Genomic DNA, 57,671 nt, shown 5'->3' with positions numbered 1-57,671 from the left:
TAAAACCTTATCTAATAATGCTGGATTTGCTTTTCCCGCTCTAATAGTATTTAATTCTTCTTTCAAAATAGATAAACTCTTTTTCATTTTTTCATCAAGAACTTGTTGTACATCAATACTCATAATAACTCCTCCGCAACTACTTAATAATTGTTCCTATTTTTTCGCCGTAAATGGCTTTAATAACATTCCCAGGTTCTGCAATTCCAAATACATGAATTGGAATATTATTATCCATGCATAATGATGCAGCAGTAGAATCCATAACTCCTAGCCCTTTTTCCAAAACTTCCTTATGCGTTAATTCATCATATTTGAATGCATCTTTATTTTTTTCCGGATCATCAGAATATACTGCATCAACTTTTTTAGCAAGTAAAATAATATCTGCCTCTATTTCCGCGGCTCTGAGAGCCGCTGTAGTATCTGTGGAAAAAAACGGATTACCCGTTCCTGCTGCAAATATAACAACTTCATTCCTTGAAAGATGGCCCATAGCACGTCTTCTTATATAAGGTTCCGCAACTTCTTTCATTTCTATAGCTGTTTGTACCCTTGTAGGAATACCTATTGCTTCAAATGCATCCTGAAGGGCAAGAGAATTAATAACAGTAGCAAGCATTCCCATGTAATCTGCCGTAGCTCTATCCATACTTTTACTAGTTCTGCCTCGCCAAAAGTTTCCGCCTCCAACTACTACAGCTACTTGAACATTCAAGTTTATTATATCTTTTATTTGTTTTGCCACTTGGCTAAGCATTTCCTCATTTAATCCAAATTTATTTTCACCAGCTAATGCTTCTCCGCTAATTTTTAAAATAACTCTCTTATATTTAGGCTCCATCCTATTCCTCCTTTTATTAACTATTATATAATTAAATCTACTATGCTTAAAATCTTTTAAAACATAATTAAAAGTTAAACACTCAATAAAAGGACACTATAATTATAGTGTCCTTTTATTATATCATATTTCTATTAGTTATTCATCTGTTTTGCAACTTCTTCAGCAAAATTTTCTTCTTCCTTTTCAATTCCTTCGCCTACTTCATATCTAACCATAGAAACAATTTTAATAGGTTTTCCTATTTCCTTAGCTATATTATTAACATACTGCTCAACTGATAAATCATTATCTTTTACAAATTTTTGTTCAACTAAACAAGTCTCTTTTAATTCTTTTTTAAGTCTTCCAACAACCATTTTCTCAACAATATTTGCCGGTTTACCCTCGTTCAAAGCCTGTTGAACTAAAATCTTCTTTTCATTTTCTAAATATTCAGGGTCAATTTCTGATTCATTAATAAATTTAGGATTCATAGAAGCAACTTGCATTGCCACATCCTTTCCCACATTATTTACTTCTTTTGCATCAGCAGTTGTTTCAAGACCGATGATAACTCCTATTTTCCCGTTACCATGAGTATATCCAACGTAAACAACTCCAGGCTCCTGGCATTTAGCAAATCTTCTTACGTTAAGATTTTCACCAATTTTAGCTATTTTATTATTTAATACTTCTGTTACTGTACCTTCGCCTTTGAAATCTATGTTCATAAATTTCTCTATTTCTGATTCATTGGTATCTAAAGCCAATTCAGATAATGTAGTAACAAAATCTACAAATTCTTCATTTTTCGCAACAAAATCTGTTTCTGAATTAACTTCAATTGCTGCAGCATTTTTTCCATCTTCTGAAAATGCAAGTTTAACAAGACCTTGAGAAGCAACTCTTCCTGCTTTTTTTGCAGCTTTAGCAAGTCCCTTTTCTCTTAAAAGTTCTATTGCCTTGTCCATATCTCCGCTTGTTTCAACAAGGACTTTTTTACAATCCATCATTCCTGCGCCGGTTCTTTCACGCAGTTCTTTTACCATTGATGCGGTTACATCCATCTTTTTTTCTCCTTTCTACTATGCTTCAGCAGCTTCTTCCTCTGTTTCTTCTGCAGCCGCTGTCTCTGTTCCTTCATCAAAGCTTTCACCTTGATTTGCTTCAATAATTGCATCTGCCATTTTTGAAGCAATTAATTTTACAGCTCTAATTGCATCATCATTAGCCGGAATTATATAGTCGACATCGTCCGGATCACAATTTGTATCTACAATTCCAATAATTGGAATTCCTAATATTCTAGCTTCTTTAATCGCAATTTTTTCTTTCTTAGGATCAACTACGAATAATGCCGCAGGCATTCCCTTCATATCTTTTATACCACCCAAGAATTTTTCTAATTTTTCTAATTCAAGTCTTAACTTAATTACTTCTTTCTTTGTAAGTGCATCAAATGTACCATCTGTCTCCATAGCCTTAATTTCATTAAGTCTTTTAATTCTTCCTGAAATTGTCTTGTAATTTGTAAGCATTCCGCCAAGCCATCTTTCATTTACAAAATACATTCCGCATCTACGTGCTTCATCAGCAATAGCAGCTTGAGCTTGTTTTTTTGTTCCTACAAAAAGAATAGGCTTACCTGTACTTCCTACTTCTTTCATAAAAGTGTAAGCATCATCAATTTTCTTTACAGTTTTTTGTAAGTCTATAATATAAATACCATTTCTTTCTGTAAAGATATATGGAGCCATCTTAGGATTCCATCTTCTTGTTTGATGTCCAAAATGTACACCTGCTTCAAGTAACTGTTTCATTGAAATAACTGCCATAAATTTTTCCCTCCTGGTTTTCTTCCTCCATCATAGCTTATCCCTAGAACCCAACCTTCTCAGGCACCAACTTCTAAGTAACTAGATGTGTAGATTTTAATATAAATTTAAGTTTATTGCCATTTTGACATAAACACTCAAATATTATACAATATTAACCATCAAATAGCAAGTTTTTTATAATCTGCTTTTTAAAAATTTTTCATATATTTTCTTTGTATATTGATAATAATTTTGTCCAATTCTAAGGGTTTTACCCCCATCTAAATAAAAAATTCCATCCTCCATACTAGTTACTCTATTCAAATTTAAGATACACCTGCTATGGCATTTATAAAATTCATTTCCTAAACCTTTATATATATCCTCCATTCTACCATAAAAAGAATACACTTTATCTGTAGTATGAATAACTGTTAGTCTTAGATCTTTTTCAATATAAAGAATATCTTTAATTAATACTTTTGATATTTGTTTCTTTGTTTTTACTATAATATAGACTTCATTAAAATTCATGCTTTATTCCTCCTTAGATACAATCGAACAAAAACATTCATTTTTAGATATCTAAAAACTTTACTTTTTTACTTTAAATTTATAATTATAGAATATACCCTACTTATTATAAGAAACATAAAATCAGTAAATAGTTTCAAAAAAACAAAAAAAACATAAAAAAAACTTTTTATGCTTTTAATTTATATTTAAATTTTATTTATTTTTTAACAGTAAGTCTAGAAAAACTTCGGAAGCAATTAACAGTCCTGCCGACGCAGGAACAAAAGATATACTTGAAGGTACTTTATTATATGTGTCAAAAGATTCTACTTTATACGGTTGCTCTGAAGAAAACAATACTTTTAATTTTTTTATATTATTTTTTGCTAATTCCCTTCGGATCACTCTGGCTAAAGGACAAGTATGAGTTTTACTGATATCTGCAATTTTAAATTTCGAAGGATCTAATTTATTACCGGTCCCCATAGACGAAATAATAGGAACATTTAATTCTTTAGCTCTTTTTATTAATAAAAGTTTAGCTTTCACATCATCAATTGCATCTACTATATAATCATACTTTTCAAGATTAAATAAATCAATATTCTCTTCACCAAGCTTATAATCAAAAATTTTAATTTCAGCATCTGGATTAATGTCCTTTATTCTGTCTGCCATAACCTCTGTTTTTAATCTGTTTACCGTACTATGTAGGGCAATTATTTGACGGTTAATATTTGTTATATCTACAACGTCATAATCAACAATGGCAATTTTTTCTATTCCTGCACGAACTAAAGATTCAACAACATATCCTCCAACCCCTCCAATGCCAAAAATAATAATCTTTTGATTATTGATTTCTTTCATTTTTTCAGTTCCAATAAGCATACATGTTCTGTTAAAAATAGTTTGCATTTTTTCTCCTATAATACTTTGTTTAAAAATGTCTGTATTCTCGGATGTTTAGGATTTATAAAAATATCTTCCGGTGTACCATCAACAATAATTTGTCCATCATCCATAAAAATCACTCTATCTGAGATTTCTTTAGCGAAGTTCATTTCATGTGTTACAATAACCATAGTCATTTTCTCTTGCGCTAACTTCTTAATTACTTGTAAAACTTCACCTATCAATTCTGGATCTAATGCTGACGTTGGTTCATCAAATAGCATTACTTCAGGCTCCATTGCAAGAGCTCTTGCAATAGCTACCCTTTGTTTCTGGCCTCCTGAAAGTTGATTAGGATAAGCATCTTTTTTATCGGAAAGCCCAACTTTTTTTAAAAGTTCTTCAGCAATTTTTACAGATTCTCTCTTGGATTTTTTATTTACAATCATAGGAGCTTCTATTAAATTTTCAATAACTGATTTATGTGGGAAAAGATTAAAATTTTGAAATACCATTCCTAAATTTCTGCATATTTTCAATACTTCATTACTATTTTTATATTTAGTTTTTCCGTTTTCATCTGCTTTAGCAATATATTTACCTTCAATTTCTATGCTACCATTATTAGCTTCTTCTAAATGGTTTAAACATCTAAGAAGCGTACTTTTCCCGGATCCTGAAGGACCGATTATACTGACAATTTCACCTTTATTTATAGTAAGATTGATTCCTTTTAAAACATGTAGATTTTTAAAATTTTTATGTAAATTTTCTACTCTTATTATTTGGCTCATACCTTACCTCCTAACTATAATAACGGAAACGTTTTTCAATTAATTTAAATATTTGAATAATAACAAATGTTAATATTAAGTATATAATAGCAGCTATTACAAATCCATCAATTGAGGCAAATTTAGAAACCATATCCTTAGAATTTTTCAATAATTCACTTAATGCAATAGCAGAACAAAGTGCTGTATCCTTTATTAAAGTAACTGCTTCATTGCCGGTTGGAGGAATAACTACCTTCAATGCCTGCGGAATAATAATACGTCTCATAGTTTGTCCATAACTCATACCTAAAACTTTAGCTGCTTCATACTGTCCTTTATCAATAGACTCAATTCCGGCACGGAAAATCTCTGTAAAGTAAGCACCATAATTTAAGATAAAAGTTATATAAGCTGCATTTTCCTGGGAAAATTCAATACCTAAAAGAGGAAGCCCAAAATAAGCAAATATCAATTGAAGTAACAAAGGTGTACCTCTGAAAACCCAAGTATAAATATCTAATAACCATACCAAAGGCTTAAATTTTGAAACTTTACCTATAGCACAAATTATACCTAATGGAATAGAGAAGATAATAGTTACTGCATATACCTTAAGTGTTAATCCCAGACCTTGTAAAATAAATGCTACCATAAATGAAAACTGTTCGTTCAAAATAATCTATCCTTTCCACTCTCCTTATAAACAGAACAAAACCTCTGCATAGCAGAAGCCTTGTCCTTTTATTTTATTAAAGAGTACGCTAATTAAAATTATTCAAAATCAGCATCTGTAAGTTTTTCTACATCTCTAACTACAAGATTCTCACCAAACCATTTTTTTGATAGTTTGTCAATGCTTCCATCTTCTTGTAATTCATCTAATGCTTTATCAATTGCTTCCCTTAATGCAACTGCACCTTTAGCACATCCTATACCATAATATTCATTACAAAGGCCTTCGTCAAGTACTTTATATTTACCAGGATTTTGCTGCATTGCATATCGAATTAAAATTTTATCAACAGCAAGAGCATCTAATCTGCTTGTTTCAAGATCCATCAAAGCATACGTATAAGCTTCATATTCAGGAATAGCTTTTAAAGTAGAAGCTAAGTCATCAGCCTTAAGTGCATCAAGACCTGCACTTTTTACTTGCGCCCCTACGGTTTTTCCTTCTAAATCAGACTTCTTTTCATATGGAGAATCTGCTGCTACGACTAATACTTGCTGATTATTTAAGTATGGCTTTGTATATTCAACTTTTTCATTTCTGTCTTTTTTAATAGTATATCCATTCCAAATAACATCAATATTTCCATTGTTTAATTCTATCTCTTTAGTATCCCAGTTAATTGCTTTTGGTTCTGATTTAACTCCTAATTTTTCTGCAACTAATGCTGCAAGCTCAAGATCGAATCCAGTAAGCTCACCGTCATCACCAATAAAGCCCATTGGAGGGAATTCCGTATCACAGCCAACAACTAAAGTACCTTTATCCTGAATATCTGTAAGTGATGTATCTTTTGCTGCATCATTGTTATCTTCAGACTTTACGTCATTATCGTTTCCGCATCCAGCTGCAAAGATACTTAAAATAAGTACTAATACTAACAATAAACTAATTTTTTTAAACATTTTTATGTTTCCTCCTTTTATTACTACAATTACTAAATCATTATACTTTAATGTATTAAAATTGTAAATTAATAAAATAAAATTATTTTATTTAATAGCATCAAAAAAACAAAATAAAGATTTCTATTAATCAAGCTGCGTATTTTGGCAGTTTAAGAATTCTGATAATTATTAATGTATTTTCTTTAATTCTATTTTAAAATAAATATTCCCTTGTAAATAAAAAAGCCCGTTTAACGGACTTTTTTATTTACAATTAATCTTGTCTTCTATAAGTAATTAAATCTTCTGCTATCTCATTGGCCGCAATTGATACAGGCTTTTCAATATCCACTTCTGTCAACTTAGGCTTTCCCTCAATAAGATCTCTTGCCCTTTTAGCAGCTAATACAACCAAGGTATATCTACTGTCAGCTTTTTCTTTAATTAAATTAATTGATGGATATAACATTTATATCTCCTCCTTATACTTTTCGATTAATTCATATATATCCTCTGAAACTCTCGAGTGTTCTGCCACAATTATAGCATGTACACGATTTACCGCTTCTTCAAGTTCTCCATTAATTACACAATAATTGTATTTATCTATATAAGATATCTCTTTTAAAGTTTCGCCAAGTCTCATATTAATTACATCTTCCGATTCAGAACCTCTTCCGGTAATTCTCTTTCGCAATTCTGCCATAGAAGGAGGTAAAATAAAAATAAAAATTCCTTTTGGATAGGATTTCCTAATTTTTAAAGCTCCTTGAATATCAATTTCTAATATTATATCTTTACCTTCATTTAAACTTTTTAAAACAAGCTCCTTAGGAGTTCCATAATAATTCCCATAAACTTCGGCACACTCTAAAAATCCATCATCTTCTTTTACCTTTAGAAATTCTTCCTCTGTAACAAAGTAATATGTTTTTCCGTGTTCATCACCAGGTCTCGGATTCCTAGTCGTCATTGATATGGATAGGTCTATATTAATCTTCTCAACTAATCTTTTGCAAATAGAACCTTTTCCTGCTCCTGATGGTCCTGAAACAACAAATAATTGGCCTTTTCTCATGGTACTTCCTTTCATTTACACAATTTCTTCTTGTAAATATATAGGATACAATAAATTATACATAATTACAACAAATTTTATTCTATATTTTGTACTTGTTCTCTGATTTTTTCTATTTCACTTTTAATATCTAAAACCTTATTTGTAATTTCAATATCATTGGCTTTAGACCCTATCGTGTTTGCTTCCCGATTCATTTCCTGTACTAAAAAGTCTAACTTTTTACCATCCGGCTGATTACTGTTTTTAATAATATTGTTTAATTGAATAATATGACTGTCTAATCTTACCAACTCTTCTGTTATACTGCACTTATCAGCAAAAATAGCTGCTTCAACTAAGATACGATCTTCAGGTATAATAACATTATTTCCTATAAGTTCTTTTATCCTTTCTCGAAGCTTTTCTGTATACGCTATTGTAACAACAGGAGATCTCTCTTCAATATTTTTAACTAAATTTCTTATCAATTCTCCTCTTTTTATTATATCTTCTGATAATTTATTACCTTCAACTACTCTCATTTCATTTAATTTTCTTACAGCAGCCTCCACCGGAACCGATAGGCTTTTATAAATAGCCTCTTCATCTTCCACATCAGGAATTGACTTCATAACATCAGGAAGAGATGCTAGAAATGATAAAGAAATATCACCGCTTACGTCAAAACTACTTTTCAGTTCTTTTAAGTTATCATAATATTGTCTTGCAATCATCGTATTTAATTTAATATTTGTATCATCTTCTGTTATATTCTCTACTATAATTGAAACATCAATTTTACCTCTTCTTGCTACATTTTTGACTATATTTTTTAATCTATCTTCAGCAAAAGAATATCTTCTTGGCATTTTTATATTTATATCGCTATATCTATGGTTTACCGATTTAATCTCTACAATTATGTTCCTTTTTTCATCATTATATTCGCTTCTTCCAAAACCTGTCATACTTTTTATCATATAAAGTTCTCCTTACTATTATCTGTATTTTATGATAATATGGTTATTATACTACAAATAAAACACTTGCGTAAGAAAATTTAATATAAATAAATACAAAGGAGAGCAAAAATGAGTTTTGACGGTATGGTTACTGGAGCTGTTGCTCGGCAATTAAATACTAAGCTTAAAGGTGGGAAAATAGAAAAAATATATCAGCCTGAAGCTGATGAAATTATAATATATATTCATTCTGGCAAAGAAAATTATAAACTTTACATGTCTGCAAACAGTAGTCATGCAAGGATACATCTTATTACAGAAAAAGATTCTAACCCTCAAAACCCAATGGGTTTTTGTATGCTTTTAAGAAAACATTTACAAGGTGGACATATAAATGAAATAATTCAAAAAGACTCCGAAAGAATTATTGAAATATCAATAGATACAATAAATGAACTTGGATTTTCTGTAAATAAAAAATTGATAATGGAGATCATGGGTAAACACAGCAATATTGTCGTTATTGACGCTGCATCAAATAAAATAATTGATAGCATTAAGCGTATTTCAATTGATGTAAATCGTTACAGGCAATTACTTCCCGGTCAGCAATATCTTTATCCTCCAAGCCAAAATAAAATATCTTACTATAAATTAACCGAAAACCAACTTAATAATCTGATAAGCAAAACATCTTACGATCTCTCAAGATGTCTATTAAATAGTATACAGGGAATAAGTCCTATAATAGCCGAAGAAATTGTAAATCAGGCAAAATTAAATTCATCCCAACTTGATAAAGATCCACCTCTATCAGAAGTCTATAATACTATTTACAACATGGTTCAAAAAATAAGATCGGGAAATTTGAATCCTAAAGTATATATAGATGAAAATAATATACCTAAAGATTTTCATATTTTTAATTTAAGCTCGATGGCAGAACTTTATAAAGAATTAACATTTACGGATATTAGTGAAGCAATTTCTTATTACTATTTAAATAAAAATTCTTCTAATCGGATAAAACAAAAATCTTCAGATTTACATCGTACAGTTACCGCTAGTTTAAATAAACTTTATTTAAAAAAGCAAAGGCTTTCTGAAGATTTACTTAAAGCAGAAGAATCTCAGATATATAAACTTTACGGAGAATTACTTACTGCAAATCTCCATTTAATAAAAGACAGCATTGACAGCATTACTGTTTTTAATTACTATGACAATACTAATGTAAAAATTAATTTGAATACTCGCTTATCTCCTTCTCAAAATGCACAAAACTATTATAAAAAATATAACAAAGCTAAAACAGCAATTACCGAAAAGAATATACAATTAAATGAAACAAATAAAGATATCTCTTATTTAGATTCAATTGTTTGTTTTTTAGAAAATGCAAATACCATAGAAGAAATTGAAGAAGTAAGGCAAGAGCTGATTGAAGGTGGTTACTTACGTAAGAGAAAAAATAATTATAAACCGGCTAAATCAAAATCTTTACCCTATTCATATATGACAAAAGACGGATTTAAAATTTTAGTAGGCAGAAATAATAAAGAAAATGATATACTTACTTTTAAAACTGCAGATCGTAAGGATATTTGGTTCCATACAAAAGATATTCCGGGATCTCATGTCATTTTATTTACAGAAGGAAAAAGTATTTCGGATAATTCAATTTTAGAAGCTGCATCTTTAGCTGCTTATCACAGCAAAGGACGAAATTCTGAAAACGTACCTGTAGATTATACAAAAGTAAAATATGTAAAAAAACCTTCTGGAGCAAAACCAGGTATGGTAATTTTCACTAACAATAAGACGATTTATGTAAACCCAAAAGATGCTAAGTAAAGCTATATTAATATAGCTTTACTTAGCTGAAAATTATTTTATAAAGCACTTAAATGTTCTTTATCCATTCTATCATTGTATAAATTACACCTTCTCCGTCATCACTCTCATTGCCATTATGAAGTTCATGAAAAAAGTTTTCCCATTCCTTGTAAACACATAAATCTGACTCCAAATTTGTAATTTCCCTACTTCCTTCTATTTTGCAAATCATATCATCTGTTCCATGCATTAATAAAAGAGGCTTATTTCTTATTCCAAATTTATTTGAGCTTTCATTAATCAAAGACTTGCCGATTTCATAACCATCTAATGCAGTAGCCGCCGTAATTTTTCCATGTCCTAATCTGCTGTATTTATGTTTTGAAATAATTTCTGAATTTCCTAATATCTCCGATTTAATATTAGAATCTAATTGAAAATCCGGTTTTATTTTTGCTAATACTTTTACAATTAAATATAGATATTTAGGTATATTTCTCTCTAAAATAATCCATGGTGATGTAACTATATATCCTGACACTTTATAATCTAAATCCCCTCTTTTTTTATAATCCAATACGATATTCCCCCCCATACTATGCCCATATAGAATTATAGGACGATTAGGATATATTTTTTCTGCATGTTTAATTAACATATCAATGTCTTCTAGAACCGCTTTCCTTGGTGCAGTATGGCCTCTTTTTCCTAATGAACAGCCATGTCCTCTCAGATCTATAGCCACCATAGAGATATTTTCTTTATTAAAATATCCCGCTACCCTTTCATATCTTTTTGCATATTCACCTATACCATGAACTAACACAACAACATATTGAGTTTTAACAGCTTGCCAATTATATCCAAAGAGTGTAATATTTTTACCTTTTAAAGTAAATTCTTCATACATTTTTAGATCTCCCTTATAATATATAAATATTTGTAAATTATATATAATATTACATTTTATACACTTTTTCTTACATTTGTTAAATTTTATGTTGAAAAATGTAAATCTAATGTTTACAATAGGCTTAACTTAATGCAGCTGTCCAAATTATATTTTATAGCAATCTAAAATTAATTAGTTCTTTCTTTAAAAAGAAGAAAGTAGGTAAAAAATGTTAAACACTAAAGAAAATGAAAATAATAATAATGAATTTCGTAAAACAATAGGATTATCTTGTGCAATATGTGGATCATTAGATGCGAACATTCCATTTAAAGATCATTTCATATGTAAAGATTGCTTATACTATATTAAAACATTAATTAATCGTTAATTCTAAAGAAAATCCCCTTTTTCTCCGATCAACAAGAATACGATAAAGTTTTAGCTGTATTAAGTGAAAACCCGTTATGCTTCGCATTTACGGGTTTTTATAAAATAATTTTATTTTTTTCTTTCCAAACGTTTTTCTTTAGCTATACGTTTTTTAGTTTTAGGCTTCATTACTGAGTAGCCAAATTTACCTATAGGATTATTTTTTAATTCAAAATATTCTCCATGACTATAAGCAATAAGGTTTGCTTTTTCCAACTGTAATTTTCCGTTTTCATCAATCAAGCTTTCATCAGCATGAACTGCTGTAATCTCGGCTACAAACATATCATGTGAGGGATATTCAATAATATCTTTTACTTTACATTCAATATTTACAGGTGATTCTTTTATCATAGGACACTTAACATTATTTCCCATTATAGGTGTGAGCTTTTGTTCTTTAAATTTATCTATATCCTTACCTGATTTTACACCGCAGTAATCTGTTTGAAAAGCTAAGTTTTTAGATACTAAGTTAATTACAAATTCTTTACTTTCAGAAATTATTTCATGAGAATATCTTGATTTTCTTATTGATACATAAGTCATAGGCGGATCTGAATTGATGATTCCTGTCCATGCAATAGTTATAATATTTTGTTTTTCGCTGTTTCCACAGGAAACCATTACTACAGGTACCGGATTCAACATAGTCCCTGGCTTAAATGTAACTTTACTCATAATCTTAAACTCTCCCTATTTTCTTAATATGTTCAGTATTCTTTTAAAATCATCTGGTAAATCACTGCTCCATTCCATATATTCACCAGTTCTCGGATGTTTAAACCCAAGTAATTTTGCATGAAGCATTTGACTTTCCGCTCCAAATACAGTTTTTTTTGGACCATAAACTTTATCTCCTAATAATGGATGATTAATATATGCCATGTGTACTCTTATTTGATGAGTTCTGCCTGTTTCAAGTCTTGCTTCAATATAAGTAAAATTTCCGAATCTTTCCAAAACTTTATAGTGTGTTATAGCTTCTTTTGAATTAAAACTGGTAACAGCCTGCTTTAATCTATTTTTAGGATCTCTTCCTATTGGTTCATTAATAGTACCCTCATCATTGTTAAAGTTGTTATATACGATAGCATGATAAGCTCTTGTAATTGAATGTTGGGCAAGCTGCTCTGCAAGGGATTTATGTGCCATATCATTTTTAGCAACCATCAAAAGCCCACTTGTATCTTTATCTATTCTATGTACAATCCCAGGTCTAATAGTACCATTGATGGAAGAAAGGTTCTTACAATGAAACATAATAGCATTTACTAGAGTTCCTGTATAATTTCCAACTGCCGGATGAACAACCATACCCTTTTCTTTATTTACAACTAAAATATCTTCATCCTCATATACTATATTAATAGGTATATCTTCAGCTATTATATTTAATTCTTCTGGTTCAGGTATTACAACAGTAATTTCATCATCACTTTTTACCTTATATTTTTTTGTTTTGCATATTAGATTATTAATAGATACATTACCATTTTCAATTAGTTTTTGAAGACTGTTTCTTGAAAAATTTTCAAATGTTAAAGAAAGGACCATATCTAATCTGGTCCCTTTCATTTCTTCTCCTATTTTAAATGTACTAATATTATTTTCAATCACCATGGTTACATTCCTTATTCAGTAATTTTATTTTAGCTAATTTAGGCTCTATTATTAACATATATATGACTAATAGAATACAGCCAAAACAAACTGATATATCTGCAATATTAAATATAGGCCATATTCTGAAATCAAAAAAATCTACTACAAATCCATAGGCAATTCGATCAATTAAATTACCTATCCCTCCTCCTGCAATTAATGCCATACTAAGTAGTAAAGTCCAATGAGAAGTTTTTCTGATTTTAATCATGGCAATTAAAACTATAATTGTTACTATCAAAGGGAAACCTATTAAAAATTCCGTTTGATTCTGAAACATGCTGAAAGCTGCTCCATGATTATGGATATATGTTATGTGAAATAAATCTCCTAATACAGGTATAGATTCTTTAATTTCCATATTAACTTGAATCAAATATTTTGATAACTGATCAAGTATTACTATAAATGCAATAATTATAAAATACATAGATAATATAGGAACATTAAGCTCCATCTCCCATTCTAAGATTAGTTATAGTTTTTTTACTACTCTCCACATTTAATTCAGAGGGTATTCTTATTTCATCAGCATTAGGTTTAACCTCTGTAAATCCCTTCAAATCTTCAAAATCATTTTCTACAAAAATTTCTTCACTTAGTATATCAAACTTTTCAAGTTCTGTTTCTAATAAACTTTTATATCTTGTTTTAAATACACTAAGCCTGTTTTTCATAGCAATTGCTTCTTCATTTAACCTTTCTACTGATTCTTTAGCTTCTCTTTGAATCAACTCAGCATCTAGTTCCGCATTTTTCAAAAGAATTTGAGCTCTTTTTTCTGCACTTGCTGAAATATCACCCATTAAAGACTTTGCAGCCTCTAAAGTTTCTAAAACAGCACCTTCTGAACCTTTATACTTCTCAACTTCTTTTTTTAAAACGTTTATTGCTTCTTTGTGCTTACTATTTTCTTCTATAATTCTTTCCAGGTCAGTTGTTATAAGATCAAGAAAAGCATCTACTTCTTCTTCTTTATAGCCTCTTATGTTCTTTGAAAATTTTTTATTTTGTATATCTAAAGGAGTAATCATAATCTATTACCTTCCTAACTTATATGGCAAATATTAATAACTTTACAATAAGCTTAGCTATAATATTAATTGCAAAAAAAGCAAAGATAATAGAAAAATCAAACATACCTGTATTATATCTGCTAAGAATTCTTCTAAATGGCGCAACAATAGGCTCAGTTATTTGTATAATAACCATATTAAACTTGTATAGAGAACTATTTACATTAGTTTGATATGGATTTACAAACCAGCTCAAAATTGCTCTTATTATTAGTAAAGTAGTCAATACTCCAGCAAATTTGTTTATAGCATAAATTAATATTTGCACAAATCTTTCCTCCAAACTTATCTCCACGGATTCTTTGATTCCGCTTTAAAATCAATACTTTTGTGGTCTACACTAGCAGCAACATCAACATTTTCAGGAGCAAATACAAAAATATTGTTAGCAACCTTTTGTACATTCCCGTTTAATGCATATGTAGCACCGCTTAAAAAATCAAAGATCTTTCTAGCAAGATCAGATTCTACTTTTTCCAAGTTAATAATAACTGGTTTTTTACTTTTTAAATTGTCTACTAATTTAGGACATTCATCAAAGGTCTTTGGTTCTATAACAACCATCTTAAACTGACTTGTAATTCTATTTTGCATTGCAATTACCCTGTTATCCTTTTCATTAATATCTTTTAATTCGGCTCTTGAGTGTGCGTAAGAATTTCTTGTTTCTACAGCTTTCCGCTCAATTGACGGTGTTGTTCTAGCTGGCTCCTCTACCTCATCATCATCTTCTTCTATCTCTTCAATGCCAATTAAAACTTTTAATTTAGAAAATAAACCGTCTCCCATTTCTAACCTCCGTAGTTAATATTTGTTATTATTTTATATAATTTCTTTGCCCGAAAATAGCTGTTCCTACTCTTATTAAATTAGAGCCTTCCATAATAGCTACTTCAAAATCATGTGACATTCCCATAGATAAGTATTTAAAATCACATCTTTCATGATTCAATTTACTATACTTATCAAAAAGTTGTTTTACTTGATTAAAATATACTCTAACATCTTCTGGATTTTCCTCAAAAGGAGCAATACTCATTAAGCCCCTAACTCTTATATTTTCACAAGTATCCAATATATTATTGATAAGCTCACCTGTTTCTTCTGTTGTAATCCCAAATTTACTTTCTTCTTGAGCAGAATTAACCTGAACAAGAATATCAATTGTTAGATTTTTTTGTTTTGCTCTGTGATCAATTTCCTGTGCTAATTTCAAAGAATCTACTGAATGAATTAAGCTGACTTTATCGATAATATATTTTACCTTATTTGTTTGTAAATGTCCAATCATATGCCATTTTACAGGTTTTACAAAATCATATTTATCCATTATTTCCTGTACTTTATTTTCACCTATATCTGTAACTCCTGCATCTATAGCTTCATTTATTTCTTCTGCAGTTCTCGTTTTAGTTACAGCAACAAGTAATACATCATCTTTTCCTCTTCCTGATTTTTGGGTAATTTCTTCTTTAATGTTATTAATTTTATTAAGATTTTCTTTTATTTTTCCCATTTCTATAACCTTCCCTCTATTTTAATTTGGTTTTTTTAAAATCTCGTCATAAACATTTACTGTCTCTACACGTTTTGAACCATTATCCGTATAAAAACAAGAAACTTCCACAAGGGAATATTCACCATCACTTGTAATAATTTTTACAGGTTTAAATACATATTCATCATTAACATCTTTTACATATACTCCAGTTTGATTATTTTCTGTGGTAATACTTTCATTTGGTATTGTAAGACCTTTATAATCTGCAGTAACTACTTGAGCTTCCGCTTTTCTAGCCTGTGCTAATTCTTTATAATACCTATTAAATTTCATAATAACCATCCACTCGCCTTGAGCATCCACTATATCGTATATTGTTCCTTTAACTTGTCCATATGTAAGATTCAAATATGCTTCTTTCCCTTTTTCATATTTAACGATATCTTGAGGCTTTACCCAAAATACAACATACCACTGCTTATTATTTACAATTTTATATAAAGGTTCCCCTGCAGCAGTAGCTTTTCTGTTCACACTTTGATAATCATATTTTAAATTCTCGACTTTGCTTTTACTTAAAAGTGTCATATTTTCCGGTGTAAATTCTGACTCATAACCATCAATGTAGAAACTTACCATTCCATTTGTTTGACTAACATACTTGCTTGGAGTTATGCCATATCCACCTAAAGGAATTTCTTCATTTGAGGCTTCCTCTTTGGCAGCATCATCGGCTGATGAAATATATGATTTCTTCATTTCTAATTTTTTAATAGTTAATTGATATTTTTCTATATCTTCCGTATTTTTTGAATCCTTTGCTTGTGTTAATTTTTCATTCATCTTTTTTATTTCAGTATCTATTTTTTTAATATCATCACTAAAAAGACTTTCCCCACCGTTATACTTATCAATTCTGTCCATTATTGTAGGCAGACTGCTTTTTTCTATATTCCCTGAGCCTTGTATTATATCTAATATTTTTACACCCTTTCGAATTTGTTCTCCTTCTTCAACATAATAATTAATATTACCTGATTTATTTGCTAAATAAACACTTTCATCACGTATAAAATAACAGGTAACATCATCTGTAACCTGTATACCTCCATATTCAAGAATAACAGTTTTCTTTAAAGCCCCTGTCAAATTCGGAAAAGCATAAATAATTAAAAACAATAATATTAATGCAACAAAAAACACATAAAACCCAATTTTCTTTTTATTTGACATCGTATTTCCTCATCTGTATTTTAATGTTTTAATTATATATGATATAACAACTTATTTCAATACTTAGAGGTGTAAAGGTTTTGTGATTTTATTACCTAAAATACCATAAATTTCTCCAATATTTTCCTTTCATCTTTCGTTAATTTATTTGACGATTCTATAAACTTTTTAAATAGATCTGGACGCCTCTCCTTTGTAATTTCTAATGATTTTTCAAATTTCCATAAATGTATTAATTTATGATTTCCGGATATTAAAACATCAGGGACTTCAAGATCTTCATATTTTCTCGGTTTAGTATATTGTGGATATTCAAGCAATCCAGAATATATAGATTCTTCATCATGAGACGCACTGCTTCCCAAAACTTCAGGAACTAATCTTGCTACAGCATCAATTAAAATCATTGCCGGCAGTTCTCCTCCTGTAAGTATATAATCTCCTACTGAAATTTCTTCCATATTCCAATAATCAATAATTCTCTGATCAATGCCTTCATAATGGCCACATAGTATTACAAGCTCTTCTTTTGAAGAAAATTCAGTAATTAATTTCTGATCTAAAATCTTACCTCTAGGTGACATATAAATAATTTTTTTCCTTTTTGCATGAATACTATTTAATGCATTAAATATAGGATCTGAGGTCATAACCATTCCTGCACCGCCTCCAAAAGGATAATCATCAACCCTCTTGTGTTTATCCAAACTATAGTCCCTAATATTTATTAAATTTATATCTAATATTCCCTTTTCTTTTGCTCTTCCTAAAATGCTTTCATCAGTAACAGGTATAAACATATTTGGAAAAAGAGTTAATACATTAATTTTCATGTTAATTCCTCATCTTCTCAAAACTTATTATAGTTCCATAAGACCTTTTATTAACCGAACTATCATAGTTCGGTTTGTCATATCTATTTTTAAAATGAAATTGTCAACTGCTGGAATTAAAAACTTATTTTTATTTTCCATTTCAATTTCATACAAATCCTGTGCTCTATTTTGTATCACATCACAAAGCACACCTATATAATTATTATCTTCATCATATACTAAAAGACCTTTTAAATCTTTTATATAATACGTATCTTTAGGAAGAATCCTTAATTCTTTTTCAGGAATATATAAATTCTTTCCCTTATATTTTTCTGCTTCTGTACGGTCATCAATTCCTTTTAGTTTAAGAATTACCATTTCTTTTATATATCTGACTTTAGAAATATTATAAGAGATATCTTCAATATAAAGTTCTTCTATTTCTTCAAATCTTTCCTTGTAATCAGAATAGTGATAAACCTTTAACTCACCTTTTAACCCAACTACATTTACAATTTGTCCAATTTTTATTTTCTCCATAATCCCCTCATATTAACAGTAAGGCACATATACCAAAATATATGTGCCACTAATGCAGTATTGCAGAATTCTGGCTATTGCACGATTTCTACTACCACTTTCTTATTTGCTTTTGTTGCCGCAGCTTTAACTACACAGCGTAGAGCTTTCGCAATTCTACCTTGTTTGCCAATTACTTTCCCCATATCATCGGGAGCAACTCGCAGCTCAATAACGATAGCCTGCCTTCCTAGAGTTTCTTTAACTTCTACAGCATCAGGATTATCTACAAGTGATTTCGCAATAGCTTCAACTAGATTAACCATTAGTATTCACCGCTTTCCTTATTCAATGATTCCTGATTTTTTGAATAAACTTTTTACAGTTTCAGTAGGCTGTGCACCATTAGAAATCCATTTCTTTGCTGCTTCACCGTTAATCTTAATTTCTACAGGTTCTACTAAAGGATTATAATATCCAATTTCCTCAATGAATTTTCCATCTCTCGGAGAACGAGCATCTGCTACTACAACTCTATAAAAAGGTTTTTTATGTGCACCCATTCTCTTTAATCTTATTTTTACTGCCATTATCTACACCTCCTTTTTGCTTGTTTTCTATGATATATGTTAAACTCAGTAGTTTCTGAATTTAAAATCCTTTAAAGAATTTATTCTTTTTAAATTTCGGAGCATTCGTAAATTGCTTCATCATTTTTCTTGCATCTTCATATCTTTTAATTAAGTTATTTATTTTACTTACAGGCTGTCCGCATCCTGCCGAAATTCTCTTTCTCCTGCTTGCATTTAAAATTTCTGGCTTTCTGCGTTCTTCCTTAGTCATAGATTGAATAATAGCTTCCATCTGCATAAATTCTTTTTCACTATTATCCAAATTAACATCTTTCATAGCCTTATTATTCATTCCGGGCATCATATCCATTATTTTAGCAAGACCACCCATCTTTTTTATCTGTCCAATTTGGTCAAGAAAATCTTCAAGAGTAAACTCATTTTTTTTGATTTTCTTTTCTAACTCGGCAGCTTTTGCATCATCAAAATTTTCTTGAGCCTTTTCAATAAGACTCATCATATCTCCCATTCCTAAAATTCTGGAAGCCATTCTTTCAGGATGAAATGGTTCTAATGCATCAAATTTTTCACCCATACCAATAAATTTAATTGGTTTCCCGGTAACCGTTTTAGCTGATAATGCAGCACCGCCTCTAGTATCACCATCCATCTTTGTCATGATTATACCATCAACACCAAGTTTTTCATTAAAGCCCTCTGCCGCATTAACCGCATCTTGCCCTGTCATTGCATCTACTACTAGAAGAATTTCGTGTGGTTTTATAGCTTTTTTTATACGAACTAACTCGTCCATTAAATCATCATCAATGTGAAGACGACCTGATGTATCTACAATCAATACATCATATCCTTTATATTCAGCTTCCTTCATCGCTTTTTCAGCAATAACTTCAGGTTTATTACAGTCACGCATTGTAAAAACAGGTATATCAACAGCTTTTCCTACAATTTCAAGCTGATCTATAGCGGCAGGTCTATATACATCACATGCTGCCATCATGGGTTTTTTACCATTCTTTTTCAAGTAATTAGCTAATTTACCGCAAGTAGTTGTTTTACCAGTACCTTGAAGACCGGCCATTAAAAGAACAGTAAAACCTCTGGGAGAATATGTTAACTTGCTGTTTGTTCCTCCCATTAATTCCACTAATTCATCTTTTACAATTTTAATAACTTGTTGACCCGGAGTTAAACTTGCTAAAATGTCCTGTCCCATAGATTTTTCTTTAACACTATTAACAAATTGTTTTACAACTTTAAAGTTTACATCTGCCTCTAATAAAGCCAGTTTAACTTCCCGCATAGCGTTATCAATATCTGACTCTGTAAGGACACCCTTACCCTTTAGTTTACCAAAAACTCCTTGTAATTTTTCCGAAAGACCCTCAAATGCCATAATGTCTCCTTAAATTTGAATATTAATTAAATTTACTTTATTTATCTTTATTTACTTACTATATTTATAATATAAATTATTTTAATTAATTTCAATCATTTAAATTATCTATTATATTTTTAATCTTTTTTAGTCTCTTTGTCAATTTATCATTTTGCATATTTTCACTAATAATTTCATTAATAGAATTATCAATATCTAAAACTGCTTTTTGTGTCTGTGAAAATTTTTTAATTAATTTAAGTTTATTTTCATACTTGTATAATGCTTTTTCTGATTTTTTTAAAGCATCATGTACACCTTGTCTGCTAATTTTAACTTCCTCAGCAATTTCCGCTAAAGACAAATTATCTTCATGATATAAAGTAAATATTTTTCTTTGCTTTTCTGTCAATAACTGTCCATAAAAATCATACAACATGTTAAGTTCTATCATTTTTTCAAATTGTACCATTTCAAAACCCTTTCAATATGACAAACATTTTACTTGACATCTTATATAAGATATCATAAAAAAAAACTGCTGTCAAGGTAAAAACTTGTCAGCAGTCAAATTATTTTCTATATCTTCATAAAGCATTAAATATCACTTTTTTATGATGTTTATTTTTTTAAAGCTTCACACATATAGCTAACTGGGAATTCATTTTCATTATTAACAATATTCATAATAGCAGAAACATCTCCACCACCTATATTACCTAGACTAATCAATCCATCAAAAGCTTTACTATTTAATAACATTCCTAAAAATGAAGTATCTTCATATAGTAAATCAACAACTTGGCAATTATCTAGTTTATAATCTTTTTTCATACTTTTAACAGCATCATCCATAGTGCCAATTTCATCAATAAGATTTAATTCAAGAGCCTGCCTTGCGGTATAAATTCTTCCATCTGCAAGCTTTTTAGTTTTTTCTATATCAATACCTCTTTCTTCTGACACAATTCCAACAAATTGTTCATATGACTCATCAACTAAAGATTGGAAAATACTTTCCTGTTCGGCGGTCATAGGCGTAACCGAGCTTCCCATAGCTTTATTTGCACCCGAGGTTATTGTTTTTGTTTTTACACCATACCTTTCAAGCAGCTGGGAAAAATCAAACAAAGTTCCTATAGTAACACCTATGGACCCTGTCCATGTATTTCTGTTAGCAATAATTTTATCTGCCGGTGCAGAAATGTAATATCCTCCAGAGGCAGCCATAGAACCCATTACAGAATAAACAGGTCTTTTTGTTTTTTCTTGATATTCTTTAATTTTAAAATAAAGCTCATCACTCTCGTAAACTCCTCCACCAGGAGAATTTACAAATATAATCAAACCTTTATTGTTACTGTCATGAATTAAATTATCTATTTTATCCAATGTCCATCTGTGTTGATAACTTAGTATTTGTCCGAAAGTATCTGTTTCTGCTGACGAGATAGTTCCCTCTACATATATAGTTCCTATATATGGTCCCGCAGGGGTTACATCTTTATCTGCTTTAAATAAAGTTTTTAATCCTACTCCTAAAATTATTAAAGCTATAATAATTATAGCAAATATAATCATTCCTTTTTTATGACCTTTTTTCCCTTTTACTTCTACTTCTCTTGTTTCAAATTGTGTATCGTTGTCCAAATTCATTAAAATTCCCCTTTCATTTCTTAATGTTTATATTTTCTACTTTTTTTATAAAAATGTCTAGTACTTTTTTTTAAAGATATAATTTTATGTTGACACCGTATTATCACATATAGTACACTAAGTACAGATACTTAAGTTCTAACCTGTATAAATAAATAAGCTAATAAAGGATTATAGGTTACCTTTATCAACCTAAATATAAATAAGGAGTGGTCTTTTATGTTTCAATTGGATTTAAAATCAAGAAAAACAATTTATGAACAAATAGTTGATAATATAAAAGAACTTATCATAACTGGTATATTAAAATCAGAAGATAAGCTTCCATCTGTGCGTGAACTTTCAAAAACGCTTACAGTGAATCCAAATACTATACAAAAATCCTACAAAGAATTAGAACATCAAGGATATATCTATACGGTATCAGGGCTTGGAACCTTTGTTTCTCCTCCAAGGGAAATTATTTATGATAAAAAAAATATAAATGAAATAAAAAGCCGTATTAGAAATGATATTAAAGAATTACTTTATTTAGGACTTTCACTGGATATTATCAAAGATATAGTAAACGAATTATTTGAAGAAAGGAGTGATTGGAAATGATTAAAATACAAAATCTAAATAAATTTTTTGATGATTTTAAAGTCCTTTCTGATCTTAATTTAAATGTAAAGAAAGGCTCTATTTATGGACTTATCGGAACTAATGGTGCTGGTAAAACTACTGTCATTAAACATCTGACAGGCGTTTTAAAGCCCGACTCAGGTAACGTTTTAATAGAAGATAAAAAAGTTTATGAAAATAAGGAAATAAAAGAAAGATTAGGATTTATTCCTGACGATTTATATTTCTTTTCATCTTATAATATAAAAGAATCTGCAAAATTTTATAAATCAATATATCCAAACTGGAATCAAGAGCGTTATGAACATATGATAAAACAATTTAATCTTAATGAAAAACGTAAACTCTCTAAATTTTCAAAGGGAATGCAAAAACAAGCCGCATTTATTTTAACTATGTCAGCTATGCCCGACTATTTAATACTGGATGAACCTATAGACGGTCTAGATCCCATTATCAGAAAATTAGTTTGGAGATATATAGTAGAAGATGTAGCTGAAAGAGAAATGACCGTTCTCGTTTCCTCTCACAATCTACGTGAATTAGAAGGTATTTGTGATTGTATCGGGATCCTTTCAAAAGGGGAAATGATTATCGAACGTGATCTTGATGAATTAAAATCTGACATTCATAAAATTCAAGTTGCTTTTAAAAATACTATGGAAAAGCCTTATTCCGGATTAAACATTTTGCATAAAGAATCAAGAGGAACTGTTGATTTACTCATTGTAAGAAACAAGAAAGCTACAGTAGAAGAAATTATTAATGAAAAAAATCCTGTTGTTTTTGATTTACTCCCGTTATCACTTGAAGAAGTCTTTATTTATGAATTAGGAGGTGGAGACAGTGAAATTGAAAGCATCATATTTTAGTATATCAATCCCTTTAATAAAGGAGAATTTAAGACGTTTTTGGTCAATTCCTGTTTTATCATTCTTAGTATACTTTTTTTCTGGAATTTTCCCAATAATGATGTCTTATAAAAAGCTTAATTCTTTAGCTAATTACATAGATATATCTTTATCCAATCAACAGCCGTTTTATATGTTTGCACATCTTTTATTTCCAATTATAACTTCAGTATTAGTATTCAAGTATTTGCAAGGAATCAGCTCTGTATCTATGATGCATGCTATGCCCTTTACAAGAATGAAACTTTATAACAGCAATTTTATTTCAGGATTAATTTTAGTTACTATACCAATGCTGCTTAACGGATTAATTTTAATCATAATAAGTAAGCCTGTTTACAATCAATATAGTAATAACTATGGTTTAATAACAGATACTTCTGTAAATATATTTTCTAGAGCTGCAATTTGCAGCTGGATATGGGAATCATTTTTAATTATTCTAGTAATTTATGCAATTTCGGTCTTTGCAGGTATTGTGACGGGGAATTCTTTAATGCATCTTGCAACAGCGGCAGGGTTTAACTTCCTTGCTCCTGGTCTATATGCTATATTTGTTACTTATTTTACATACTTTTTATTCGGTTTTGAGCCGACTGGGAATTGCATAGATACAGGTATGAAGTTATCTCCTTTTATTTATTCAATCATAAAAGAAGACAATTTTAAAATTGGTTTACAAATATACTATATTCTTTTATTTATTGCATTTTATATAATACCAGCAATTTTATACAGTAAAAGGAAATTAGAACGTGCCACAGATACTTTAGCATTTAAATTTATGCACCCTATTATAAGTTATTTAATTACTTTTTTAGGTATGACTGCATTAGGTTTTTACTTCTATGTTTTAGAAAATTCAAATTTATATTTATATGCTGGATTTACTGCTGGTACAATTATTTTCTTTATAATTGGCCGGATGATTGTAAAAAAAACACCAAGAGTTTTCAATTTAAAGAGTTTAAAAAATTTAGGGATATATGCTTTAATTGCAATACTTTTTATTATTTCATTAAATTTTGATATAACAGGATTTGAAAAGAATATTCCAAAAGCATCAAAGGTTCAATCTTTCTCTGTCACAGATAGCTTTATTAATAGATATTTACCTCTTTATGCTTATAAAAATAATCGTAATCATAAGTCTATTCTTAAACTTAAAGATTCTGATAATATAAAAGCTATTATTAACTTTCATGATTCTGTAATAAATAATAAAGATCAATTTTCACCAAACGATTATTTAAATACATTAACAGATTCGATTTCTTTTTCATACTACAAAGATAATTCAGATTTTATGAGTAGACTATATGAATTAGATTATAACTATTACAGTAAAAACCTTTATTTAAAGCAAATCTTTGAATCTAAGGAATTTAAAGATTATTATTCACTTAAAAATTTTGACTATGAAAAGATTAAACAAATTGAAATTACAGGTAATTCTTCTGATATTGGCATAACACTTACAAATGAATCAGAGATTAGTGAGTTTTTAAACATTATAGAAAAAGATTATCAAAATCAAACATACGAAGACATGCTGAGCCTAAAACATAATTATGCTAATGCAAGTATTAATTACAGCTACATTAATAAGGATCCTAAAGCTGGACCAATAGGTAAAATTATAAATAGAAATTTTTATGACATTAATATTGGATATCATTATAAAAACACAAGAAATTGGCTTAAAGAGCATGGATACTCTTCTAACCTTGAAGAAAATATTGATCGCATTGCATACATATCCATATGGCACTATAAAGGAAATTCAGAAAAGAAAAAAGACATATACCAAGATGAAGAAGAATATAATATACCTATTTTGCATAAAAATGAAAAAACATTAAAAATAGAAGATCCAACTAAAATTAAATCCATATTAAATAGTTATGAAAACACTAATATTAATTATAATGATTATTACTATGGTCAAATAATATATAAACCTGAAAAAGATCTTAATTATATTGATGAAAATTTACCATATGAAGAAATGGGAATTTATGAAGATTATGAGAAAAATGATGATTTAATTTACTTCAACGGAGATAATATTCCAAGCTATATAATAGAATATTTTAAGTAATAAATTAATAAAAAGCAAAGGGGTTTTTTATAAATTTAAAGGGCTGATATACTAATATTAATTGTTAGTGTACTCAGCTCTTTTTTTATCATTTTCCATTTTTTAAAAGTAATCTGTTTTTAATGAATATCATATGATATAATGATTCCTATGATTGAGACAGCGTTGCTGTAAGGTAGGAATCATTGAATCATGCTTGGTATTTTGTGTCATGTTATAATGATAAAAAAGTAATTATATAAAGGAATAATAATTTATGATATATGATGTTATAATTATCGGTGCCGGAGCATCAGGATTATTTGCAGGTTCATCTTTGAAATCGCCTGTTAACGGTTTAATTATTGAAAAAAATAATTCTCCGGGAAAAAAGATTTTAATGGCTGGAGCAGGTCAATGCAATATAACGCATGGCGGCAGCATAAAAAATTTCTTATCACATTATGGAAATAATGGCAAGTTTATTCGAAGTATTCTATATCAATTTAACAATAAATCTGTAATGGAATTTTTTTCTCACCGTAAAGTACCTATTTTTGAGCGGGAAGATGGAAAAATATTTCCAAGTTCTCTTAAGAGTAACGATATTCTTAATACTCTTATTGAATCTTGTAAAAATAATGGATTAAAATTTATTTACTCTTCTCCTGTTTCTGATATTTATTTAAACAGTAAAGAGAAAATATACAAAGTAACTTGCAACTCTAAAACTTATCTTACTAAAAAAGTAATTGTCGCAACTGGTGGCTGCTCTTACCCTTCTTCCGGCTCAGATGGTAACTTTTTTAAAGTTTTAAGCAATATGAATATTAACTCTACAGAAATGAAACCTGCTTTAGTACCTATATATGTTAAAAGCTACCCTTATTCCTCTTTATCAGGAATTTCATTTTTAAATGCTACTATTACTGTTTTTAAAAATAATTGTTCCTCCAAAAAAGGAAAAGAATTATTAATGAAACATGCAGAAAATAAAGATGACCTTTTACTTACTCATAATTGTTTTTCAGGTCCAGCTATTTTAAATATTTCAAGATATGCTGATAACGAAGATATTATTTCCATAAATTATTTCCCGGGAAAATTACCGGAAATTATTCTAAATGAATTAAAACAATCTATAATAGGTAGTTCAAAACAAACTATCACTTTATTGTATGATTATTTTAATCGGAATGAGTTAAATTTATCTGCCCTAATTCCTAAAAGATTTTTAGAAACTATCTGCTCAAGAATACAACTTAAACCTTCAAAAAAAGTATCTCAATTGTCAGGATCTGAGTTAAATTCATTAGTTAATTTAATTACAAAAGATACTTATACTATCAGAAATTTAGGTGACTACAATACCGCTATGGTAACAAGCGGAGGTGTTTACCTTGATGAAATTAATCTAAAAACTTTAGAGTCAAAGAAGTATCCTAATTTATTTATTATAGGAGAAGCCTTAGATATCGATGGAGATACAGGAGGCTATAATTTACAATTTGCCTTTTCAAGCGGATATTTAGCAGGAAGACAAATTTAATTTTCTTATAGTTGAAATTCATAAAAGCATAAATATATCGATACGCTCCCCTTTATAGTAAACAGTATAAAGGGGAGCGTATTTTTATTGGACAAAAAATTATACTGCTGATAAAAATTAAATAATTTATTTTAATTCAATTTAAAATAATATTGACACGATTTTTATAGAGTGTTATATTGTATATATAGTATATATACAATATAGACTCATGATCAACTAACTTAATTATAATTGAGGTGATGAATGGATATTATTATAAGTAATTCGAGCAACAAGCCAATTTATGAACAAATTACATCTCAAATAAAAACACTCATTTTAAACGAAACTTTAAAAGAAGGAGATGCTCTTCCTTCTATGCGATTACTTGCAAAAGAACTCCGCATTAGTGTTATAACAACAAAAAGGGCATATGAAGATTTAGAACGGGATGGATTTATTGTTACAAAGACCGGGAAAGGCAGTTTTGTTGCAAAGAAAAATATTGAATTTATGAAAGAAGAACATTTAAGAATTATAGAAGAATATTTGCAAAATGCAGTAGAAGAAGCAAAAATTAGTGATATCAGCTTAAACGAATTAATTGAAATATTAAATTTATTATATAAAGGTTAATTCATTAACAACATTATGAAAAGGGGTTTTATATAAAATGACAGAAAAAGAGAATAGTATAAAAAATTCAATTGAAGTAAAAAATCTTAATAAATTTTTTAATTCTTTTAACTTAAAAAATATAAATTTTTCTCTGCCTCAAGGGTGTATCATGGGCTTTATAGGAGAAAACGGAGCAGGTAAAACAACTACTATTAAATTGCTCCTCAATCAACTAAAGAAAGATTCAGGGAATATTACATTACTTGGATATGATAATATAAAAGAAGATAAAAAAGCAAAACAAGATATAGGAGTTGTACTTGATGAAAGTTATTTCCACGAAAATTTAAAACCTGCCCATATATCAAAAATTATGAGCAAAATTTATTCCAACTGGGATAATTCACTTTTTAAAGATTATTTAAACAAGTTTAACATACCTGATAATAAAATTTTCAAAAAACTTTCTAAAGGAATGAAAATGAAATTATCTTTAGCGACAGCCCTATCACACCATCCTAAACTTCTCATTTTAGATGAAGCTACAAGTGGGCTTGATCCAATAATCAGAAATGAAATATTAGATATATTTCTAGAATTTATTCAAGATGAGAATCATTCAATATTTATTTCATCTCATATAACAAGTGACTTAGAAAAAATTTGTGACTATATTACTTTCATACATGATGGTGAAATTATTTTTACTGAATCCAAAGATACTCTTTTATGGGATTATGGTTTGCTATTATGCGGTAATGATGATTTTAATAAAATTAACCAAGAAGATATTATAGGAAAAAGAAAAAATTCTTTTGGATATGAAATTCTTGTAAAAAATAAAAAAATAATGGAAAAAAAATACAAACAATTTACAATAGATACAGTAAATCTTGAAGATATTATGATGTTTTATGTTAAGGGGGAAAAATCTTTATGCTAGGATTAATTTTAAAAGACTTATATACTATTAAATCTTTTGGAAAAACAATAATATTTGTATTATTATTCTTTTTGTTTTTCGGTTTGTTATCAAAAGACTCTTTTTTATTTTTCAGTGGAATGTGTGTAATGATATTTATGATGCTAACAATTAATACCTTTAGTTATGATAAATTAGCTAAATGGGAAAATTATGCTCATTCTCTTCCTATAAATAAAGATGAAATCGTATTAAGTAAATATATACTATCTTTCATTCTATGTATAATCGGAACTATAATAGCTTTTATTTTCAATATGATCCATTTAAATCTTAATGCTTCAACCGATACAATAGGCACTATAATAATTGCCTGTGGCTTAATCTTATGCATTTCATTATTTTTAACCAGTATAATCCTTCCTTTAATTTTTAAATTTGGAGTAGAAAAGGTAAGAATTATATTAATTGGTGTATATGCTTTAATTTTTGGTTCAATAACCGCCTTTGTAAAGCTTGGAGTTTCGTTGCAAAAAGAAACAGATTTTATTACTGTAGCAAAATTTTTACCTTTAATCGTTATCATATTATTTGTATTATCCTATTTTTTCTCATCTAAAATTTATAGAAATAAAGAATTTTAATTAGTCTAGATTTTCATTAAAATAACCATCTACTCATCTAACATGGTTTTCTATATAACAAAATACATCACAAGTTATGTGATGTATTTTGTTTCCCATAAGAATTAGTTTAGTTTATTTCTATAAGTCATAACTTTGATAGTGCCATCTGAATCTCTTGAGAATACAAGGATATTCTTATAATAATCATCTTCGGTAATATAATAATTATCTGATAAACCAACTTGATTCTCTTCAAATAAATATTTTATATCCGTAGAAATTTCATCATTCTCAAATTTATAAGTAATTTTACCATTTTCATCAGGAACAACTTCTTGAACGGAATCTTTAACAAGGGTCGATTCTTTTAATAAGTCCTGAAGGTTTGTTACCTCTTCATCTGATGTATTTGCATTTTGTTGTTCCTCTAATTGTTTTAAATATTTTTCTGCTTTATCATAATCCCCTTTTGATTTATCAATTGGCAGATCAAATAGAACATTTACCCCTTTATAATCAGTATTACGAGTGATTTCACCAGTTTGCTCATTATAATTAAATGCATTAATATCATAGAATGTACTAGAAGTAACGCACAAATATAATCCCCTGTCTGCAAAAATTTCTATATCATCACATTCTACAATTCTATACATAATACCATCTTTTACAAACCCACTATATCCTCCGTTCATTGTAATAATATTAAATTCTCTAGGATCCATGCCTTTAATAAGCGGAGAAATAAAAAATGGTACTTTATCATATTCTTCATCTCTCGTATCAGGCATCGCCTTACCATCTAAATTAGCAATAGCTACTACTGCATATGTTCTGTTTGGATAAATATCACTGATCGAACTTTTAAAATCACTAATTTTTTCGCCTGAAACAAGCCCCAACAAAGTAATTTTATAATCTCCGCATACCTGTGAAGAATTAATTGCCAATGCATCTTTACCCTCAAAAGCATTTGCAAGACCATCGTCTCCCAAATTTTGCGCAACTTGCTTTGGCGTAAGTAAATACCAAGCTGCAAATACTGTAGCTGTTGTAGCTAATATAAGAATCATCAATACCGCGATAACTCGAACTCTTTTTATATTAAAATATGATGTACTTTTCTTCATTTTTGCTTGGTTAATAATTTTTTGATTTAATAATTCATCAGGTTCAATATCTGAAGAAAGCGTTTTCCATAAAACTTCGTCTATTTTTTCAAAATCCCTCATATCCGTTAACCTCCAAAAATTCTTTTACAGTTTTTCTTCCTTTATGTAGTCTGCTTTTTACAGTTCCTTTTGGAATTTTAAGTACCTCGGAAATATCTTCAACAGGCATACAAACATTGTAATACAAATATAATGGTATTTTTAGTTTATCATTTAATTTCTCACAAGCCATTTCAACCATTTTATTACATTCATTATTTAAAACAACGTATTCCGGTGTGCTTACATCAGCCATCTCAGTGTTATTAACAATTCCATCTTGAAATGTTTCGATTTTTGCAATTTTATTTCTCCACCCATATTTTCTCCGTTGATTTTTCCAAATCCTGATCGATATAGCAATAAGAAAACTCTTTGGATTTTGTGTGGTATCAATTCTTCTGCAAAGCTCTGTTGCTTTTAAAAATGTATCTTGATACAAGTCATCTGCATGATGCTTATCTTTTGTCAATTTGTAGCAAAATCCATAGATTTCTTTACCATGATTTTTAATCAAGTGACTTAAGTCTTCAATTTCCAACTTGCTATTTCCTCCTATCTTTGATTATTTAATATGCATATTATTTATTTAAAAAGCATAAATTGTTTAGCCTTTCATCTATATATTGTAATAATCTTATATTTGGTTCACAAATATTAAAAAATATTTTTAAATAATCTTTTATATAAGTTTTTTAAAAAAGCATATAATCCTTTTATATACTCTTTTAATTAATATACTTTTTTACTGACAAAAAAAGATTGAGTCCCCATTATTGGATTCAATCTTTTGATCAATTATTATTTTATTTTTTTATTTATCTTCTTCGTCTGTTTCTTCCTCGCCAATTAATTCATCCAACTCTTCTTCTGTCAATTCATCAAAATCCACTGCTTCACCTTCTGATAAAGGTACTGCGACGATTATGTTTTTAGCATCCTCTAATGCTTCCTCAGGTACATATAAATCAATCGGAAAAGTAGTATTAGAACCCATAAAAATCTCTAAAAAATTACCAGCACCTTTATATTTTTTAATTGTAGGAATTCCTTCTCCTCTAAGTTTAGATTCAAGAATATCAGCTTCAAAACTATTTTTTACTGTGCAAAGATAAACTCCGTCTCTCCATTCTTTTTTTTCTTTATTACCAAACATATTTTTCTCCATTTCTACCTAAATGTAAAAATTATTTAAAGGTTTTATAAACAATTTTATAAAGTCATTTTCATATTGTCACTTTAAAATATGGCGGATTTAATAAGATTGCCTGACAACTTCTAATATGCTTTCGTTAAAATGCAATTATATTAAAGGCAGGTAAAAAACCTGCCCCGCTTAAACTTAAATTATATTATACTGATTTTGTTCTTATTTCTTCTTGTAATTTTGATATAAATGAATCAAGTTTCATAGAGCCAAGTTCTCCTTCTTTATTTGAACGAACCGTAAGTTCACCTGATTCTACTTCTTTTTCTCCAATCACGCATATATATGAAACTCTTTCATTTCTAGCTTCTCTTATTTTATAACCAATTTTTTCATTTCTTACATCAACTTCAACTCTCAATCCAGATTCAGTTAGCTGTTTACCTAAATTCTCAGCATAATCAGCAAACTTTTCTGTTACAGTTAAAAGTTTAACCTGTACTGGAGCAAGCCATAATGGGAATTTTCCTGCAAAATGTTCTGTTAAAATACCAATAAATCTTTCGATACTTCCAAAAATTACTCTGTGTATCATAACAGGTCTATGCTTTTCACCATCACTGCCAATATAAGTTAAATCAAATCTCTGCGGCATTTGAAAATCAAGTTGAATAGTCCCACATTGCCATGTTCTTCCGATACAATCTTCTAAATGGAAATCTAATTTAGGTCCATAAAATGCACCATCACCTTCATTAATTATATAAGGTATATTCTTTTGATCCATAGCATCTTTTAATGCATTTGTAGCTATCTCCCATTCCTCATCAGAACCCATTGAATCTTCAGGTTTGGTAGAAAGTTCTATATGGTATTTGAAACCAAACAGATTATATACATAGTCAATAAAATCAATTACTCCAACGATCTCCTCTTTAATTTGATCTGGTAACATAAAAATATGCGCATCATCCTGAGTAAATGTTCGAACTCTCATAAGTCCATGTAATGCACCTGATAATTCATGTCTATGAACTTGGCCTAATTCCCCTATTCTCATAGGAAAATCTCTGTAGCTGTACATCTTTCTTTTATATGCAAGCATAGCTCCTGGACAGTTCATTGGCTTTATTGCAAAATCATTATCATCAATTTTAGTAAAGTACATATTGTCTTTATAATGATCCCAATGACCTGATGTATGCCACAATTCTTCACTTAAGATCAATGGAGTCTTTATTTCTTGATAACCTCTTTTAGTATGTTCTTGCCTCCAAAATGATTCTAATTCGTTTCTGATAATCATACCATTAGGCATAAAGAATGGAAATCCTGGTCCCTCTTCAAATATTGCAAATAAATCCATCTCTTTACCAATTTTTCTGTGATCTCTTTTCTTTGCCTCTTCTAATCTTTCAATATATTCATCCAACATTTTCTGTTTAGGGAAAGATGTTGCATAAATTCTTTGCAACATTTTATTTTTTTCGCTTCCCCTCCAGTATGCACCGGCAACACTCATTATTTTAATAGCCTTAACTCCTACTGTTGAGGACAAGTGTGGCCCTGCACATAAATCTGTAAAATCACCTTGTTTATAAAAAGAAATAACTGCATCTTCTGGTAAATCATTAATAAGCTCAACTTTATATGGCTCATCCTTTTCCTCCATAAGTTTAATTGCTTCATATCTTGGTAATTCAAATCTTTCTAGAGGTACATTTGATTCTACAATTTTTCGCATCTCTTTTTCTATTTTTTTAATATCATCATCTGAAAATTTATGTTCTAAATCAAAATCATAATAAAAGCCATTATCTATGGCAGGGCCAATTCCAAGTTTTGCTTCCGGAAATAACCTTTTTACCGCTTGAGCTAGAATATGAGAACTTGTATGCCTAAAAGTATTACTTCCCTCTTCATCTTCGAATTTTAGAATGCCCAATTGACAATCCTTATCTATTTTAAAATCTAATCCTTTTACTTCACCATCAACAATCCCTGCTACAGCTTCTTTCGCAAGTCCACGATGAATAGATTTTGCTACTTCTAAAATAGTTGATCCATTTTCAACTTCTTTTATACTGCCATCTTTTAATGTTACTTTTATCATAATTTCCTCCCGATTATTTTATATATATTAATCTGACTTCAACATTTATATTTATATTAAGAAGATATTTTTATTTATAATGTAACTTAAAGTATAACTATTAAATTTAAAATTACATTAAAATCCCCCCATATTAATTGAAGAGTATGATTTAATTATAAGCTAATAGCTTCATTTGTCAAGAAATCTATTACCATATTTCCTCTGGATTTACGCCATAAACTTGTACTATATCAAAGAATTTACTTCTTGCAATATCTTTTGGTGTTACAAGCCAGCCACCATCTGAATCAATATCGTATCCAAACTTGTAATAGCAATACCAAACCAAATGGGCACATTGTGTTTTCGATATACAATCAGGATCTTTATTAGGTATACCTGTAAAAATACCATATGGAATGTCTTTTAATTTTTCTAATGCAAATTTACTGATTTCCTCACTTTCAATTGCTTTTTTTGGTCTAAGTAATATAAAGCTGGAATAACTCTGCCAACTGCTTATATTTTTTATTTTAGTAGGGCATCCCCAAACTGTTGCTTCTATGATCTCCCCTTTTTCAGCATTAGTAACAAGAGCTGCATGCCCATGTCTCCACCCTAATGAAAAAGTACTCTTACTGATTACTACATCACCGTTTTTTATATCAGGTATTTCAAATGCTTTTATTATATTTCCCTCTTTATTGATTATCTTATCTTCATAAGTAACTAAACCAATTTTTCTGATGCAATGATTAGGCTTTTTTAAAAAATCACTTTGATATTTATTAAAAATATTATTTAATTCATTATAAGAATTTGTTTTTATTATTTTATCAACTGCATTTTCTCCTAGTCCTGTCTGCATTAATAAAGTTTTATAATCATCATCAGTAAAATGCTCTTTCTGCAATATTTTCTGTAAATTTATTTTGGAATAATTGGGAATAAAACTCGCTTCTTTTTGTATATTCATATTTAAAAAAGATATAAGAAAAATAACGACAATAAAAAAAGATGCCGTTATTATAAAACTATTTTTCATTATATTTTTTTTCATGTATATATTTTTTTGCATATTTATGTCCCATAATAATAATTTTATTACTATTATGAACACATAATTTTTTAATTATGCCTTAGGTAATTCATATTTAGCCATTCTTTCAACATTATTGATATTTAAAAATGGTAATCTGAAAAAATCTTCTGTTTCTACTTTTAATATTACTTCTACTGATGGATTCGAATCTTCTTTATACCCCTGTAAATCATCTTCAAAAACTATAGAATACATAATTTTGCTGCAATTTTCAAAAGGCATTTTATTTTCTGTTTCATTTAGAAAATTTTCTATAAATTTTATACCTTCACTATATTTAAATACCATTTTCCCTTCAGAAAATAAATTTTCATCATAATAAAGTGCTGCACCCGATGCACATTCTTCAGCAGTAGCTTTTAAAAAATTTTGTGCTTGAACATACCTATTCATATCACCTTGATAAATAATAAAAGATATATTAATAATCAAAATCCCTACAAAAACAATAAAAGTCTTCATTTTATTAACTCACTCGCTGTTTTACTCTCTATAGTGTACCAACCTCTGTTATCCTCATCTGATATTCCAAGAAATTTATTACCTGCCATTAATCTTTCAATCGGTACAGATATTTTATAATAAATTAATTCTCTATCATCATAGGTATTAGTTCTGAATTTTGGTACTTCTGTTACATTCATAACAATCTCACTATCTGGAATATTTAAATTAGTAGAAAGATTGTGTGCAAGCTCCTGTTTAATATTTTCATCAAAATATCCTGTCTGTTTTGCTTGTTCTTTTGCAGTATAAACATATTCTTGAAATCTCTGTATGTAATCATTATTTTTTTGTTCTAAAGAATATTGCATAATAAATAAAACCAATATAGGCAATACTCCCATCAATACAATTAATTGCTTCATTATTTACCTCAATCATTTTAAAAAAAATCAATCAATCTTTAATCAAGTTTTCTTCATTTTAAGCTGTAAAATTTTATAATTTCATTTAATATAAAATTAATTTTAATAATTATACTTTTATGGTAATCTCGTTTTTATTACTAATTCTGATTGCCATACCTCTTTAACTGTGTTAATTATTGAATCATCTGATTCTCCCATAATTAGTTTAAAAATAGCTATTCCTAAAAGAATGGTACTGCATAATACTATAAACTGTTTCATTTCCACACCTATTCATTTGAAATAACTTGTTTTACTTTATTATTTGCTGTAACTGAAATGTCATTTGCTGTATCTTTAAAAGTAGCCACCATCCCAGCAATAGCAATTCCTAACATAACCATAGCTATCATTACAATAATTTGTTTCATTCTAATGCTCCCTCTTTTCTTTTAAATAAACATTTGTAAAATTTCCTTTTGATCAAGGAAATATGCTACATATATAAAATTAATAAATATTACTATTACATTAATTACAACAGGAAAATAAATTAGATCACTAATTATTTCATCTCTTTTTTTTTGAAGTGTAATTTTTTCTTCCTTTATATTTTTTTGATAAGAAATTAAAATTTCAATTAAATCTTTTGGATCCATCTCATCCCATTGAATTAATAATCTTGCAAAATCTTTACTTATAGGAGTTCCTACATTTTCATAAAAAGCTATAGCAGCTTCTTCCTTTTTATTTAATCTCAGATAACTTAGCATTCTTATATAAATCGGCTGTAATATACCTTTATGACTTGCCAATTGCTGAATTACAAAATCTGCACTTACCATACTTCCCTTACCAAGAGTAGTCATATTTCTTAAAAATGCAATAGCTTCATATATTTCTTTATCTTTTTTTTCGTTTTTTATTTTTTTTATATATTTACTTGTTTTTAATTTATTAATATAATCCTTTAATTTATATTGGTAATTATTTTTATCTATCCTCCATCTTGTAAAGTTATTATTTATTATAAAAAGAACTCCTAAGCTAAAACAAAGAATACATAAAGCATAAACCATGAGTGTTATTTTCATTTTCTCTCCTTGTTAAAAATCAAATCTCTGATTATTTATAAACTCCATAATAACTATATTTAATAAAAATAAAAACAAAATAATAGTTAATAGGAAAAAACCCTGGGATGTATAAATCTGATTTTGCATGAATTTATTTAAGGGTATATCTAGATATTTAATTGACATATATATCGTTGAAATGTACATAAATGGTATAAGGAAAATAAGGATTCTGTTGGCTTCTGAATTCAATCTTTTCCTTTCTTCAATAATAGTTCTCGCATCTCTTAATTGAATTAAGATATCTTCAATTGATAAAGAAACATTTATTCCTGTTTCTACCCCTATTCTAATATTGTTAGCTAACATCCTACTCCAGTTTGTATTTATTCCATATGCAAAAGAATCTGTAGCTCTTCTTATAACATCTTTATTACCAGTACTTCTGATTTCCATAAGTAATTTATATAAAAGCTTATTACTTATTTTCATTCCTTTATTTTCTTCAATTACTCTCTCAATTGCCCGATAAATATTATAATTATTGATTCTATATTGGTTTAAAAATTCAACAATTAACATTTCACCCTCATAACTTCCTTTTCTCCTATAAACTTCTAATTTAACTCTAAGAAGTAAGTAAGGACAAATCATAATTATGAAAGACATAAATATTGCTGAAATCATAGAAACATTTCTAATTCCTATAAGAAAAACAACAATAAATATTCCTAATTCAATTTTAATAAAAGTTCTTGATTGTATTTTATTTTTTAATACGATAGCTATAATTTGCTCTAAATGATTCTCTATCCAATTCATCTCTTTCATTGCATTTCTTCTTGCTTGCAATCTTTTAAACATTTTTATTTTCATATAATAACTGAAAAAACAATCCTTAAACACTATAAAAATTCCTAATATAAATGTTATACAGATAACAACGTTTATTATAATTACAAATAAATCTATTCTTGTCAAAAAACCAACCTCCATATATTTTTAATCATTGTTTTTTTCTAAATCACATAAAATTCTCGAAAATTTTAAATATGATTGTGTATCTTCCTCCATTCCTGCAATTTTTTTATCATTACTTATATGATTCTTCCAACTCCAATCATCTTTTTCCACGTCATAACTACAAATTTGTTTAATAATAATTTCATTCTTTTTAATATCTAAACTTAATTCGTATATTCCTTTTAATCTTTTTTGATTTTTATTTTTTAATTGTATAAAATGAAATATATAGTCAAAACTAGATGCTACTCTTTTAGCAGTTATATTTAGATCTCCGCCTAAACTTTTTACAATTTCACTGGCAACATCATATGGAAAAAAATAAGGATCTCTCGTATGGAAAGTTATTTTCATTCTTCTTGTACCTTTATTCGCTATACGTAATGCTGTATCAAGTGCAATTCCATCTCTAGCTTCAGCCATAATAAAATAATCAGCATCACTTCTAAGTAAATTTTTGGATATATTTTTCAACTTATCATTGTCGGCAATTATTTGTATTATGGGCGCATCTTTCATAATTTTATGTAATGGTATTTCAGGATCTGTTTCCACCATTACTCCTTCTAAAAATTGATTTTCGTAGCTTTGCCAAGTAGATAGAAACGTGGTTTTAGCAGTTCTTACAGCACCTGTGAAAGCAATATTATATCCAAGATTAACCATAGCTGTAAATAGTGGTATTGCTGCCTTTGGAATAGTCCCTCTTGCTGCCTGTTCTTCAAAGCTGTAATTAGGAATTACATATCTTCTGAAAACAATTACATCTTGTCCATCTTTTACCATGCTACCGCCAAAGATAGTAACTCTGGTTCCATCCAACATATATATTTCATGAGATTCTTTATCTAATCGTTCTTCTGGTGTAAGTAATAGAAACGCTCTTATGAGTTGCTGTCTTCTGTCTTTTGATATTTTTTGCTCTTTTAATTTCATCTGTCCATTTTCTAAAAAGTATATTCTATCTCCTATAACCTTTGCGGAACTGCTATTAATAATGTCTTCGCTAAACCATTCCGCAATGCCTGCCAATCCCCAATTTTCATGATAAATTGCATCCGCTAAGCTTTTATACCACTTTGGATATCTTGTATCACTTGCCCCTAATTTTTTTACTAAAACTTTAATTTTACTTTTAAAATAAGCAACTTCTTTTTCATATCCAATAATAGCCTTTTTTTGTATTTTTAGAGTATAATTAATATTTTCATTTTTATTTTCCCATTCTTTTAAAAATTCAATGTTAATTCTACTGCATAATTTTACAAATTCAATACTGTCAGCAATAGACTTATTTTGATTTTTTCCCTTAGAAGAGGAATAATATTCATCTAAATAAAACTTCTCCATATATTTTTCCTTTGCTTCTTTTTAATTGGTTTACCTATCTTTGTTAAAATAATATTTGAAAGTTCTTCTATATCATGATTATATTTTTCATTACGATATTCTAATAAAGTTTTATAATCCATCTCTGCCTGACGATCATAATCTGTTCTTTCTACCTTTAGCATATTAGGTTTTAAAAGTTCAAATCTCTGCATAATGTAATTTAAACTAAATGGATCTTTATTATCAAATTTATTTACTATAAAACGATTAAAATATATTTCTAATTTATTATAGATAGGCTTCATTCGTTCCCACCTTTTTAATGTTGATTCATTTTGTGTAATAATCAAAAATTTATTATCTGTTGACGACAATGAACCAACTGCAAGTCCATTATCAATTTCATTACCACTGTCAATAATAATAACTTCAAAATAAGAAGCTACTGCACTAAGTAAATAAGATACAGTATCAGGATAATAATATCTTTTTTCTAATTCATTTGTAATACCTGCCAATATATAAAGAGAATCTGTTATTTTACACGCTCTTTTAAAATCTTCTATTCTCAACATTTTATTATCGATATGTATTTTAATCCCTTCAATAGTTTCAGGTATATCTTTTATATATTCAGTGCTCTCTCTTCCATTTAATGTCATAAATAGTACTTTTAAATCATCATAGTTGTTTGAAATATATTCCGCCACTGATTGAGATATCATAGTAGTACCAACTTTATGATCTATTCCATGAAAAACAAAAAAATTATTCATTTATAATCCTCCTTTTGTACAATTATTAGTGAAGGTTCTAATTGAGATTCTACCATCTTCTTAATTACATCATACTGATCTATGCTGCAAATAATTTCAATATGATCTATAGAACCAGAGCTATCCTCTCTATCAAGTAAATCATTATTATTAACCCTTACTCCAGTCATTTCATTTACACTTTTTATCTCTCTGTCAGAATCATCTTTAACATAAGCTAATTTATATGTGCCAAGCTTTAGACCTTCATTATTAGATAAATAAATATTCACTATATCACCTCTCCTTAAAGAGCTACTGCGCATAGCTATCCAATCTCTATTTATAACAAAGATTGATTGCCCTTTTTTTATACAAAAATCATCATTATTAAAATATTCAGCAGATATTTGATCACTTTTTAATATATTTTGATTTATAGCCTTCCCATATTTTTCATTGATCTCTTCAGGTTTAATTGCTCCTTTTACTTTATTTTCTTTTAAAATTTCTGTTTGTGACAATAAATCTTTTGTTATTTTAGTGCCTGCTGTAATGTCTTGATTAGCTACAACTACTGTTTCCATAAATAAAAGATTTCGTCCTTTCAATTCCCAGAATGTAAGACCTCCTATAGCAATAACTATTAATAACAATCCTATAAAAAGTTTCATCTTATTAAAATTTATCAACTTTATATTATTTCCTTTCATTCTATTTTTGGTATTTATTTACATTTCTTATCTTTATTTTAATCCATTTTTAATATTTGTCAACCATTATTTTACATTTTTCCCAATATATAAATGTAAAATAAAAAGCTAAGTAATCTATCACCACTGTAATAAATACTTAGCCTGTTAAAAAAAAATATTTTTATCAAAATTAAAAAAGGATAGATATTTTAATCTACCCTGTAAGTTTATAAATATTAATTTAAAAAGTTTCCAGAAATTCTTTTACTCTTTTTTCAATATTATCCACATTAAAGACTGAAGATCCTGCCACTACTATCTCTACACCAGCATCAATAATCTCTTTTACATTATTAAGATTAACTCCGCCATCTAATTCAATAAGCAAATTAGAATTAGTAATATCTTTAATTTCCTTTAACTCCTTAACTTTATCAAGTGCTGACAAAATAAAATTTTGTCCACCAAAACCAGGATTAACTGACATTATTAATACCATATCTATATCATCAATTATGTAATCTAAAACAGATAAAGAAGTTGCAGGATTTAATGCAACACCAGCTTTAATTCCTAAGGATTTAATATGTTGAATTGTTCTGTGTAAGTGTGGGCATGCCTCAACATGTACAGTAATAAATTCTGTATTCTCAGTTACAAAATCATCAATATATAAATCCGGATTTTCAATCATAAGATGTACATCAAAAGCCAATTTTGTTTTTCCTACTAAGCTTTTCATTACAGTAGCACCATAACTTATATTAGGTACAAAATGACCATCCATAATATCTACATGAATCAAATGTGCACCTGCTTCTTCAATAGTATTTACCTCTTCGCCCAATTTAGAAAAATCCGCAGATAAAATTGATGGTGCTAGTCTAATCATAATACTTTTTCCTCTTTTCTTTAATTTCATTATATTGTGTTACATATGAGTTATATCTGGATTTATGAATCTTTCCTGAATCCACAGCCTCCCTAATTCTACAGTCTGGCTCTTTAATATGACGGCAATTATCATATTTGCACTGCCCTATAAAAGAAATCATTTCTGGATAAAAATAATGTAATTCATCTTCCTCAGCATCTAAAACGTCAAATGACGTAAATCCAGGTGTATCATATATCATACCTCCAAAATCCAGCTCAAAAATTTCTACATGTCTTGTTGTATGTTTTCCTCTATTAGTCTTATAACTAATCTCTCCTGTTTGCACATTGAAGCCTTCCTGTAAGTTATTAAGTAACGTAGATTTACCAACACCTGAAGGCCCTGCAAATGCACTCTTTTTACCTTTTAAAAGTTTTTTTAACTCATCTATGCCTTCTCCTGTGTATCCACTTACTTTGACAACTGTATAAAGATTCTCGTATACTTTCATAATCTCTTCTAATCTGTTATCCTTATCTAAATCAATTTTATTAAAGCATATGATAATTTTAGTATGAGCTTTTTCTGCCATAACTAAAAACTTATCTAAAATTATTAAATTAGGCTTAGGCTTTGCAATAGAAATAACAATAACAAAACAATCAACATTTGCAATTGGAGGCCTTATAAATGAATTTTTCCTTGGCAATATTTCATTTATAACGGCTTCTCCATCTAACTCATCGGTTTCTTCTATAATAACCTCATCTCCCACAAAAGGAGTAATACCGTTTTTCTTAAAAATTCCTCTTGCTTTACATTGATATATTTGATTATCTGTCCTTACATAATAAAACCCTGCAATCCCCTTTATAATAATTCCTTTCATTAACTAATCTCTCCACTATTGAAATTTACCTTCTTTTCAATAACCTTATCATTGTCAAAAATAACGGTAACCGTGCCTTTACCTGTTCCTGTTAAAGTAAATTCTTCTGATCCGTTGCTCCTAAATCTCTCTTCACCGCTGCATACTGTCCTTACGCCATTTTCATCCGAAATTACTACAGTTAAAAAGAAAACTTCATTTTTAGCTTCATTATAATCAATAGTCAATTTTATATCTTTAGGCCCTTCTGGTTCACTGCTTCCTTTACTTATTTTTATATTTACAGTACTGCCTTCATTTAATTCCTGACCAGCCTCATACTGCTGCCACATAACTTTATCTTTTTCATAAGCTTGACTGGATTCCTCTCCGATTTCACCTACTTGTAAACCTGCTTTTTTTATCTCTGCTTTCGCTTTTTCTAAGCTTAATCCAAGTAGATTAGGCATTTCTGCAAGATTACTGTATTTTCCATTACTTACAACCAAATCAATAGTCGTCCCCGGAGCCTGCTCGGTGTTTCCCTTTGGAGATTGGCTTATTACAACATTTTCATCAAGTTCACTATCCTGAATAGTAACTTCTCCTTTATCAAACCCATAAGCTTTTAATGAAAAAATTGCATCTTCCAAAGATTTATTTGTTACATCAGGTACGGTTCCGTACTCTAAACCCTTACTAACATTTACCTTTATGGTCTGACCTGTTTTTATCTTCATACCTTCCGGCGGATCTTGTGATACTATTCGGCCTTCTTCATATTCACTACTAGTTACTTTATCTTCAACTTCACATTCTAAATTTTTATCTTCTAATGTTTTTTCGGCTTCGCTTATAGTCATACCTACTAGCTTAGGAACTTCAACTTCCTTTTCTTTTCCAAATCCTTCTACAGCAGAAAGTATAAATTGACTTGCAGGAATTGCACAAATTAATGCCAATATAATTGCAAGTACTTTTATTTTGTTTAATCTAAATTTCTTTTTTCCATTATTATTTCTATCTTTAGTTTTGACTTTCTCTCTCATATTTTCTTCATGTTCCTTTTCTTCCTCTTTTGGCAGCTCCTGTTTTTTAGTAATATTATTATTAACGGCTTCCATTGTCATCGTAGTTCCCATACCCTTGTACATATACTGTGCACCTTCTCCAGTAAGTCCAAGCATGCTGAAAGCTGCTCTGTCTAAAGCTTCATACATTTCATCTGCGGTCTTATATCTGCTTGTCTGATACTTATTCGTAGCTTTCATAACCACTTCTTCAAGCTCTGGTATAATAGACGGCACTAATTTAGAGGGAGGGACTATTTCTTCATTCATATGCATAACCGCTACTGCAACAGGATTATCTGCATCAAAAGGTACTTTCCCTGTAAGTAATTCATACAGTACTATTCCAAGGGAATAAATATCCGATTTTTCATCTACATAACCACCCCTTGCCTGTTCAGGAGAAAAATAATGTACAGAACCCATAACAATTCCGGTCTGTCCTACAATGGTAGCTGAATTAACAGCTTTAGCGATACCAAAATCAGTTATTTTAGCAACATCATTTTCAGTTATTAAAATATTATGAGGTTTTACATCTCTATGTATTATTTGATTTTTATGAGCAAAGCTAAGAGCTAGTGCTATTTGTTTTGTAATTGAAATGGCTCTTTTTGCTTCCATAGGGCCTTCTTCTTTTATTATATCGCTTAAAACTTTACCTTCTATGAGTTCCATTACAATATAATTAATATTACCATCTTTCCCTACATCATATACATTTACTATATTAGGATGTGTAAGACTTGCTGCTGCTTGTGACTCTCTTCTGAAATTCTCTATAAACTTAACATCCTTAGTAAATTCAGGTTTTAATATTTTGATTGCAACATAACGATTTAGTACCTTGCATTTTGCCTTATATACAATGGCCATGCCGCCATCGCCTATTTTTTCAAGTAATTCATACCTGCCTGCAAGTAATCTACTACTCATATGCGGCTCCTCCTGTTCCTATCTTTAAACAAACAACGGTAATATTATCATTTCCGCCATTTTTATTTGCCAGCTTAATTAATTCATTGCTTAGACTACTCATAGTATTGTTTTTTATTGCTAATTCACATATTTTATCTTCTTCTACCTCACTGTAAAGTCCGTCTGTACATAAAATGAAAATATCCTTTTCCTTAATTTCTATTTGATAAAAATCCGGATAAATATCTATGTCTCCACCTAGGGCTCTGGTAATCATATGTTTTTGAGGATGAATCTTAGCTTGTTGAATAGTGATTGATCCATTTTTAAGCAATTCATTTACATATGTATGATCTTGCGTAATCTGAATTATGCTTTTATTTCTAATTATATATGCTCTGCTGTCTCCAACATTTATAATATAGGCTTTGCCATCTTTTATAAAAAGAATAACTATTGTAGTAGCCATACCACTATGCTGCCTATTTTCTAAAGATATCTTATATATTTTCTCATTTACATGCTTCAAACAAGTTAAAAAATATTCCCTTAGATATTCTTCTTCATAAATCTCATCGAAAGGATTTGACTTAATATATTCCGCAATGCTGCTTACAGCAGTTCTGCTTGCAATTTCACCGGAATTATGACCTCCTACTCCGTCAGCTACAATATATGTTTTATATTCTGGAATTACAAATAAAGAATCCTCATTATTTTTACGTTTTTTACCTTTGTCAGTTTTAAATCCTACTTGTACCATACTAATACCCCCAAAACTGCGTATAATATGTTTTTTAAAAAATTATTAAAGTGTGGCACGATCTTTTGATATTATGCTATTTTCCTTCTGCATCTTACAAATAAAAAAGCCATCCGAATTATTAATGTTTGGAAATAATTGTAATATTTCAATTTTTTCAAAAGATGGATTTTTTCTTAAAAAATCACTGATTACTCTTTGATTCTCATATAAAGAAATGGTACAAGTACTATACACTAATATTCCTCCCGGCTTCACATACTTTGATGAAGCACAAAGAATATCTAATTGCTTTATTGGTAATTCTTTTGTATTATCATTTCGTTTTTTATACTTTATTTCCGGCTTTCTTCGAATTACTCCAAGACCTGAACATGGTGCATCAACTAAAACTTTATCGGCTTTATCTACCATAGACGAATCAATCTTTGATGCATCCCAAGTTTTTGTTTCTATAATTGTTATGCCTAAACGTTCAGATTCTTTATCAATAATTCCTAGTTTTCTTTTATAAATATCACAGGCCTTAATAATTCCCTTATTATTCATCTTTTCTGCAATAAATAAGGTTTTTCCTCCCGGAGCAGCACAAACATCCATAACAAGATCATTAGGTTTAGGATCTAACATTTCAACTGCTAACATAGAACTTTCGTCTTGAACCGAAAACATTCCATTTTTGTAAAGATTATCTTTTAATAATCCACTTCCTTTTACATGCAATGCCTCACTGCAAAGAGCCCCATCTTTTACAGAATAATCTTTCGCCAACAACTTGTTCTTTAGGTCTTCTTTATTTGTTTTCAAATTATTTACTCTAATAACTAGATCTGGTGTTTCGTTACCACTTTTAAGTAGTTTTTCAACAAAATCCACATTATATTGCTCCAACCAAAGTTCAATAATCCAGGCTTCATAAGAATACTTAGTTGAAAGATATTCAATTTCTCCTGCATTTCTATCCGGCAATTCGATACTGTCTTTACTTCGAATATACGACCTAAGTACCCCATTAATAAAACCTTCTCTGCCTTTGCAAAATCTTTTTGCTATAACAACACTTTCATTTACAGCTGCATACTCTGGAACAGAATCCATAAATCCTAATTGATAAATTCCCATCCTAAGTATTGTTAAATCTCTTGATCTCATCTTATCTACCGGTGTATTAACAAATTTACTGATTATATAATCCAAATAAATTTTGTTTTCCAAAACACCATAAACCAGTTCTCTAACAAAAGCAACTGAATCTGGTTTTCCACATATGATATGATGGTTAAGTGCTAAATTAGAATAGGATTTTTTCTCTTCTACATCCATTAATGTAAAATACGCAGTTTTTCTATTCACATCCATTTAATCATTACGCCCCCTAATTAATAACAATCGAATTAAATTCGCAACAGAAGCAGCTAAAGCGGCAACATAAGTTAGAGCCGCAGCTGATAATACTTTTTTAGCACTGCTGCTCTCTTCCAAATATATGATTCCTAAAGAATTCATTTGGTCAATTGCTCTTTTGCTAGCATCAAATTCTACAGGTAATGTAATAGCCTGGAAAATAACTGCAGTAGTAAATAATAAAATACCTATATCAAAAACTAAAGTGCCTGATGTTCTATTGCCTGCACCAATAATAAGAAAACCTATTATTATTATCGGCCAAGATAGATTTGAAGCAACCGACACAACAGGTGCTATACTGTTTCTAATTACTAATGGTTTATAACTTTTAGCATGCTGAATTGCATGACCTGATTCATGTGCTGCAATACTGATTGAAGCAATTGAAGGTTCATTATAAACTTTTGGTGAAAGTCTCATTACTCTGTTCCTTGGGTCATAATGATCAGATAATTCTCTTTGTGTAATTTCAATAGATACATCTCTTAAACCATTCATATCCAATATTTTTCTTGCAGCCTGTGCTCCTGTCATTCCTTTTCTGTTTCTTACTCTTGCATATTTAGCATAGGCAGAATGAACTTTTCTTTGTGCAATCATTGTAAATATTATTGCAGGTATTAATAAAATAAATGTGGGATCAATTCCATAATAATACATATCTCTAAGATCCTTTCTGATATTATTTAACCTAATATAGTTTTAATATCAATCTTATTTCCCTTTAAATAATCAGCAACCGGCATAGATTTTTTACCCGGCATTTGAATTTTTTTAATTAATAGTATTTTTCCGCCTGCGGCAACTTCTATTCCTTTATCAGATACATTTAATATAGTACCGTCTTTTTCTGAGCTTTCTTTTTCTTTAGCTTCTGCTTCCCATATTTTCATAGTCTTATCATTATATATGGTATATGCTCCCGGCCAAGAATTTAATCCTCTTACAAGCCTTTCAATTTCAATAGGATTTTTTGAATAATCTATAATACCATCTTTTTTAAATATCATAGGAGCATACGTTGATTTACTATCATCCTGTTTTATTCTCTTTGCTGTTCCATTTTCAATACTTGGAATTGTATCAATTAATAACCTTGCTCCCATTTCAGCCAACTCATCATGTAATACTGATGTGGTTTTTTTATCAATTTTTGTTTTGGAAGAAGCAATCATATCCCCCGTATCCAAACCTTCTTCCATATACATAAGAGTAACTCCTGTTTCTTCTTCGCCTTCAATGATGCTCCAATGTATTGGTGCTGCTCCTCTGTATTTAGGTAATAAAGACGCATGTATATTAACACATCCATATTTTGGTATATCAAGAATGCTTTTAGGTAATATTTTTCCATAAGCCGCCACTACAATTAAATCAGGTTCAAACTCTTTTATTTGAGAAATAAAAGCTGTATCACCTTTTACTTTTTCCGGCTGTAATACTCTTATACCAAGTTCCAGAGCTTTTTGTTTTACGGCAGGAAACTGAATTTTTTTCCCCCTATCCCTTGCTTTATCAGGTTGTGTTACCACAATTGGTATTTCATATCCATTATTATATAATTGTTCTAAAGCAGGTACTGCAAACTCAGGAGTACCCATATAGATAACTTTCATATTTTCACCATCTATTCTACATTTCTAATATCAGTAGCCTTATCTATAAACAAAGTACCATTTAAATGATCATATTCATGACAAAACGCCTTTGCTAAAAAATCTTTACCTTCATAAACAACTTCTTCTCCATTTCGATTTAAGCCTTTTATCTTAACATAATTTGGTCTATCAACAATACCAATTACACCAGGTACGCTCAAACAAGCTTCTTCATCAACATAGCTGCCACTTTCCTCTACTATTTCCGGGTTAATCAATTCAAATAACTGGTCCTCTACTTCTACTATAAAAATTCTTTTTAACACCCCAACCTGTGGTGCTGCAATTCCTACACCATTATAGTATCTCATCGTTTCTAACATATCATCAAGAATCATAATAATTCTATCATTGATTTCATTTACTTCTCTTGATCTTTTCCTTAATATATCGTCACCTTCTGTAACTATATTTCTTAATGCCATTCTGTACTCCTTTAATTATTTATAAAAAACTATATGGGTTAATATCAATAGAAATTAAATATTTAGCATTTCTGTCAGTACTTATGCCCAATTTAATTTCGGTAATTATCTGTGTATATATTAATCTGTTTTCAGGCAAACATTTAATTAACAATTGATAGCGATAATGATTATTTATTTTATTCATTGGAGCAGGGTGTGGTCCAAATATATACTTTTTACTTTTATTTCCTGCTTTGTTAATAAAATCTTGTACCACTTTTTCACTTCTAAGCTGAACTTCTTCTTCCTCTTCAGATGAAATAATAATTTGTATTAAATCACTGTATGGAGGATAAAGCAACATACTTCGGATCATTTTCTCCGTCTTATAAAATTCCCCATAATCATGTTTAGCCGCAGCTAAAATAGCATAATGATTCGGACTATAAGATTGTATAATTACCCTACCAGATTCATTACCTCTTCCTGCTCTGCCTGCAGCTTGTGTAATTAGCTGAAAGGTTCTCTCAGCAGCACGAAAATCTGATATATTTAAAGTAATATCCGCTGAAATTATTCCTACTAATCCTACATTTGCAAAATCAAGACCTTTAGCTACTAATTGAGTTCCTATTAAAATATGTGTTTTTCCTTTTTTAAAATTATTTATAATTTTATCAATACTTCCTTTTCTTTTAGTAGTATCAAGATCTAACCTTTCTACAATACTTTGAGGAAATAACTTTTTAGATACTTCCTCTACTTTTTCAGTACCTACACCAAAATGTTTAATATATTTGCCATGGCACTCTGGGCATTGTTCAGGGATGTCCTCTGTATAACCGCAAAAATGACAAATAGCTTTATTATTGGATTTATGATAAGTTAATGAAATTCCACATTCTTTACACTTAAGAACATATCCACAGCTTCTGCAAGATATAAAAGAAGAATAACCTCTTCTGTTCAAAAATAAAATTACCTGTTTTTCATTATCTAAGCAATTACATATTTCGTTATATAAAGCAACGCTAAAAATGGTTTTATTACCATTTTTTAATTCTTCCCTCATATCTATGATTTGAACTTCAGGAAGATTAGCCTCATTATATCTTTTCTTCAATGTTATTTTTTCATACAAACCTTTCTCAGCTTTATATGAAGAGATTAATGATGGGGTCGCACTTCCTAATAGTACAATCCCATTATTTTGCTGTGCTCTTTTTATTGCTACCTCTACTGTATCATATTTAGGAGTTTTATCTGATTTATATGTCGTCTCATGCTCCTCATCTAAAATTATTACTCCAATATTTTCAAATGGAGCAAAAACTCCGGAACGTGCACCAATAAGAATCTTTACTTTTCCTTTCTTTACACGCATCCACTCATCATATCTTTCCCCTAATGAAAGCTTACTATGAAGTACTGCCATATTTTCTGATCCAAACCTGCCAATAAATCTTTCAATAGTTTGAGTTGTTAAAGAAATTTCAGGCACAAGCATTATTGCAGTACGTCCCATTTTAATACATTTATCAATGGCTCTCATATAAATCTCAGTTTTTCCACTGCTTGTAACACCATGTATTAAAAAAGTTTTATACTCTTGTTTCTCTATAAATGGATTTATTCTATCTAAAGCATTAGATTGTTCCATAGTCAAGTCTTTTATAGACTTATATTCTCCTTCAAAATCTTTGTACGGAGTTCTTATTTTACCTCGTTTTGATAAACTTCCGGCTGGCGTAAAACATTTTATAGAATCAATATATCTGCATATGTATTGCTGTCTTATCCATTTACATGTATTTATAATTTCTTTGTTTAAAGAAATTTCTTCATCAATATGATCTATATACTTAATCTTATTTATATTAATAGATATTTTATCTAAAACTTCAAATACGTATGCAGCCTTTGTTCTGTTTCCTTTTCCAAAAGGAACATAAACCTTATTGCCAATCTTAATTTCATCAAACTCACAAGCATAAGTATATAAAATATCAGTATTGTCATTATTATTATCTATTGCCACATTTACATATTTCATTTTATTCCTTATCTATGTTTAAATATTATAAAGAAAGAGCAAATCACGTAATCAGAGATTTCTATTTGCACATATCGGCAGTTTCATCAGATGATTCCCTGCCGATTATTTTTATACTTTCTTTGATATTATTTACAATCTCAATATATAATTCTTATAATAAAAATATATTATTTTCTTCACATTCTTTTATCATTTCTTCAGGCCATACTGAAACTTGAACTTCTCCAATGTGTGCTTTTCTTAAAAAGAACATGCATAGTCTGGATTGTCCAATTCCTCCGCCTATACTATAAGGCAGTTCTTTATTTAAAATAGCCTTATGAAATGGAAATTCTTTTCTGTCCATTGCGTCTGCAAGTTTTAATTGTCTTTCCATTGCTTCTTCGTCCACTCTTATTCCCATAGAAGAAATTTCAAAAGCAATAGAAAGAACTTCATTCCATAATACAATATCTCCGTTTAATTCCCAATCATCATAATCTGGTGCTCTTCCGTCATGCTTCTCTCCCGAATTCAGCTTTCCTCCAATCTTCATAATGAAAACAGCCTTCTTTTCTTCTGCTATAGCATTTTCTCTCTCCTTTGGAGTTTTATCAGGATATCTATCTTCAAGTTCTTGAGTAGTTATAAAATATATTTCATTAGGGAGCTCTGTTTGAAGATCTCTATATAATCTATTAACATAATCTCCTAAATTTTTTATAGCATTATATATAGTAATTACAGTTTCTTTTAAATATTTTTCTGTACGATCTGTTTTATTTATTGATTTTTCCCAATCCCATTGATCAACATATACTGAATGTAGATTATCAAATTCTTCATCTCTTCTAATTGCATTCATATCAGTATATATACCTTTTCCAGCTTCTACATTATACTTTCCAAGAGCCATTCTTTTCCATTTTGCCAAAGACTGAACAATTTCTACTTTCTGCTCATTCATATCTTTTAAAGTAAAAGTTACTGTTCTTTCATAACCATTTAAGTTATCATTTAGTCCACTTTCAGGAATAACAAATAATGGTGCAGTAACGCGTCTAAGATTTAATCCATAAGCAAGCTCCTGCTGAAAAAAATCCTTAATCTTTTTAATTGCTCTTTGACTTTCCATAAACTCAATTACAGGTGAATAACCTTCTGGTATTATTAATCCTTTTGACATTTTATTTTTCCTCCTTGTGCAAATTTACATCCGCAATATTTTTGTCTATACAGGTTATATTTTTTAGACAATTCTATTGATCTTTTATAACCATCTTTTTTCTTAAAATCTTCATTTAAAAAAACAAGCCCATATTTAACTCCTAATTTAGTTCCTATTTTACTTATAATAGCATAATTTTTATAAGGGCTCACGGTTAATGTTGTTGCAAAATAATTATAACCTGAAAGACTTGCAGTTTCAGCTGTTTTTTCCAACCTCATTTCAAAGCATTTTACGCATCTTCTCCCGCCTTCAGGCTCTTTCTCCAATCCAGCAGATACTTTATAAAATTCATCTACATCATAAGAACCTTCCATAAATGCAATTTTTCCAATAGAATCTTTACTTCCGTTATATTGATTTATAAATGAAATTTGAGCATCTTTACGCCTCTTGTATTCTTCTGTATCTGTAATATTCGGGTTATAAAAGAATACAGTTATATCATAAGAGTAAACTAACTTTTCAATGACTGAAGTACTGCAAGGACCACAACAGCTATGCAGCAATAATTGGGGCTTTATAACACTTACATCATCTAAATCATTTATACTAATATAACTATCGTTGTTTAAATTTCTTATCTCACAATGAGAATTCATACAACTATTTTCTTTGCATTTTTTCATTTCTAACGTTCTTCTTTCTTCATAAAATATCTTCACATTTATGACAAAATATTATATCATAGATTTATAAAACTGCAAAGCACATCACTATAAATGTAATACATTTTTATTAGCAATTTAAAGGTAAGGAAATAATATGTCAAATATATTTGTAAATAGTTATTTTAATTCTATAGGAAATTATTTAAAAGAAAAATTTGGGTGTAAAATTATAAAATTATCCTTAGATGGTGGTTTTACATGTCCAAACAGGGATGGCACAAAAGGAATTGATGGTTGTATTTTTTGTTCATCAGAAGGTTCTGGGGATTTTGCCAGTAATATTCCTGATCAAATTAAACTCTTATCTAAGAAATGGCCCTCAGGAAAATATATTGCCTACTTTCAAAGTCATACAAATACATATGCCCCTATTGAAATATTAAGGGAAAAATATTACGAAGCTCTTAGTTATCCAAATGTTATAGGTATAGCCATTGCAACACGTCCAGACTGCTTATCTGACGAAGTTTTATGCCTTTTAGATGAAATTAACAAAAAGAATTTTTTATGGGTAGAACTAGGCCTTCAAACCATGCACGAAGAAACTGCTAATTTAATCAACAGATGTTATCCATTATCTACTTTTGATAAAGCTATTGAAAATTTATCTAGATTAAATATAAAAACCGTAGTGCACTTAATTTTTGGACTTCCAGGTGAAGATAAAAAACAAATGCTTGAATCTCTCAAGTATGTTTGTGATAAAAATATATTCGGTATTAAAATACATCTTATGAATGTTTTAAAAAATACTAAACTTGTTGAATTTTATCCTGATAAAATTCATATACCAACAAAAAAGGAATATATTAACTTGGTTGTAGATGCATTGGAAATTGTTCCACAAAATATTACTATACACAGAATTACGGCTGATGCTCCAAGACATCTGCTTATTGCACCCGAATGGAGTTATGAAAAACGTACCATACTAAATGGAGTTAATAAAGAGTTCAAAGAAAGGCAGTCATATCAAGGTAAAAGATTAGAAAAATAATTTTTATAAATAACATAAAAAGAGGCTGACTATATTATGTCAGCCTGCTTCCTGCTATTAATCTTCTCCTAATCTACCATCATTATAATGCTTTCTGCAAAGAGATATATACATATCATTGCCGCCTACTACTATCTGTTCTCCTGTTTTAACGAATTTACCGTCAACAATTCTTGCAACCATAGTAGCTTTCCTTCCACACCAGCATATTGTCTTTATTTCCTCTATTTTATCTGCATATACAAGCATATAATATGAACCTTCAAATAGTTCATTTTTAAAATCATTTTTTAATCCATATGCAAGAACAGGAACATCACAGCTATCTACAATTTCAACAAGTTCCTGTACATGATGCTTTTTTAAAAACTGACATTCATCAATCAAAACACAATCTATTTTCTTTTCTCGATTTTTTTTCATAAATAGTTCTAAGATATTAGAGTCACTATCAATCATATCAGCTTTCCTTGATACACCGATTCTTGAAGTAATATATCCCAGCTCATATCTATCGTCAACACTTGGAGCCAAAACTAATACGTTTTTCCCTCTTTCTTCATAATTATATGCAACTTTAATCAATTCTATTGATTTTCCTGCATTCATTGTACTATATCTATAATATAATTGAGCCATTGCAACTCCTCCTCTTCTTATACTAATTATTCTAAGACAAACATTATATAAAATCAATCATAATAAAAGGACAAATTAAAAAAATAGCCCCTCGGACATACGTCTGCAAGCGACTACCTTTTATAAAGATTATGGTGCCCAGACTCGGAATTGAACCAAGGACACGAGGATTTTCAGTCCTCTGCTCTACCTACTGAGCTATCTGGGCATATAATATATTTTTGGTGGGCCATCAGGGACTTGAACCCCGGACCTGCCGGTTATGAGCCGGACGCTCTGACCAACTGAGCTAATGGCCCTTATTATTAAATGGTCGGGGTGGCAGGATTTGAACCCGCGGCCCACTGGTCCCAAACCAGTTGCGCTACCAAGCTGCGCTACACCCCGATAAGTGCATTATTATTATTTATTTGGCAGGGGTAGTAGGACTTGAACCCACGGCGCATAGTTTTGGAGACTATCGCTCTACCAACTGAGCTATACCCCTATATCATATGGCGGAGAAGATGGGATTCGAACCCATGCACCAGTTGCCCGGTCTAACGGTTTAGCAAACCGTCCTCTTCAGCCTACTTGAGTACTTCTCCAAATGAGTTTCGATCCTATTATTCAAATATGGCGGAGAGGGTGGGATTCGAACCCACGGTCCCTTTCGGAATCACTGGTTTTCAAGACCAGCTCCTTAAACCACTCGGACACCTCTCCACAATGAGTTCTACTACTTATTATTAAATTGGTGACCCATCCGCGGTTCGAACGCGGGACACCTTGATTAAAAGTCAAGTGCTCTACCGACTGAGCTAATGGGTCAAAATGGCTGGGGTAGCAGGACTCGAACCTACGCATGACGGAGTCAAAGTCCGTTGCCTTACCGGCTTGGCTATACCCCATTCTCTAAAAAAATAAATGGTGAGCCCACAGGGATTCGAACCCCGGACAAACGGCTTAGAAGGCCGTTGCTCTATCCAGCTGAGCTATGAGCCCTTAAAATGGAGCGGATGATGAGAATCGAACTCACACTATCAGCTTGGAAGGCTGAAGTTCTACCATTGAACTACATCCGCAAAATTGGAGCGGAAGACGAGATTCGAACTCGCGACCCTCGCCTTGGCAAGGCGATGCTCTACCCCTGAGCCACTTCCGCGTATAAATTGGTGGAGGGAGGTGGATTCGAACCACCGAAAGCTCAGCTAACGGATTTACAGTCCGCCCCCTTTGGCCACTCGGGAATCCCTCCAAATAATATTTAGAATAATGGAGCTGGTGGAGGGAATCGAACCCCCAACCTGCTGATTACAAATCAGCTGCTCTACCGTTGAGCCACACCAGCAAAATATATTGCTTTAATAATAAAATGTTATAAAATGTTAAATTGGCGACCTGGATCGGGCTCGAACCGACGACCTCCAGCGTGACAGGCTGGCATTCTAACCAACTGAACTACCAGGCCATGAAATTGGTGGGCGCAATAGGGCTCGAACCTATGACCCCCTGCTTGTAAGGCAGGTGCTCTCCCAGCTGAGCTATGCGCCCCGGTATGTTTCTTGTTCTTGTCTTATTTTTTACTTGACACGTTTATATATTATATAGTATTTGTTTTTCGTTGTCAAGGCTTTTTTTATTTTTATTTTTATTTTGTATTTTCATGTTTTAATTTGCGTTTGTTGTGTTTTAAGACGCTCATTTAATATACAGCATTTTTCTTTACTTGTCAACACTTTTTTTCATTTTTTTTATTTGGCTCCAAGGGTGGGGCTCGAACCCACAGCCTATCGGTTAACAGCCGAGTGCTCCACCATTGAGCTACCTTGGAACAAATTATCATGCCCTTTTTTGTGAGCCGTGTTTTATCTTAGCACAGGAAATTTACAATGTCAACTAAAATACTACAATTTACAAAAAGAATTTCTATATTATGCTTAAAATAGCATTTATAACTAAATATACACTATTTTTTTATCCTCATATAATAATAAATAATTCCCTGAAGTAATATTAGATAACAAAACTTTTAATTCATCAGTGCTTTCAATATTTACATATAATTCTAATATAATTTTATCTTCATATATGGTTTTAATAATCTTAAAGAAATCATTATTTTCAGCCATATTCTGTATTTTTCCATGATATGTATAGTCAATTTTCACAGTAAGAGTCATCATCTCTTTTGCTGAATATTTTCCAACTTCATCAAGCACCAGTTTTGCTGTTCCTGTATATGCTCTAACCAATCCGCCTGTACCTAATTTGATTCCTCCAAAATACCTGGTTACAATTACAGCAACATTTGTGATACCTTCTTTTACAAGCATTTGAATGATAGGAGCTCCCGATGTCCCTTGAGGTTCACCATCATCGCTTGCCCATTGTAATTGAAATTTATCTCCAATTACATAAGCAGGGACATTATGTGTAGCTGATTTATGTTTAGTTTTGATTTCAGAAAAAAAAGATTCTGCTTCATCTTTAGTTTCCACATGTTTTACATGAGCAATAAACCTAGATTTCTCTATTATTTGTTCTGCCATTCCTTCATCCAAGACTGTTTTATAAAGAATCATTGGTCTTGTCCTCCTTTATTATTTTTAACAATAAAGTGATTTAATCTGTTAAAATCAGCTTTTGATAATTCAACTTTAAATTTTGTCCCATTTTCTTCATAATCCATAAATATAACTTTACACTTGTTACAAAGATATGAGGAGATATCTCCTCTGTCAAAAGGAATCAGCATATTAACACTAACTCTATCTGAAAACAATTTTTCTTTAATAACATCTATGAGAAGTTCCATATTGTCTCCACGCTTTGCAGAAATACATATATTCTTTCCTCCACACAAAGAAATACAATCCTCATTTGATAATAAATCCATTTTATTATATACAATAATCTTTTCCTTATCATCTGCACCAATTTCTTTTAGAACCGAATTTGTTACTTCAATGTGGAAATTATTATTTTCATAGGAAGAATCCACAATATGCAATAATAAATCTGCATAGACAACTTCTTCTAAAGTAGATTTAAAAGCTTTTATAAGCGCATGCGGTAATTTACTTACAAATCCAACTGTATCTGCTAGAATAAATTCATAATTTTTATCTAATTTTATTTTTCTATGAGATGTATCTAAAGTAGCAAACAACATATTCTCTTCAAAAACAACTTTTTCATCCTTCTCAGTCATTTGCAAAAATTTATTCATTATTGCTGATTTCCCTGAATTCGTATAACCTACTAAAGCAACAACAGGTATTTCAGATTTTTCTCTTCTGGCTCTTTGTACACCTCTATTATTTTTTATTTCCTTTAATTCTTTTTTTATATCATCCATTCTTTTGGAAATATGCCTTCTGTCTGTTTCTAACTTTTTTTCTCCGGGTCCCCTAGTACCTATTCCTCCACCTAAACGGGAAAGAGATTTCCCAAAACCAATAAGTCTTGGTAAACGATATTGAAGT

66 protein-coding genes and 16 tRNA genes (2 of these 82 running past the window's edge) are annotated in these 57,671 nt (G+C 29.7%); 10 read left to right on the top strand and 72 right to left on the bottom strand.

Annotated elements, in window-relative coordinates:
* The 12 genes from frr to K292_RS0101110 all read right to left on the bottom strand — a co-directional run.
* Nucleotides 1-123, bottom strand: partial view of a ribosome recycling factor gene (gene frr / locus K292_RS0101165; protein ID WP_027398296.1) — the 5' end (the start) only. It extends 435 nt beyond the left edge of the window; 123 of the gene's 558 nt are visible here — the first part of the coding sequence; it begins with the start codon at nt 121-123; its stop codon lies beyond the left edge, outside the window.
* 16 nt (nt 124-139) lie between these two features.
* Nucleotides 140-844, bottom strand: coding sequence for a UMP kinase (pyrH, locus tag K292_RS0101160; RefSeq protein WP_027398295.1), 705 nt, complete (start codon nt 842-844; stop codon nt 140-142).
* A gap of 134 nt (nt 845-978) precedes the next feature.
* Nucleotides 979-1,893 (bottom strand): translation elongation factor Ts, encoded by a 915-nt coding sequence (gene tsf, locus K292_RS0101155; RefSeq protein WP_027398294.1) that lies wholly within the window; start codon nt 1,891-1,893, stop codon nt 979-981.
* An 18-nt stretch (nt 1,894-1,911) separates the two neighbouring features.
* On the bottom strand, nt 1,912-2,661 hold the full coding sequence (rpsB, locus tag K292_RS0101150; RefSeq protein WP_027398293.1) for a 30S ribosomal protein S2: 750 nt from the start codon (nt 2,659-2,661) through the stop codon (nt 1,912-1,914).
* A 177-nt stretch (nt 2,662-2,838) separates the two neighbouring features.
* Entirely contained in the window at nt 2,839-3,177 is a 339-nt protein-coding gene (locus K292_RS15505; protein ID WP_027398292.1) for a LytR/AlgR family response regulator transcription factor, read from the bottom strand.
* 195 nt (nt 3,178-3,372) lie between these two features.
* On the bottom strand, nt 3,373-4,077 hold the full coding sequence (locus K292_RS0101140; protein WP_051280111.1) for a tRNA threonylcarbamoyladenosine dehydratase: 705 nt from the start codon (nt 4,075-4,077) through the stop codon (nt 3,373-3,375).
* Nucleotides 4,078-4,085: 8 nt separating this feature from the next.
* Complete coding sequence (locus K292_RS0101135) at nt 4,086-4,838, bottom strand: amino acid ABC transporter ATP-binding protein (protein ID WP_027398290.1); 753 nt, start codon at nt 4,836-4,838, stop codon at nt 4,086-4,088.
* 19 nt (nt 4,839-4,857) lie between these two features.
* Nucleotides 4,858-5,502, bottom strand: coding sequence for an amino acid ABC transporter permease (locus tag K292_RS0101130; RefSeq protein WP_027398289.1), 645 nt, complete (start codon nt 5,500-5,502; stop codon nt 4,858-4,860).
* 98 nt (nt 5,503-5,600) lie between these two features.
* Nucleotides 5,601-6,464 (bottom strand): amino acid ABC transporter substrate-binding protein, encoded by an 864-nt coding sequence (locus K292_RS15500; protein ID WP_051280109.1) that lies wholly within the window; start codon nt 6,462-6,464, stop codon nt 5,601-5,603.
* A 256-nt stretch (nt 6,465-6,720) separates the two neighbouring features.
* Nucleotides 6,721-6,915 (bottom strand): DNA-directed RNA polymerase subunit omega, encoded by a 195-nt coding sequence (gene rpoZ, locus K292_RS0101120; RefSeq protein WP_027398288.1) that lies wholly within the window; start codon nt 6,913-6,915, stop codon nt 6,721-6,723.
* The gene (gmk, locus tag K292_RS0101115; RefSeq protein WP_037372172.1) at nt 6,916-7,524 is read right to left on the bottom strand and encodes a guanylate kinase; all 609 of its coding nucleotides are present in this window, start codon (nt 7,522-7,524) and stop codon (nt 6,916-6,918) included.
* A gap of 77 nt (nt 7,525-7,601) precedes the next feature.
* A complete protein-coding gene (locus K292_RS0101110; RefSeq protein WP_027398286.1) occupies nt 7,602-8,486 on the bottom strand; it encodes a YicC/YloC family endoribonuclease in 885 nt (294 codons plus the stop codon).
* Between the two features lie 111 nt (nt 8,487-8,597).
* Between K292_RS0101110 and K292_RS0101105 the strand changes: the two genes are divergently transcribed.
* Nucleotides 8,598-10,322, top strand: coding sequence for an Rqc2 family fibronectin-binding protein (locus tag K292_RS0101105; RefSeq protein WP_027398285.1), 1,725 nt, complete (start codon nt 8,598-8,600; stop codon nt 10,320-10,322).
* A gap of 49 nt (nt 10,323-10,371) precedes the next feature.
* Here K292_RS0101105 and K292_RS0101100 read toward each other — a convergent pair whose 3' ends face one another.
* Complete coding sequence (locus tag K292_RS0101100) at nt 10,372-11,214, bottom strand: alpha/beta fold hydrolase (protein ID WP_027398284.1); 843 nt, start codon at nt 11,212-11,214, stop codon at nt 10,372-10,374.
* Nucleotides 11,215-11,425: 211 nt separating this feature from the next.
* Here K292_RS0101100 and K292_RS18430 point away from each other — a divergent pair, with 211 nt between their 5' ends.
* A complete protein-coding gene (locus tag K292_RS18430) occupies nt 11,426-11,587 on the top strand; it encodes a hypothetical protein (protein ID WP_156900436.1) in 162 nt (53 codons plus the stop codon).
* Between the two features lie 110 nt (nt 11,588-11,697).
* Here K292_RS18430 and K292_RS0101095 read toward each other — a convergent pair whose 3' ends face one another.
* From K292_RS0101095 to sppA, 15 genes are all read right to left on the bottom strand, one after another.
* Nucleotides 11,698-12,309 carry a flavin reductase family protein gene (locus K292_RS0101095; RefSeq protein WP_027398283.1) on the bottom strand — a complete coding sequence of 204 codons (612 nt, stop codon included), beginning with the start codon at nt 12,307-12,309 and terminating at the stop codon, nt 11,698-11,700.
* A 15-nt stretch (nt 12,310-12,324) separates the two neighbouring features.
* Nucleotides 12,325-13,206 (bottom strand): RluA family pseudouridine synthase, encoded by an 882-nt coding sequence (locus tag K292_RS0101090; protein WP_156900435.1) that lies wholly within the window; start codon nt 13,204-13,206, stop codon nt 12,325-12,327.
* 34 nt (nt 13,207-13,240) lie between these two features.
* Complete coding sequence (lspA, locus tag K292_RS0101085) at nt 13,241-13,750, bottom strand: signal peptidase II (RefSeq protein WP_207637149.1); 510 nt, start codon at nt 13,748-13,750, stop codon at nt 13,241-13,243.
* Complete coding sequence (locus K292_RS15495; RefSeq protein ID WP_051280107.1) at nt 13,740-14,327, bottom strand: DivIVA domain-containing protein; 588 nt, start codon at nt 14,325-14,327, stop codon at nt 13,740-13,742. The genes lspA and K292_RS15495 overlap by 11 nt, the downstream gene beginning before the upstream one ends.
* 19 nt (nt 14,328-14,346) lie before the next feature.
* Nucleotides 14,347-14,637 (bottom strand): YggT family protein, encoded by a 291-nt coding sequence (locus tag K292_RS0101075; protein WP_027398280.1) that lies wholly within the window; start codon nt 14,635-14,637, stop codon nt 14,347-14,349.
* Nucleotides 14,638-14,654: 17 nt separating this feature from the next.
* Nucleotides 14,655-15,158 carry a cell division protein SepF gene (locus tag K292_RS15490; protein WP_051280105.1) on the bottom strand — a complete coding sequence of 168 codons (504 nt, stop codon included), beginning with the start codon at nt 15,156-15,158 and terminating at the stop codon, nt 14,655-14,657.
* 28 nt (nt 15,159-15,186) lie between these two features.
* Complete coding sequence (locus K292_RS0101065; RefSeq protein WP_027398279.1) at nt 15,187-15,885, bottom strand: YggS family pyridoxal phosphate-dependent enzyme; 699 nt, start codon at nt 15,883-15,885, stop codon at nt 15,187-15,189.
* A 21-nt stretch (nt 15,886-15,906) separates the two neighbouring features.
* Entirely contained in the window at nt 15,907-17,103 is a 1,197-nt protein-coding gene (locus K292_RS0101060; RefSeq protein ID WP_027398278.1) for an HlyD family efflux transporter periplasmic adaptor subunit, read from the bottom strand.
* Nucleotides 17,104-17,198: 95 nt separating this feature from the next.
* Nucleotides 17,199-17,936 carry a tRNA (guanosine(37)-N1)-methyltransferase TrmD gene (gene trmD / locus K292_RS0101055; protein ID WP_027398277.1) on the bottom strand — a complete coding sequence of 246 codons (738 nt, stop codon included), beginning with the start codon at nt 17,934-17,936 and terminating at the stop codon, nt 17,199-17,201.
* A 27-nt stretch (nt 17,937-17,963) separates the two neighbouring features.
* A complete protein-coding gene (gene rimM, locus K292_RS0101050; protein ID WP_051280103.1) occupies nt 17,964-18,461 on the bottom strand; it encodes a ribosome maturation factor RimM in 498 nt (165 codons plus the stop codon).
* A gap of 74 nt (nt 18,462-18,535) precedes the next feature.
* A complete protein-coding gene (locus K292_RS0101045) occupies nt 18,536-18,766 on the bottom strand; it encodes a KH domain-containing protein (protein ID WP_027398275.1) in 231 nt (76 codons plus the stop codon).
* An 18-nt stretch (nt 18,767-18,784) separates the two neighbouring features.
* On the bottom strand, nt 18,785-19,030 hold the full coding sequence (rpsP, locus tag K292_RS0101040) for a 30S ribosomal protein S16 (protein WP_027398274.1): 246 nt from the start codon (nt 19,028-19,030) through the stop codon (nt 18,785-18,787).
* Between the two features lie 61 nt (nt 19,031-19,091).
* Complete coding sequence (gene ffh, locus K292_RS0101035; protein ID WP_027398273.1) at nt 19,092-20,429, bottom strand: signal recognition particle protein; 1,338 nt, start codon at nt 20,427-20,429, stop codon at nt 19,092-19,094.
* A 91-nt stretch (nt 20,430-20,520) separates the two neighbouring features.
* On the bottom strand, nt 20,521-20,883 hold the full coding sequence (gene ylxM / locus K292_RS0101030; RefSeq protein WP_027398272.1) for a YlxM family DNA-binding protein: 363 nt from the start codon (nt 20,881-20,883) through the stop codon (nt 20,521-20,523).
* 149 nt (nt 20,884-21,032) lie between these two features.
* Nucleotides 21,033-22,067, bottom strand: a complete 1,035-nt coding sequence (gene sppA, locus K292_RS15485; RefSeq protein ID WP_051280101.1) for a signal peptide peptidase SppA — start codon at nt 22,065-22,067, stop codon at nt 21,033-21,035.
* A 219-nt stretch (nt 22,068-22,286) separates the two neighbouring features.
* Between sppA and K292_RS0101020 the strand changes: the two genes are divergently transcribed.
* The 7 genes from K292_RS0101020 to K292_RS19485 all read left to right on the top strand — a co-directional run bounded on the left by K292_RS0101020 (nt 22,287) and on the right by K292_RS19485 (nt 29,397).
* The gene (locus K292_RS0101020; protein WP_027398271.1) at nt 22,287-22,670 is read left to right on the top strand and encodes a GntR family transcriptional regulator; all 384 of its coding nucleotides are present in this window, start codon (nt 22,287-22,289) and stop codon (nt 22,668-22,670) included.
* Nucleotides 22,667-23,563 (top strand): ABC transporter ATP-binding protein, encoded by an 897-nt coding sequence (locus K292_RS0101015; RefSeq protein ID WP_027398270.1) that lies wholly within the window; start codon nt 22,667-22,669, stop codon nt 23,561-23,563. The genes K292_RS0101020 and K292_RS0101015 overlap by 4 nt, the downstream gene beginning before the upstream one ends.
* A complete protein-coding gene (locus tag K292_RS0101010) occupies nt 23,538-25,703 on the top strand; it encodes a sulfite exporter TauE/SafE family protein (protein WP_027398269.1) in 2,166 nt (721 codons plus the stop codon). Before K292_RS0101015 ends, K292_RS0101010 begins: the two co-directional genes overlap by 26 nt.
* A gap of 256 nt (nt 25,704-25,959) precedes the next feature.
* Nucleotides 25,960-27,231 carry a BaiN/RdsA family NAD(P)/FAD-dependent oxidoreductase gene (locus K292_RS0101005; RefSeq protein WP_027398268.1) on the top strand — a complete coding sequence of 424 codons (1,272 nt, stop codon included), beginning with the start codon at nt 25,960-25,962 and terminating at the stop codon, nt 27,229-27,231.
* A gap of 246 nt (nt 27,232-27,477) precedes the next feature.
* The gene (locus tag K292_RS0101000; RefSeq protein WP_027398267.1) at nt 27,478-27,849 is read left to right on the top strand and encodes a GntR family transcriptional regulator; all 372 of its coding nucleotides are present in this window, start codon (nt 27,478-27,480) and stop codon (nt 27,847-27,849) included.
* 37 nt (nt 27,850-27,886) lie between these two features.
* Nucleotides 27,887-28,774 (top strand): ABC transporter ATP-binding protein, encoded by an 888-nt coding sequence (locus K292_RS0100995; RefSeq protein WP_245570812.1) that lies wholly within the window; start codon nt 27,887-27,889, stop codon nt 28,772-28,774.
* Nucleotides 28,768-29,397 (top strand): ABC-2 transporter permease, encoded by a 630-nt coding sequence (locus K292_RS19485; RefSeq protein WP_051280099.1) that lies wholly within the window; start codon nt 28,768-28,770, stop codon nt 29,395-29,397. The genes K292_RS0100995 and K292_RS19485 overlap by 7 nt, the downstream gene beginning before the upstream one ends.
* A gap of 104 nt (nt 29,398-29,501) precedes the next feature.
* On the opposite strand, the gene K292_RS0100985 is transcribed toward K292_RS19485, so the two are convergent.
* The 25 genes from K292_RS0100985 to K292_RS0100865 all read right to left on the bottom strand — a co-directional run bounded on the left by K292_RS0100985 (nt 29,502) and on the right by K292_RS0100865 (nt 52,526).
* Nucleotides 29,502-30,611: a hypothetical protein gene (locus K292_RS0100985; protein ID WP_027398265.1), complete on the bottom strand. Its 1,110-nt coding sequence runs from the start codon at nt 30,609-30,611 to the stop codon at nt 29,502-29,504.
* On the bottom strand, nt 30,598-31,131 hold the full coding sequence (locus tag K292_RS0100980; RefSeq protein WP_027398264.1) for an RNA polymerase sigma factor: 534 nt from the start codon (nt 31,129-31,131) through the stop codon (nt 30,598-30,600). The genes K292_RS0100985 and K292_RS0100980 overlap by 14 nt, the downstream gene beginning before the upstream one ends.
* A 273-nt stretch (nt 31,132-31,404) precedes the next feature.
* Nucleotides 31,405-31,746 carry a putative signal transducing protein gene (locus K292_RS0100975; protein WP_027398263.1) on the bottom strand — a complete coding sequence of 114 codons (342 nt, stop codon included), beginning with the start codon at nt 31,744-31,746 and terminating at the stop codon, nt 31,405-31,407.
* A gap of 196 nt (nt 31,747-31,942) precedes the next feature.
* Entirely contained in the window at nt 31,943-33,850 is a 1,908-nt protein-coding gene (gene thrS / locus K292_RS0100970) for a threonine--tRNA ligase (protein WP_027398262.1), read from the bottom strand.
* 190 nt (nt 33,851-34,040) lie between these two features.
* Complete coding sequence (locus K292_RS0100965) at nt 34,041-34,910, bottom strand: hypothetical protein (protein ID WP_027398261.1); 870 nt, start codon at nt 34,908-34,910, stop codon at nt 34,041-34,043.
* A 54-nt stretch (nt 34,911-34,964) separates the two neighbouring features.
* A complete protein-coding gene (locus K292_RS0100960) occupies nt 34,965-35,396 on the bottom strand; it encodes a hypothetical protein (RefSeq protein WP_027398260.1) in 432 nt (143 codons plus the stop codon).
* Nucleotides 35,393-35,803: a hypothetical protein gene (locus K292_RS0100955; RefSeq protein WP_027398259.1), complete on the bottom strand. Its 411-nt coding sequence runs from the start codon at nt 35,801-35,803 to the stop codon at nt 35,393-35,395. The genes K292_RS0100960 and K292_RS0100955 overlap by 4 nt, the downstream gene beginning before the upstream one ends.
* 117 nt (nt 35,804-35,920) lie before the next feature.
* Nucleotides 35,921-36,067: a hypothetical protein gene (locus K292_RS18425; protein ID WP_156900433.1), complete on the bottom strand. Its 147-nt coding sequence runs from the start codon at nt 36,065-36,067 to the stop codon at nt 35,921-35,923.
* Nucleotides 36,068-36,075: 8 nt separating this feature from the next.
* Nucleotides 36,076-36,216 carry a hypothetical protein gene (locus K292_RS18420; protein ID WP_156900432.1) on the bottom strand — a complete coding sequence of 47 codons (141 nt, stop codon included), beginning with the start codon at nt 36,214-36,216 and terminating at the stop codon, nt 36,076-36,078.
* A gap of 21 nt (nt 36,217-36,237) precedes the next feature.
* A complete protein-coding gene (locus K292_RS0100940; protein WP_027398258.1) occupies nt 36,238-36,879 on the bottom strand; it encodes a hypothetical protein in 642 nt (213 codons plus the stop codon).
* A gap of 12 nt (nt 36,880-36,891) precedes the next feature.
* Nucleotides 36,892-37,842 carry a hypothetical protein gene (locus K292_RS0100935; RefSeq protein WP_027398257.1) on the bottom strand — a complete coding sequence of 317 codons (951 nt, stop codon included), beginning with the start codon at nt 37,840-37,842 and terminating at the stop codon, nt 36,892-36,894.
* Between the two features lie 21 nt (nt 37,843-37,863).
* The gene (locus K292_RS15475) at nt 37,864-39,234 is read right to left on the bottom strand and encodes a P-loop NTPase family protein (RefSeq protein WP_051280097.1); all 1,371 of its coding nucleotides are present in this window, start codon (nt 39,232-39,234) and stop codon (nt 37,864-37,866) included.
* Nucleotides 39,216-39,992 (bottom strand): hypothetical protein, encoded by a 777-nt coding sequence (locus K292_RS0100925; RefSeq protein WP_027398256.1) that lies wholly within the window; start codon nt 39,990-39,992, stop codon nt 39,216-39,218. The genes K292_RS15475 and K292_RS0100925 overlap by 19 nt, the downstream gene beginning before the upstream one ends.
* A complete protein-coding gene (locus tag K292_RS0100920) occupies nt 39,989-40,663 on the bottom strand; it encodes a CpaB family protein (RefSeq protein ID WP_207637148.1) in 675 nt (224 codons plus the stop codon). Before K292_RS0100920 ends, K292_RS0100925 begins: the two co-directional genes overlap by 4 nt.
* A 244-nt stretch (nt 40,664-40,907) precedes the next feature.
* Complete coding sequence (gene rpe / locus K292_RS0100915) at nt 40,908-41,558, bottom strand: ribulose-phosphate 3-epimerase (RefSeq protein ID WP_027398254.1); 651 nt, start codon at nt 41,556-41,558, stop codon at nt 40,908-40,910.
* The gene (rsgA, locus tag K292_RS0100910) at nt 41,551-42,432 is read right to left on the bottom strand and encodes a ribosome small subunit-dependent GTPase A (RefSeq protein WP_027398253.1); all 882 of its coding nucleotides are present in this window, start codon (nt 42,430-42,432) and stop codon (nt 41,551-41,553) included. Before rsgA ends, rpe begins: the two co-directional genes overlap by 8 nt.
* The gene (gene pknB, locus K292_RS15470; protein WP_051280096.1) at nt 42,432-44,417 is read right to left on the bottom strand and encodes a Stk1 family PASTA domain-containing Ser/Thr kinase; all 1,986 of its coding nucleotides are present in this window, start codon (nt 44,415-44,417) and stop codon (nt 42,432-42,434) included. Before pknB ends, rsgA begins: the two co-directional genes overlap by 1 nt.
* A complete protein-coding gene (locus tag K292_RS0100900) occupies nt 44,410-45,162 on the bottom strand; it encodes a Stp1/IreP family PP2C-type Ser/Thr phosphatase (RefSeq protein WP_027398252.1) in 753 nt (250 codons plus the stop codon). The genes pknB and K292_RS0100900 overlap by 8 nt, the downstream gene beginning before the upstream one ends.
* A 45-nt stretch (nt 45,163-45,207) precedes the next feature.
* The gene (gene rsmB, locus K292_RS0100895; protein WP_027398251.1) at nt 45,208-46,521 is read right to left on the bottom strand and encodes a 16S rRNA (cytosine(967)-C(5))-methyltransferase RsmB; all 1,314 of its coding nucleotides are present in this window, start codon (nt 46,519-46,521) and stop codon (nt 45,208-45,210) included.
* Entirely contained in the window at nt 46,522-47,229 is a 708-nt protein-coding gene (locus K292_RS0100890; RefSeq protein WP_027398250.1) for a zinc metallopeptidase, read from the bottom strand.
* A gap of 26 nt (nt 47,230-47,255) precedes the next feature.
* Nucleotides 47,256-48,185, bottom strand: coding sequence for a methionyl-tRNA formyltransferase (gene fmt / locus K292_RS0100885; RefSeq protein WP_027398249.1), 930 nt, complete (start codon nt 48,183-48,185; stop codon nt 47,256-47,258).
* 11 nt (nt 48,186-48,196) lie between these two features.
* Nucleotides 48,197-48,652 carry a peptide deformylase gene (gene def, locus K292_RS0100880; RefSeq protein ID WP_027398248.1) on the bottom strand — a complete coding sequence of 152 codons (456 nt, stop codon included), beginning with the start codon at nt 48,650-48,652 and terminating at the stop codon, nt 48,197-48,199.
* A gap of 19 nt (nt 48,653-48,671) precedes the next feature.
* Nucleotides 48,672-50,687 (bottom strand): replication restart helicase PriA, encoded by a 2,016-nt coding sequence (priA, locus tag K292_RS0100875; protein WP_037372099.1) that lies wholly within the window; start codon nt 50,685-50,687, stop codon nt 48,672-48,674.
* 154 nt (nt 50,688-50,841) lie between these two features.
* Nucleotides 50,842-51,855 carry an aspartate--ammonia ligase gene (gene asnA / locus K292_RS0100870; RefSeq protein ID WP_027398246.1) on the bottom strand — a complete coding sequence of 338 codons (1,014 nt, stop codon included), beginning with the start codon at nt 51,853-51,855 and terminating at the stop codon, nt 50,842-50,844.
* Nucleotides 51,840-52,526, bottom strand: coding sequence for an epoxyqueuosine reductase QueH (locus K292_RS0100865; protein WP_037372098.1), 687 nt, complete (start codon nt 52,524-52,526; stop codon nt 51,840-51,842). The genes asnA and K292_RS0100865 overlap by 16 nt, the downstream gene beginning before the upstream one ends.
* A gap of 136 nt (nt 52,527-52,662) precedes the next feature.
* On the opposite strand from K292_RS0100865, the gene K292_RS0100860 reads away from it, so the two are divergent.
* On the top strand, nt 52,663-53,565 hold the full coding sequence (locus tag K292_RS0100860) for a TIGR01212 family radical SAM protein (protein WP_027398244.1): 903 nt from the start codon (nt 52,663-52,665) through the stop codon (nt 53,563-53,565).
* A 57-nt stretch (nt 53,566-53,622) separates the two neighbouring features.
* Here K292_RS0100860 and K292_RS0100855 read toward each other — a convergent pair whose 3' ends face one another.
* The 19 genes from K292_RS0100855 to hflX form a co-directional block, all read right to left on the bottom strand.
* Nucleotides 53,623-54,204, bottom strand: a complete 582-nt coding sequence (locus tag K292_RS0100855) for a thymidine kinase (RefSeq protein ID WP_027398243.1) — start codon at nt 54,202-54,204, stop codon at nt 53,623-53,625.
* Nucleotides 54,205-54,336: 132 nt separating this feature from the next.
* Nucleotides 54,337-54,412 (bottom strand) — tRNA-Phe (locus K292_RS0100850).
* A gap of 14 nt (nt 54,413-54,426) precedes the next feature.
* Nucleotides 54,427-54,503: transfer RNA gene (locus K292_RS0100845), tRNA-Ile, on the bottom strand.
* Nucleotides 54,504-54,514: 11 nt separating this feature from the next.
* A tRNA-Pro gene (locus tag K292_RS0100840) sits at nt 54,515-54,591 on the bottom strand.
* 24 nt (nt 54,592-54,615) lie between these two features.
* Nucleotides 54,616-54,691: transfer RNA gene (locus K292_RS0100835), tRNA-Trp, on the bottom strand.
* Nucleotides 54,692-54,699: 8 nt separating this feature from the next.
* A tRNA-Ser gene (locus tag K292_RS0100830) sits at nt 54,700-54,791 on the bottom strand.
* Nucleotides 54,792-54,820: 29 nt separating this feature from the next.
* Nucleotides 54,821-54,909 (bottom strand) — tRNA-Ser (locus K292_RS0100825).
* A 29-nt stretch (nt 54,910-54,938) separates the two neighbouring features.
* A tRNA-Lys gene (locus K292_RS0100820) sits at nt 54,939-55,014 on the bottom strand.
* Between the two features lie 4 nt (nt 55,015-55,018).
* Nucleotides 55,019-55,094: transfer RNA gene (locus K292_RS0100815), tRNA-Gln, on the bottom strand.
* Nucleotides 55,095-55,111: 17 nt separating this feature from the next.
* Nucleotides 55,112-55,188 (bottom strand) — tRNA-Arg (locus K292_RS0100810).
* Between the two features lie 6 nt (nt 55,189-55,194).
* Nucleotides 55,195-55,268 (bottom strand) — tRNA-Gly (locus K292_RS0100805).
* A gap of 5 nt (nt 55,269-55,273) precedes the next feature.
* A tRNA-Gly gene (locus K292_RS0100800) sits at nt 55,274-55,348 on the bottom strand.
* An 8-nt stretch (nt 55,349-55,356) separates the two neighbouring features.
* A tRNA-Tyr gene (locus K292_RS0100795) sits at nt 55,357-55,441 on the bottom strand.
* 18 nt (nt 55,442-55,459) lie between these two features.
* Nucleotides 55,460-55,534 (bottom strand) — tRNA-Thr (locus K292_RS0100790).
* Between the two features lie 43 nt (nt 55,535-55,577).
* Nucleotides 55,578-55,654, bottom strand: a tRNA-Asp gene (locus K292_RS0100785).
* 7 nt (nt 55,655-55,661) lie between these two features.
* Nucleotides 55,662-55,737: transfer RNA gene (locus K292_RS0100780), tRNA-Val, on the bottom strand.
* Nucleotides 55,738-55,942: 205 nt separating this feature from the next.
* Nucleotides 55,943-56,017: transfer RNA gene (locus K292_RS0100775), tRNA-Asn, on the bottom strand.
* 124 nt (nt 56,018-56,141) lie between these two features.
* Nucleotides 56,142-56,768 (bottom strand): YigZ family protein, encoded by a 627-nt coding sequence (locus tag K292_RS0100770; protein WP_027398242.1) that lies wholly within the window; start codon nt 56,766-56,768, stop codon nt 56,142-56,144.
* A protein-coding gene (gene hflX, locus K292_RS0100765) for a GTPase HflX (protein WP_245570810.1) crosses the window boundary here: on the bottom strand, nt 56,765-57,671 show its 3' portion. Its footprint extends 401 nt past the window's final position; only the last 907 of its 1,308 coding nucleotides appear in the window; its start codon lies off the right edge, out of view; the stop codon is at nt 56,765-56,767. The genes K292_RS0100770 and hflX overlap by 4 nt, the downstream gene beginning before the upstream one ends.

The sequence above is a fragment of the Anaerovorax odorimutans DSM 5092 genome, from assembly GCF_000426305.1.
Taxonomy (GTDB): domain Bacteria; phylum Bacillota; class Clostridia; order Peptostreptococcales; family Anaerovoracaceae; genus Anaerovorax; species Anaerovorax odorimutans.
Note: the sequence above shows the minus strand (reverse complement) of the source record. Positions and strands in the feature narration are given on the sequence as shown.

Bases quoted from the DNA above. Each gene is read 5' to 3' on its own strand.
- pyrH (WP_027398295.1), bottom strand. From the start codon at position 844: ATGGAGCCTAAATATAAGAGAGTTATTTTAAAAATTAGCGGAGAAGCA.
- tsf (WP_027398294.1), bottom strand. From the start codon at position 1,893: ATGGATGTAACCGCATCAATGGTAAAAGAACTGCGTGAAAGAACCGGC.
- rpsB (WP_027398293.1), bottom strand. From the start codon at position 2,661: ATGGCAGTTATTTCAATGAAACAGTTACTTGAAGCAGGTGTACATTTT.
- K292_RS15505 (WP_027398292.1), bottom strand. From the start codon at position 3,177: ATGAATTTTAATGAAGTCTATATTATAGTAAAAACAAAGAAACAAATA.
- K292_RS0101140 (WP_051280111.1), bottom strand. From the start codon at position 4,077: ATGCAAACTATTTTTAACAGAACATGTATGCTTATTGGAACTGAAAAA.
- K292_RS15500 (WP_051280109.1), bottom strand. From the start codon at position 6,464: ATGTTTAAAAAAATTAGTTTATTGTTAGTATTAGTACTTATTTTAAGT.
- rpoZ (WP_027398288.1), bottom strand. From the start codon at position 6,915: ATGTTATATCCATCAATTAATTTAATTAAAGAAAAAGCTGACAGTAGA.
- gmk (WP_037372172.1), bottom strand. From the start codon at position 7,524: ATGAGAAAAGGCCAATTATTTGTTGTTTCAGGACCATCAGGAGCAGGA.
- K292_RS0101110 (WP_027398286.1), bottom strand. From the start codon at position 8,486: ATGATAAAAAGTATGACAGGTTTTGGAAGAAGCGAATATAATGATGAA.
- K292_RS0101105 (WP_027398285.1), top strand. From the start codon at position 8,598: ATGAGTTTTGACGGTATGGTTACTGGAGCTGTTGCTCGGCAATTAAAT.
- K292_RS0101100 (WP_027398284.1), bottom strand. From the start codon at position 11,214: ATGTATGAAGAATTTACTTTAAAAGGTAAAAATATTACACTCTTTGGA.
- K292_RS18430 (WP_156900436.1), top strand. From the start codon at position 11,426: ATGTTAAACACTAAAGAAAATGAAAATAATAATAATGAATTTCGTAAA.
- K292_RS0101095 (WP_027398283.1), bottom strand. From the start codon at position 12,309: ATGAGTAAAGTTACATTTAAGCCAGGGACTATGTTGAATCCGGTACCT.
- K292_RS0101090 (WP_156900435.1), bottom strand. From the start codon at position 13,206: ATGAAAGGGACCAGATTAGATATGGTCCTTTCTTTAACATTTGAAAAT.
- lspA (WP_207637149.1), bottom strand. From the start codon at position 13,750: ATGGAGCTTAATGTTCCTATATTATCTATGTATTTTATAATTATTGCA.
- K292_RS15495 (WP_051280107.1), bottom strand. From the start codon at position 14,327: ATGATTACTCCTTTAGATATACAAAATAAAAAATTTTCAAAGAACATA.
- K292_RS15490 (WP_051280105.1), bottom strand. From the start codon at position 15,158: ATGGGAGACGGTTTATTTTCTAAATTAAAAGTTTTAATTGGCATTGAA.
- K292_RS0101065 (WP_027398279.1), bottom strand. From the start codon at position 15,885: ATGGGAAAAATAAAAGAAAATCTTAATAAAATTAATAACATTAAAGAA.
- K292_RS0101060 (WP_027398278.1), bottom strand. From the start codon at position 17,103: ATGTCAAATAAAAAGAAAATTGGGTTTTATGTGTTTTTTGTTGCATTA.
- trmD (WP_027398277.1), bottom strand. From the start codon at position 17,936: ATGAAAATTAATGTATTAACTCTTTTTCCAAATATGTTTATACCTGTT.
- rimM (WP_051280103.1), bottom strand. From the start codon at position 18,461: ATGGAGAAAATAAAAATTGGACAAATTGTAAATGTAGTTGGGTTAAAA.
- K292_RS0101045 (WP_027398275.1), bottom strand. From the start codon at position 18,766: ATGGTTAATCTAGTTGAAGCTATTGCGAAATCACTTGTAGATAATCCT.
- rpsP (WP_027398274.1), bottom strand. From the start codon at position 19,030: ATGGCAGTAAAAATAAGATTAAAGAGAATGGGTGCACATAAAAAACCT.
- ffh (WP_027398273.1), bottom strand. From the start codon at position 20,429: ATGGCATTTGAGGGTCTTTCGGAAAAATTACAAGGAGTTTTTGGTAAA.
- ylxM (WP_027398272.1), bottom strand. From the start codon at position 20,883: ATGGTACAATTTGAAAAAATGATAGAACTTAACATGTTGTATGATTTT.
- sppA (WP_051280101.1), bottom strand. From the start codon at position 22,067: ATGAATTTGGACAACGATACACAATTTGAAACAAGAGAAGTAGAAGTA.
- K292_RS0101020 (WP_027398271.1), top strand. From the start codon at position 22,287: ATGTTTCAATTGGATTTAAAATCAAGAAAAACAATTTATGAACAAATA.
- K292_RS0101015 (WP_027398270.1), top strand. From the start codon at position 22,667: ATGATTAAAATACAAAATCTAAATAAATTTTTTGATGATTTTAAAGTC.
- K292_RS0101005 (WP_027398268.1), top strand. From the start codon at position 25,960: ATGATATATGATGTTATAATTATCGGTGCCGGAGCATCAGGATTATTT.
- K292_RS0101000 (WP_027398267.1), top strand. From the start codon at position 27,478: ATGGATATTATTATAAGTAATTCGAGCAACAAGCCAATTTATGAACAA.
- K292_RS0100995 (WP_245570812.1), top strand. From the start codon at position 27,887: ATGACAGAAAAAGAGAATAGTATAAAAAATTCAATTGAAGTAAAAAAT.
- K292_RS19485 (WP_051280099.1), top strand. From the start codon at position 28,768: ATGCTAGGATTAATTTTAAAAGACTTATATACTATTAAATCTTTTGGA.
- K292_RS0100985 (WP_027398265.1), bottom strand. From the start codon at position 30,611: ATGAGGGATTTTGAAAAAATAGACGAAGTTTTATGGAAAACGCTTTCT.
- K292_RS0100975 (WP_027398263.1), bottom strand. From the start codon at position 31,746: ATGTTTGGTAATAAAGAAAAAAAAGAATGGAGAGACGGAGTTTATCTT.
- thrS (WP_027398262.1), bottom strand. From the start codon at position 33,850: ATGATAAAAGTAACATTAAAAGATGGCAGTATAAAAGAAGTTGAAAAT.
- K292_RS0100965 (WP_027398261.1), bottom strand. From the start codon at position 34,910: ATGCAAAAAAATATATACATGAAAAAAAATATAATGAAAAATAGTTTT.
- K292_RS0100960 (WP_027398260.1), bottom strand. From the start codon at position 35,396: ATGAAGACTTTTATTGTTTTTGTAGGGATTTTGATTATTAATATATCT.
- K292_RS0100955 (WP_027398259.1), bottom strand. From the start codon at position 35,803: ATGAAGCAATTAATTGTATTGATGGGAGTATTGCCTATATTGGTTTTA.
- K292_RS18425 (WP_156900433.1), bottom strand. From the start codon at position 36,067: ATGAAACAGTTTATAGTATTATGCAGTACCATTCTTTTAGGAATAGCT.
- K292_RS18420 (WP_156900432.1), bottom strand. From the start codon at position 36,216: ATGAAACAAATTATTGTAATGATAGCTATGGTTATGTTAGGAATTGCT.
- K292_RS0100940 (WP_027398258.1), bottom strand. From the start codon at position 36,879: ATGAAAATAACACTCATGGTTTATGCTTTATGTATTCTTTGTTTTAGC.
- K292_RS15475 (WP_051280097.1), bottom strand. From the start codon at position 39,234: ATGGAGAAGTTTTATTTAGATGAATATTATTCCTCTTCTAAGGGAAAA.
- K292_RS0100925 (WP_027398256.1), bottom strand. From the start codon at position 39,992: ATGAATAATTTTTTTGTTTTTCATGGAATAGATCATAAAGTTGGTACT.
- rpe (WP_027398254.1), bottom strand. From the start codon at position 41,558: ATGATTAGACTAGCACCATCAATTTTATCTGCGGATTTTTCTAAATTG.
- rsgA (WP_027398253.1), bottom strand. From the start codon at position 42,432: ATGAAAGGAATTATTATAAAGGGGATTGCAGGGTTTTATTATGTAAGG.
- pknB (WP_051280096.1), bottom strand. From the start codon at position 44,417: ATGAGTAGTAGATTACTTGCAGGCAGGTATGAATTACTTGAAAAAATA.
- K292_RS0100900 (WP_027398252.1), bottom strand. From the start codon at position 45,162: ATGGTACAAGTAGGATTTAAAACTGACAAAGGTAAAAAACGTAAAAAT.
- rsmB (WP_027398251.1), bottom strand. From the start codon at position 46,521: ATGGATGTGAATAGAAAAACTGCGTATTTTACATTAATGGATGTAGAA.
- K292_RS0100890 (WP_027398250.1), bottom strand. From the start codon at position 47,229: ATGTATTATTATGGAATTGATCCCACATTTATTTTATTAATACCTGCA.
- fmt (WP_027398249.1), bottom strand. From the start codon at position 48,185: ATGAAAGTTATCTATATGGGTACTCCTGAGTTTGCAGTACCTGCTTTA.
- def (WP_027398248.1), bottom strand. From the start codon at position 48,652: ATGGCATTAAGAAATATAGTTACAGAAGGTGACGATATATTAAGGAAA.
- priA (WP_037372099.1), bottom strand. From the start codon at position 50,687: ATGAAATATGTAAATGTGGCAATAGATAATAATAATGACAATACTGAT.
- asnA (WP_027398246.1), bottom strand. From the start codon at position 51,855: ATGTCAAAAGGATTAATAATACCAGAAGGTTATTCACCTGTAATTGAG.
- K292_RS0100865 (WP_037372098.1), bottom strand. From the start codon at position 52,526: ATGAAAAAATGCAAAGAAAATAGTTGTATGAATTCTCATTGTGAGATA.
- K292_RS0100860 (WP_027398244.1), top strand. From the start codon at position 52,663: ATGTCAAATATATTTGTAAATAGTTATTTTAATTCTATAGGAAATTAT.
- K292_RS0100855 (WP_027398243.1), bottom strand. From the start codon at position 54,204: ATGGCTCAATTATATTATAGATATAGTACAATGAATGCAGGAAAATCA.
- K292_RS0100770 (WP_027398242.1), bottom strand. From the start codon at position 56,768: ATGATTCTTTATAAAACAGTCTTGGATGAAGGAATGGCAGAACAAATA.